Here is a 40,598-nt window from a genome sequence, read left to right on the forward strand (position 1 = left end):
CTCAGCAATCTCAAATGACTATGTGATTTCTCGCATGGTCACTTGTGATGCTGATAATCTTTTTGACTATCAGTCCGTACTCACAAGCACCCACACGAATTGCTTGATTCAATTTGTTAAAGAGCGTGTGGTTAAGAGCTTTTCGTCTCAACCGAGGCGCGCATTCTACGCTTTCCTCATTTGCTGTCAAGCGTTAATTTTGAAGTTTTTTGAATCAGCTTTCTTTCAAAAGCCTTTAACCTCAACAACTTACCGCTTGCCCCGCTGCGTTCATCGCTGCGAGGAGGCGAATAATACGCGGTTTGAAATCAGAGTCAACACCTTGATCTGAAAAAACTTTCAAACTGCATTTCACAGCCACCTGGCAACTAAATGCATGAACCGCCGCTCTGTAGAGAAACACTCCGAGGAGGCAGCGGCCATGAGCGACGCACAGAGCGACAAGACCCCCGGCCTGTCGGCGGATGAGGAAAAGGAAGTCAGCCATAACCAGCCTCCGCGGGCGGCGGTACTGCACGAGATCATTCGCTTCCAGGGTGACCAGGAACTCGAGCGCACCCTGGCGGCACTGTGGTGGTCCGCGCTGGCAGCAGGCTTGACCATGGGCCTTTCATTAATGGCCATGGGGCTCTTCTATGCCCGCCTGCCGGACGGCGACAGTGCCCAGGTGATCGCCAGCATCGGCTACAGCGCCGGTTTTCTTGCGGTGATTCTGGCGCGTCAGCAACTGTTTACCGAGAACACACTGACCGCGGTGCTTCCCATAATGACCACGCCGACACTGACCAACCTCGGGCGCCTGCTGCGCCTGTGGAGCGTGGTGCTAGTCGGCAACCTCGCGGGCACCTTGCTGGTGGCCTGGGTCATGCTCGAGCTGCCGATCTTCGACAGCAAGACGGATGTGGCCTTCCTGGAGATCGGCCGCAAGGTAATGAAGAACGACATCAGCCAGATGTTTGCCAAAGGCATCGTCTCGGGCTGGATGATCGCCACCATGGTATGGATGATCCCGTCCATGGAGCATGCCAAGATCTGGATCATCCTGATGATCACCTACCTGATGGCGCTCGGTGATTTCACCCATATCGTCGTCGGTTCGGTGGAGGTGTCCTACCTGGTCTGGGCGGGCGACGAAACCTGGCGCAGCTTCTGGCTGGAGTTCGCACTGCCGACGCTGGCCGGCAACATCATTGGGGGCAGCTTCATCTTCGCCTTGATCAGCCATGCCCAGGTGCGCAGCGACAGCGGCAAACCGCCCTCGCAACTATTGAAGGGGGACAAGCAGCCCTCCCCCCGCGAGCGGGACCATAAAGACTGACGCTCAGCGCGCAGCGACTGAACGTTCGGCCCCCCTGCTCCGCCCGCGTACTGGCCGTGGCTGCCACCAGTTCTGCCCTTCATGAGGGGAGTCGAGGCTGACCCGTTCGCCCATCTGCGGCGTGCTCAAACGCACATGTGCCGCCGCAGCCAGCGCAACGATGCGCTCGAACGGTTCCTGCCAGCCATGCATGGAGAGGTCGAAGGTGCCGTTATGAATCGGCAGCATCCACCGCCCCTGCAGGTCGAGGTGTGCCTGCAGGCTCTGCTCCGGCTGCATGTGCACGTTGGGCCAGGCCAGGTTGTAGGCGCCGGTCTCGATCAAGGTCAGATCAAACGGCCCATAGCGCTCGCCGATCTGAGCAAAGCCATCGAAGTAGCCTGTGTCACCGCTGAAGAAAATACGCAGCTGCTCATCTATTACCACCCAGGAGGCCCACAAGGTGCGGTTGCTGTCGAACAACCCACGCCCGGAAAAGTGCTGGGCCGGGGTAGCGACGAAACGCACACCCCCAACCTCGCTCTCCTGCCACCAGTCCAGCTGAGTGACCTTGGCTGCCGGTACCCCCCACTCGATCAGCAGGTCGCCCACCCCAAGCGGTGCCAGGAAGCGCTCGGCCCGCGAGGCCAGAACGCGGATGGCCTGTTCATCGAGATGATCGAAGTGATCGTGGGAGAGAATGACCGCTGCCAGCGGCGGCAAGTCATCCAGCGCCAGCGGCGGAGCATGGAACCGCAACGGCCCGGCCCATTGCACCGGCGAGGCGCGCTCGGCGAAGACTGGGTCGGTAATGAAGAAGCGCCCCCGCAGTTTGAGCAACACCGTGGAATGGCCGAGGCGCCAGAGGCTGTGATCGGGTGCATCGAGCACCTGCTGGCGGGTCATCGGCTGCATGCTGATGGCCGCGACGGGCCGGGTTTCTGGTGGCTTGCGCAAGAACAGGTACTTCAAGCCGATGCGCAGTTTTTTCAGCACGCCATCCTGGGGCAGGCTGGCCTGGTTGTGAAAGCGTCCGTCCCGCTGTGGGGCCGGCTCGCCGGCAGGGTTAGCCATGGGCATCATGAGCAGCAGCACTCCAAGCATGAGGAAGGACTTCATGTTACCCCACAGTGGTCGCACCAACCGTGAATTGGCTTGTAAGGTCATTTTTCGTCGATGACCGTCTTTTGAACAATGTTCACGCGGGTTATGCGATAAACGGCGCGGTCCCGAGGTCAATTTCGCCCACAGCGAGGCCGCAACGCTCAGGCTGGCCTATCCTGACTGAATCTCCTCGCTGATTGACCAGCGGGGGGCAGCAGCTCATGAAGGAGTCGCTCGTGTATGGCCAGGAACGCCAAACTGACGCCCGCCAGCCCTACCCCCCGATTGCCCGTTCGCACTTTGATCGGTGGCTTTTGCGTCGTATTCGGACTGGCCTGCCTGGTCACCCTCGGCGCACTGTTCAATATCGCCGCGTCGCTGGATGAGCAGGAACAGCAACGCAGCGCGTTCCAGGCCAATCAAGCATTGCAACAGCGCCTGCTGGCCTCGCGGCAGTTTCTTTCCAGCTACGCCGTGTGGGACGCCGCCTATGAGCACCTGGTTGGCAAGGTGGACTGGCAATGGGCTTACCAGCAAAAAAATGTTGGCGAGTCGCTGTACAGCGCCAGCGGCTATGAAGGTGTGTTCGTCGTCGACGACCAGCGCACCACTTATGCCTTGTTCAAGGGCAACCCTACCGAAGCCGCCGCCAGCAGCTTCATCGATGCCCCCTTGCCAGCGATCATCGCCGAGGCGCGCCAAGCCGCCAGCGCACGCGAGCAGGTCACGCACTTTGTGCTGTTCAACGGCTGGCCAGCCGTCCTCAGCGCCGCCGCCGTGCGCCCCGACAGGGATGTGACGGCCGAAGAGGTCAGCAACGCCCCCATCATGCTCTTTATAGATCAACTGACCGAAGCGAAGCTTGCTAACCTCGGCGCGAGTGTGGGCCTTGCGCAAATGCGTATCGAAAAAAACCAGGGCGGGGCGCACGGCCATCAGCAGATCGCGCTGGGGGGCACCGGTTACTACCTTGCCTGGACCAGCCCGTTGCCGGGGCGCCAACTGCTCTGGGCGGTGCTGCCGCCATTGCTCTGTGCGTTGCTGGTGCTGGGCCTGGTGATGCTGTACCTGTTACGTCATGCCCTGCGCAGCTCACGCGCCATTGACCTGAGCCTTCTGCACCTGCAGCAGAGCAACCAAGCCCTGGAGGCCAGTGAACAACGGTTTCGCGCAGTCGCCGAGGCCGCGTCCGACTGGATCTGGGAAACCGATCGGCAACAGCGGCTGACCTACTTGTCGCAACGCTTCGTCAGGGTCACCGGTGATCGGGTCGAAGAGTGGCTGGGGCAACCAATCAACCAACTGCTCAGTTGTGACACCACCCCGTTGTCGCCCTGGCTGGATGCCCAGGCCGAAGCCGACACGGAACAACCGGCCAACTTGCGCTGCGCCTATCGCGACCACAATGGCCAGAACCGCTTTTGTCGTATTTCGGCCCGGGCGATTCTGTACGATGGCAAGCTCACCGGTTTTCGCGGCACCGCCAGCGACATTACCGACGAAGTCGCAGCCCATGCGCGCATCCAGCACCTGTCCTTGCATGACCCGCTCACCGGCCTCGCCAACCGCAACAAGCTCGCCCGCCATCTTGAGCATGCCCTGCTGCGTGGCAGCGATTCGCCGCCGTTGACCTTGCTGCTGCTTGACCTGGACAACTTCAAGCCGATCAACGACTCCCTTGGCCACGCGGCCGGTGACGCGGTGCTGCAGGAAGTGGCCGCGCGCCTGCGCGACACCACCCGTGAAGGCGACCTGGTCGCACGGCTGGGCGGCGATGAGTTCGTGCTGGTGCTCGAAGGCATGGATAACCGCACCGAGATCGACCGGCTGAGCAAACGGCTGATCGAACTGCTGCAGCAGCCCATCTCTTACGAAGACCAAGTGCTGCACATTGGCGCCAGCCTAGGCATCGCCCAAACCCGCACCCAGGGCTTCGACGCCGGCGAGCTGATGCGCTGCGCCGATATCGCCCTGTACCAGGCGAAAGCCGACGGCAAGAACACCTGGCGCTACTTCGCCGCCGAGATGAACCAACAGATCCAGTACCGGCGCCAGCTGGAAAATGACCTGCGCCGGGCATTGAGAAATGAAGAGTTCGTGCTGTACTACCAGCCGCGCTACCGCCTTGGTGACCTGCGCATCGTATCGGTGGAAGCCTTGCTGCGCTGGCAACACCCGCAGGAGGGCCTGCTTGGCCCGGACACGTTCATTCCGCTGGCCGAGCAGAGCGACTTGATCGTCACGTTGGGGCGCTGGGTGTTGCGCGAAGTGTGCCGCAGCGCTCTGGGCTGGCCCGAGCAGTTGCTGGTCTCGGTGAACCTCTCGCCAGCCCAGTTTCTGCGCAGTGATGTGGTTGCCGATGTGCGCGATATCCTGCTGGAAACTACCTTTCCCGCACAGCGCCTGGAGCTGGAGATCACCGAAAACGTCATGCTCAACGACATCGAGGGTGCCTTGGCCACCATGCAAGCGCTGAAAGAACTGGGTGTACGCCTGAACATGGATGATTTCGGCACCGGCTATTCGTCACTGGGCTATCTGCGCACCTACCCGTTCGACAGCATCAAGATCGACAAGCGTTTCATCGCCGGGCTAGGCAACTCCAACAGCAGCGACCGTGCCGTGGTGCAGGCGATCATCAACCTGGGTGAGGCCATGGGGCTGACGGTGACGGCTGAAGGGGTGGAGACCGAGCAGCAATTGAAGGCGCTGGAAGTGGACAACTGCCACGAAGTACAAGGCTATTACCTGAGCCGGCCGTTGGACAAGCTGGCCTTTGAGCAACTGTTGCAGCAAAGGCCCGGGCGATCAGCCGGGGTTTCCTGAGCCTGCACCGGCGCTGTCGCGGGTACAGGCAGCACGCCATTCAGCGCAACGTACGCTGCGCCACAATCTCCGGCAGATCACGGCGCCGCAGGTAAATGCGCAACGCCTCGGCAATATTCAATCGATCATCCACATGCTGCTCCATCAACAGTGTCAACCGCTCACGGCACAACGCCATGCGTGCACCGGGCTCGGGCCGCCAGACGAATTCGTTGCAAGGGGTGATGCTCTCGTCCGCCACGTCCATGCCGAACGCGTCCTCGGAAAACCGCACGATATGGACCCCGCGCTTGCCATGAAAACCGACGAAGCCTTTGAGCTGGTCGGCGGCGCTGCAGATGTCCTGGGATGTAATGGCCATGACGTAACCTCGCAAATGAACGAAAGTGACGCACGCCAGGCGGGCAACGGTCGCCTCTGCTGGGCAACGCGTGGGGCCCAGCCTAGCGCAAGTGCCCGCCGTTTCAATAGATCGAGAGCAACCAAACAGCGCCAGCTTTCACTCGGGAGCGTCTTCGTGCACCTGCACGCTGGCCGTCATGCCCGCACTGAGGTTCATGCCCTGCGGAACCTGGTCCAGCCTGATCCGCACGGGTATGCGCTGGGCCAGCCGCACCCAGTTGAAGGTCGGCTCGACCACAGGCAGCAGTTGGCTGTCCGGGTTGCTGTTGCTGTCGGTGATGCCCCGGCTGATGCTTTCCACATGCCCTTGCATCGCCTCCCCTGCCCCCATCAGCCAAACCTTCACCGAGTCGCCCACACGTATGCGGGGCAGTTTGGTTTCTTCGAAGTAGGCCTGGATATAGAAGGTCGAATCATCCACCAGCGCCATCACCGACTGCCCGACATTCACATAGTTGCCTTGGGCCAGGCGCAAGTTGGTGATATGCCCGCTGCGCGGTGCGCGCACTTCGCTGCGTGCCAGGTTGATCTTCGCCACCTGCAGCTGAGCCTGCGCCTCATGCAGCTCGCCGCGGGCAATGGCGGCATTGATCTGCGCATTCTCGCGCAGCTCGGCACTGATCGCCTCAGGCCCCAATGCCGTGCGCCGCGCCGCCTCACGCTCGCGCAGGTGCAACTGCTGGGCGCGCGTTTCAGCCACCGCGCTGGCTTGATCGAAAGCCGCCTGGAAGCGCTCACGATCGATGCTCATCAGCAAATCGCCCGCTTTGACCTGCTGGTTATCCTGGACCTTCAACTCACGTACCCAGCCGGACACGTCAGGGGCAATCACCACCACATCGGCACGCACCCGAGCATCACGCGTCCAGGGGGTGAGCATGTAGTACTGCCAGAGTTTGTAACCTGCCAGCACGGCAATGGCGACCACGCACAGGGTCACCAGGATACGGACGACAGCACGCATTCAATCACTCCTTACAAAGGCCCCAGCAGGCGGACTACCAGGTACAGCACACAAACGAACAGCGCTGTGTCGAACAGCGCTTCATGCCAGATCCAGCGCCCCAGCGGCGTAGCCTGCACCACCAGGCGCAGCACGCCGGTAAGCACCAGCGCCATCAGCACGTAGATCAGAAAAGGGCTGAGCAGCACGCCGCCCAATGCCCACTCACGCAAGCCCATGGGCTTCCTCCTGCCAGCGGCACCATTTGCGCCAGCTCTTCTGCAACTGCAGCACGGCCCCTTCGGCCAGGCGCAACGGGTCACTCACTGGCTGGCGCTGCAGGGCCGCAATGAATTGTTCGCTGGCGGCATCCAGCCGTTGTCCGCGCCCGGCTGCCGGCCCCTTGGCCAATACCGCTTCCAGTTGCTGTAGATACTCACGTTCGGCAGCGCCCAACGGCGCCTGGGCAACTGCCAGGCACATGCGCAAGTGCACCAGTTCGTCGCCAATATCCAGACCGTGCAGGCCGTCGTCCCAGCGCTTGCGCTGGGCCTCGGGCAGTTCGCTGGCATGCCGCGCCAGCTGCATCAGGCGGTCGGCCATGCGCCCGCCAAACCAGCTGTCGGCGCCGCGCAGGTCGCGCCGGGTCAGGCGCACCAGGTCGCTTTGGGTCGCCGCCCGCAGGCGCCGGCCCAGCCAGGCCGGGTGACGGAACACCAACAGGCGAAACGCCAACACCGCGGCACCGACCCCCATCAGCATGGCCAACGCACTGTTGAGCATGGTCGCCACACCAAACTGCATGGCGTTGAGCGGCGACACCAGGACGATGAAATGCAGGCAATAGGAAGTGGCCGTGGCCCCCGTGCGCGGGTGGGCCATGCCCAGAGCGCCGAAGAACAACGGCACGCCCATGCCCAGGCAAAGCATGGCGAAGCTGCTCCACTGCGGCAGGATGATCTGCCCGACCAGCAACGCTGCCGGGATCGCCAAGAGGATGCCGCGCAAGAAGCTGAGGCCGATCTGCGCACCGTTTTCACGGCTGGCGAACAGGCTGCAGACCACGCAGGTCAGCACCAGGCCACCGGGCGCGGATGGCCAGGCAGTGGCCAGCCAGAAGCCACTCATGGCCAGAAAGGCCAATGCGCTACGTGAACCGAACAGCAACGCCAGCGACCAGTCGCGGTGTGCCGCCAGGCCCTGCGCCACATCCTTGGGTGCCTTGCCCGCTTCGACATCATCCAGTGCCTGGGTGGCCGCCATGGCGTAGTCCAGCAGCAAGGCCATGCGAGCCAGGCAGAAATGCTCGGCAGAGCTGATGTGCTCGTCATGCGCAGCGTCCCAGATACGCTGGCGCAGCAACAGCAGGCTCGGCTGGTCGGGCTTGGCCAACAGCCCCCTTACCTCTTCCAGCCAAGGAGCCAGGCGCGAGGCCTGGCGCTCATCGAGCTGGCGCCACTGGCGACGCACCGAACGCGCGATGCGCAACAGCACCATCAGTTTCTGGCTTAACCCGCGGATGGCCCTGGCCCGCTGACGCCCGCGCGGGCCTTCGAACCAGGCGTGTTCGCGCTGGGTATCGATGGCGACGATGCGCCCTAGAATCTCCAACAAGCCTTTGCGTGCTTCGTCCTCGCCACCCAGCATCGCACTGGCGGCCTGCAAGCCATTCTGCCAGGCCTGACGCGCCTGCCCGGCCAGTTGCTGTTCGACCCGCATCGGCCATAGCAAGGCGCTGGTCGCGGTGGCGCAAAAGATGCCCAGGCAAATCTCGGTGCAACGCGCCACCGCCTGGTCGAACACCTGCAACGGGTTCGCGATGGCCGGCAAGGCGATGATCGCTGCGGTGTAGCCCGCGAGCACGAAGGCATAAGCCCAGGCGCTGCGCAGTTGCGTCGAGGCCGCGGTGCACAGGGCCAGCCACAAGGCCAAGGTGATCAGGAACAGCCAAGGCGTCTGGGCGAACAGCCCAATGAACACCACGGACATGCAGGTACCGACCAAGGTCCCGGCCAACCGCGCAAGCCCCTTCTGCACCACCATGCCCGATAAGGGCTGGGCGACGATGAACGCAGTCATCAGTGCCCAGGACGGCTGCTCCAACCCCCAGCGCATCGCCAGCCACAACGCCAGGCCGCCGCCAAGCACGGTCTTGATGGCGAATTTGAGGGCGAGGCTGCTGGGTGCAAACAGGGCCTGGAGAGTGATAGGCACGAATCGGACCTTGCGGGGGATGGTCAGGTAAACGATAGACAATGAAGCGAAGGATAATGCTGAAACGAATAATTAGCTAGCTAATCATCTTTATGGGTCGACGGTTGGATTTTTGCCAGGCAAAAAAAATGGGCGACCGAAGTCGCCCTAAATGCCTTGCGTGCTCGTGAACCTGAAAGGTCAGCGCGGCTTGCGCTTGTTCGAGTCCTTCCAGATGAAAATGCCCAGACCGGCAAAGAATGCGAACATCAATCCGACCGTTACCACGCCAGCGATAACCACGTTGTCGAAGAACATGTCGGCCTCCCGTTTCGTTTGCCGTTGTCCGATGGGTGCAAGGTAACGAAGATGGAGGAGAAGGAAATTGATCGAGGTCAATGGTGCCCGGGGCCGGGCACGCGAGGGGGGCGCAGGTTTGACCTGCGTCAAGTTTCAGCGCTTCTTGGGCTTGCCCTTGGGTTTCTTTTTCTTTGCCTTGCCCAACGGCATGGCTTGCTCGAACGCCTGACGCACTTCGTTCAGGCGTTTTTCCTTGATGTCATGGACGCGCTTGGTGCGTTCGGCATCGAAGTCGATGAGGTTGTCCTGGCTCATGGGTGGGCTCGACGATCAACAGAGACTTGCATGATGAAGCCAGGCGCTGATGGTTACCAGCCCCCGCGACTACGCAGTGGTTGGCAACCCTAGACCTCTATGTCGACCAGCAGGCCCTGGCGCTGGTGCTCACCCATCAACGGCGCTACCGGCACCGTGTTGTCGGCATTCACTTCATCACCCGGCAAAGCGCTATAGCGCTCCTCGTCGCCCTTGCTGTTGCGCCGCTGCTGCTGGCGGCGCTGTTCATCGCGCAGCAGCAAGGCCTGCTCCTGCGGGTCGCGCTGGTGCTTGAGGTCGATCGCGCTTTCACCCGAGGCAGGCTGCGCAGGCACCACCGGTTTGATGTCCGGTGTCGGTTTGACCGGGTCCTGTTGCGAGGTAACGGGGGCAGCACTGAGCGGGATGATCGGCGGCAGCATGTGGATTCTCCTGTGCCCACTGTATCGGCCGGCTGTCAGCCACCTTGAGCGTCGGCGAACGAGGTTGTGCAGCCGGTGCCGGCTGCGTCATGCCAGTATAGACAGCGGCTATTCGGGTTCGTCGTCAGGGTCATCGTTACTGGGTGTGCTGGCCTCGCTCCAGGGCCGCTTGTAGACCTGTTGCCAAACCGCGTCCATATGCTCGCGCAGTACCGGCGAGGCATTCTTGAGCGAGGCGCTGTCTTCGCGCTCACCGCCGATGGGCTCTTCGCCCGCCGGGGTAATCAGCGACTGGCCGGTGATGGTGTAGCTGGCCTGGCCTTCGCGCATTTCAATGGCAATATCATGCGGTTCGATGCCACCCCCACAGAAGGCATGGCTGGCTACCGTCACTTCGGCAATACCGTCTTTGTTCAGGTCGCCGACATCACTGACATCGGTGTAGAAATCGACATCCAGGTCCAGCCCCGGGCAGGTGGTTTCCTGTTCGATCTGCCAGCGTGGCTTGAAGCCATCGCGCTCGTTCGCACGCCCATATAAGGTGGCTTTGAGCACTACCTTGTCGACTTCCTGCTCGGACTCGGCATCCACGGCCTGGCCGTCGCTGCGGCTGAGCACCAGCAGGCCTTCGCCGTCGCGGTCACGAAAGTGCACGCTCTTGATCGGCGTCTGCACCCCCAACACCTCGAGTTGCTCGACCGGGATCGCCGGCAAGCTTTCGAAATTTTTCTGTTCGCAAGCGGCCAGCAGCATGAGGCTGCTCACAACCAGGGAAGCATTCAACCAGCGGTGCTTGAGCGGCATATCGTCCGTAGCCCTCGTCGGCAAGACGGTAAACTGCGATGAAACAGCTAGACTCTTGGACTTCTACTCTATGGTCTGACCGGCCTATCCGTTAACATAGCCGGCTTTTTCATCGCGGGAGTTCAGGCAGTATGGCGCAGCAGTATCAACCGGGGCAACGCTGGATCAGTGACAGCGAAGCGGAGCTCGGCCTGGGGACCATCCTGGCCCAGGATGGCCGCTTGCTGACCGTGCTCTACCCGGCCACTGGCGACACCCGCCAGTATTCACTGCGCAATGCGCCGCTGACCCGCGTGCGCTTCTCGCCAGGTGACCAGATCACCCACTTCGAGGGCTGGAAGCTGACGGTCCGCGAAGTCGATGATATCGACGGGCTGATGGTCTACCACGGCCTCGACGGCCAGAACCAGCCGCGCACCCTGCCGGAAACCCAGCTGTCGAACTTCATCCAGTTCCGCCTGGCAAGCGACCGCTTGTTCGCCGGCCAGATCGACCCGCTGTCCTGGTTCAGCCTGCGCTACAACACCCTGCAGCACACCAGCAAGCAGGTCCAGTCGTCGCTGTGGGGCCTGGGTGGCTGCCGCGCGCAACCGATCGCCCACCAGTTGCACATCGCCCGCGAAGTGGCAGACCGCAGCGCGCCACGCGTCCTGCTGGCCGACGAAGTGGGCCTGGGCAAGACCATCGAGGCGGGCCTGGTGATCCATCGCCAGCTGCTGACCGGCCGCGCCAGCCGTGTGCTGATCCTGGTGCCGGAAAACCTCCAGCACCAGTGGCTGGTGGAAATGCGCCGGCGCTTCAACCTGCAGGTGGCGCTGTTCGACGCCGAGCGCTTCATCGAAAGCGATGCCAGCAACCCGTTCGAAGATGCGCAGCTGGCGTTGGTCGCCCTGGAGTGGCTGGTCGATGACGAAAAGGCCCAGGACGCGCTGTTCGCCGCCGGCTGGGACCTGATGGTGGTCGACGAAGCTCACCACCTGGTCTGGCACGAAGACCAGGTAAGCGCCGAATACGGCCTGGTCGAGCAGTTGGCCCAGGTCATCCCGGGCGTGCTGCTGCTCACCGCCACCCCCGAGCAGCTTGGCCAGGACAGCCACTTCGCCCGTCTTCGCCTGCTCGACCCCAACCGCTTCCATGACCTGGCCGCCTTCCGTGCCGAGAGCGAAAATTATCGCCCGGTGGCCGAAGCGGTACAGGAACTGCTCGATGAAGGCCGTCTTTCGCCCAAGGCCCATGCCACCATCCAAGGCTTCCTGGGTGCCGAAGGCGAAGCCCTGCTGGCTGCGGTCAGCGACGGCGACACCCAGGCCAGCGCACGCCTGGTCCGTGAACTGCTGGACCGCCATGGCACTGGTCGCGTGCTGTTCCGTAACACCCGTGCGGCTATCCAAGGCTTCCCCGAGCGCCAATTGCACCCTTACCCGCTGGCCCTGCCGGACCAGTACCGTGACCTGCCGGCCGGCGAGCACGCCGAGCTGTACCCGGAAGTCGCGTTCCAGGCACAAGGCGACGTCAGCGAGGAAGAGCGTTGGTGGCGTTTCGACCCACGGGTCGACTGGCTGATCGACACCCTGAAGATGCTCAAGCGCACCAAAGTCCTGGTGATTTGCGCCCATGCGGAAACCGCCATGGACCTGGAAGACGCCCTGCGCGTGCGGTCGGGCATTCCGGCCTCTGTCTTCCACGAGGGCATGAGCATCCTTGAGCGTGACCGCGCCGCCGCCTACTTCGCCGACGAAGAGTTCGGCGCCCAGGTGCTGATCTGCTCCGAAATCGGCAGCGAAGGCCGCAACTTCCAGTTCGCCCATCACCTGGTGATGTTCGACCTGCCGGCCCACCCCGACCTGCTCGAACAGCGCATCGGCCGCCTCGACCGGATCGGCCAGAAGCACATCATCCAGTTGCACATCCCTTACCTGCAGAGCAGCCCGCAAGAGCGCCTGTTCCAGTGGTACCACGAAGGCCTCAACGCCTTCCTCAATACCTGCCCGACCGGCAACGCCCTGCAGCACCAGTTCGGCCCGCGCCTGCTGGGGATGCTCGAAGGCGGCGACAGCAAGGCCTGGGATGCGCTGGTCGTCGAGGCCAAAGGCGAGCGCGAGCGTCTCGAAGCCGAGCTGCACAGTGGCCGGGATCGTTTGCTGGAGCTCAACTCCGGCGGTGCCGGCGAAGGTCAGACGCTGGTCGAGGCCATCCTTGAGCAGGATGACCAGTTCGCCTTGCCGATCTACATGGAAACCCTGTTCGACGCCTTTGGCATCGACAGCGAAGACCATTCGGAAAACGCACTGATCCTCAAGCCGAGCGAGAAGATGCTCGACGCCAGCTTCCCGCTGGGCGACGACGAAGGCGTCACCATCACCTACGACCGTGCCCAGGCGCTGTCGCGTGAAGACATGCAGTTCCTCACCTGGGAGCACCCGATGGTGCAGGGCGGCATGGACCTGGTGCTGTCCGGTTCGATGGGCAACACAGCCGTTGCGCTGATCAAGAACAAGGCACTCAAGCCTGGCACCGTGCTGCTCGAACTGCTGTTCGTCAGCGAGGTGGTGGCACCGCGCAGCCTGCAGCTGGGCCGCTACCTGCCACCTGCGGCGCTGCGCTGCCTGCTCGACACCAACGGCAACGACCTCGCTTCGCGGGTCGCCTTCGAAACGCTCAACGACCAGCTCGAAAGCGTGCCACGCGCCAGCGCCAACAAGTTCGTGCAGGCTCAGCGTGATGTTCTGGCCCAACGCATCAGCGGCGGTGAGGCCAAGATCATGCCGACCCACGTCGAACGCGTGGCCGAGGCGCAGCGCCGCCTGGCAGCCGAGTCCGATGAAGAGCTCGCGCGCCTGACCGCCCTCAAGGCGGTCAACCCGAGTGTGCGCGACAGCGAAATCGACGCCCTGCGCAAGCAGCGCGTAGATGGCCTGGCAATGCTGGACAAGGCAGCCCTGCGCCTTGAGGCCATCCGCGTGCTGGTTGCCGGCTGACGCCAGCGCAACCGATTGGGAGGCGCGCCGCGCCTCCCTCCCCTCTTATTCCCCCACGCTATCAGTCCGATAACCAAATCATTGCAATCAAAGCGCCATTAGTCAGGAAGGTTTAAACACCCGTTTCTATACTGCTTTCTGAACAGTCTCCTCGGGGCTTGATTGGAGACCAGGGCGAACTCGACCATGGGGCAAGCAATGGAATGGCTGGGACTGCAACTGTTCTCCGAACTGCCGGCAAGCGGACGGACCGTCATCGATTGCCGGCATGAACCCCTGCTGATTCTCATCGCCTTTGCCGTGGCCAGCGCAGCCTGCTTCGCCACCCTCGACATGACCGAGCGTCAATCCCACAGCGAACACCCGGCCGCACAGCGGCAATGGCGCATGCTCGGCGCCTGCTGCCTGGCCGGTGGGATCTGGGCCATGCACTTCATCAGCATGCTGGCGTTCCAGGCCCCGGTCGAAATGCACTATGACGCCTCTCTAACCGGCCTTTCGCTATTGATTGCGCTGCTGGTGGCCTGGCTGGCCATGACCAGCCTCGACCGCGAGCACATGCGGCCGCAACATTACCTGCAAAGCGCCCTGCTGATCGGCATGGGCATCGTGATCATGCATTTTGTCGGCATGGCCGCCTTGCAGACTGGCGCCCAGCAGTACTACCAGACCGGCCTGGTACTGGTCAGCGTGGCCATCGCCCTGCTTACCAGCCTCGCCGCCCTGTTGTTGGCGCGCTACTTCCGCAATGGCAGCGGCACCTTGCACCAGGCCATGAAGTACGGGGCAAGCCTGCTGATGGCCGCTGGCATCGTCGCCACGCACTTCACGGCAATGGCCGCCATGACCCTGGTGATCCCGGCCGATACGGCCCTGAACCTGCCATCCGGCGACAACAGCCTGCAACTGGGCCTGACGGTCGCCTTCATCACCTTGCTGATAAGCGGCAGCAGCATCAGCGCGGCCCTGGCCGACAAGAAACTGCAAAGCAAGGAAGACGACCTGCGCCGTTATGGCGTACTGCTGAGCCAACTGGACCAGGCCCGCGCGTCGCTGCAGCAAGCGGCGCACTACGACGCCTTGACCAACCTGGTCAACCGCCGCGGTTTCAACCAGGTGTTCGCCGAACGCCTGGCGGAGCTCGATGCCAGCGAACACCGGCTGGCGGTGATGTTCCTCGATATCGACCACTTCAAGCGGATCAACGACAGCCTGGGTCATCACGCGGGTGACGAATTGCTCAAGGTGATTGCCAGTCATATCAAGGCGGCCACCCGCAGCCAGGACCTGGTGGCGCGCTTTGGCGGTGACGAATTCTGCGTGGTGACCACCCTGCATGGCCCCGACGAGGCGCGCCACCTGGCCCAGCGCATCATGCAGCGCATGAAAGACCCGATCGACCTGGGCGGCCGGCGCATGGTCATGACCACCAGCATCGGCATCAGCATCTACCCCGACGACGGGCTTACCGCTGAAGAATTGCTCAAGCACGCTGACCTCGCGCTTTACCAATCCAAGGGCAGTGGCCGCAACAGCCTGCATTTTTTCAACAGCGGGCTTAAAAGCCGCGCCACCCTCGAACTGCAGCTGGAAGAGGAACTGCGCATTGCCCTGCTCGAAGAGCGGGGTTTGCGGGTGCATTACCAGCCCATCTACGACCTGCACAGCGGCCAGGTGGCCAAGCTAGAAGCGCTGGTACGCTGGCAGCACCCGCAACATGGCCTGCTGAGCCCCGACCGGTTCATCGGCATCGCCGAAGCCAATGGCCTGATCGTCGACCTCGACTTGTGGGTGCTGCGCCACGCCTGCGAAGACCTGGCGCAGTTGCATCGCCATGGTTTTGCCAGCCTCAAGCTCACGGTCAATTGCTCCGCAGTGACCCTGGGCCATGAAGAGCTACCCAACGAAGTGGAAATGGCCTTGTTCCACGCAGGCCTGGCGCCGCGCTACCTGGAGCTGGAGGTTACCGAAAACGCACTGATGGGCGACATCCAGCGCACGGTCAGCCTGCTCAAGCGCATTCGTGGCCAAGGGGTGAGCCTGTCGATCGATGATTTCGGCACCGGTTATTCGTCGCTGGCCTACCTCAAGCGCCTGCCACTGGACGTCTTGAAAATCGACCGTAGCTTCCTGCAGGACGTGCCGGGCAGCCTGAAGGACCGGGAAATCGTCCAGGCCATTATCGCGATGGCCCATACCCTGCACCTGCAGGTTGTCAGCGAAGGCGTCGAAACCGTCGAGCAACATGAGTTCCTGGCCGCCAACGGCTGCGACTACCTGCAGGGCTACCTGCTCAGCCGCCCGGTGCCACTGGCGGAGCTGCGGCCGATCCTCGACCGGCTCGACCGCCAGGAAGCTGCGCTCATTGCTTGTTGCGATACAGCTCTACCAGGGTCGCCGGATCTTTTTGCAGATTGCCCTGGCTACCGTGCAGGCGCATCAGTTGCGCGGCGAGACCACTGAGCGGCGTCGCCGAGCCCTGTTCACGCGAAAACTTGACCGCACCATCGAGATCCTTCAGCAGCGTGCGCACATGCCACTTGATCGGTTCGAAGCGGCTTTCGGCCATTTGCGGGGCCAGAATCTGCAGCGGCCTGGAATCGGCGAAGCCTCCCGCCAGCGCTTCGGCAAGCAAGGTTGCATCGACCCCAGACTGCTCGGCCAGTGCCACCACTTCGGCAATTACCAGCGCATTACAGGCCACGATCATCTGATTGCATGCCTTGGTCACCTGCCCCGCCCCAACGCCGCCCATGTGCGTCACCCGCTGGCCGAGGGTGAGCAGTACCGGGCGCGCCCGCTGCAGGTCGGCAGCTTCGCCGCCAACCATGATTGCCAGGGTGCCGGCTTCGGCGCCCGGCGTACCACCGGATACCGGCGCATCCAGCCAGGCCATGCTGCACAGGGCAGCCAGCTCGGCGGCCATCTCGCGGGTGGCGGTCGGCTCGAGGCTGGAGAAGTCGACCAGCAACTGCCCGCTGCGCCCGCCCTGGGCAATGCCCTGCTCGCCGAACACCACTTCGCGCACCACCGCCGTGTCGGCCAGGCACAACAACACCATGTCGCTGCTTCGGCACAATTCGGCAGGGCTCGCGGCCAGCCGTGCGCCCGCGGCGACCAGCTCGGCGCACTTGTCCGGGCTGCGGTTCCACACGGTCAGCGGGTAGCCCGCCGCCAGCAGGCGCCGGCACATCGGCAAGCCCATCAAGCCGATGCCGGCGAATCCAAGCGAAGGTAGTGCAGTGCTCATGAACGACTCCTGGCTAATTCGATATCTATCCGGGCCTTTGCTCAGGCCCCATTACGCATCCCGTAAACTGTTACCGCCACGCCGAATTGTTACCTACCTCTACCCACCCTGAACGCCATCGAGCACCAAAATGGGGCGGCTGCGCATTTTCGCGCACTAAAAGCAATCAGTCCTGTTTCAAGCCCTTCAGCTGAATCACGATGAACGGTGAAACCACCACTGCCCAGATCTCTGGATCGCGGGTTTGCAGGTCGAGTGCCTGCTCGGCCGTGACCGGCCCGACGGTGCCATCACTACGCCATTTGGCGAAGATCTCGCCGCGATTCTCGGCCATTGCTTCGGCAACGGCGATCAGGTCCAGGCTGGGGTCGACCCAAATCAGGTCACCCTTGGCCCAGAAACGCTCCAAAGCCTTCCACTCGATAATTGCCGTCTCGCCGAGCAATTTGGCATAGAGGGTGCTTGTTTGATCAGTCATGGGTGCTTACCCGTAAAAATCGGCCAATAAAAAGGCCGGCATTTTTGCAGAAAAACCCGGTTTCAAATACGTAATTTGGTCGATTGGCCCATAACTTGTGGGGTGGGGCCGAAGATGCAGGCAAATTGATGGCGCTATTCTGTATCTTTGTGTCGATCATGCGACAACCCTGGAGATAGGCACTTTTCGCCCGCTTTTCAAGCGCTCGAACAGCGCTCTACACTGTACCGGTACAGTTCCGGGACATGTTCCGGGGGAAGGTGGGCATGCAGTGTGGCGTGGCCATACCGCAAATCCCGCCCGGTCTGTAGCCCTGGCCGCCAGGACTATAAGAATTACAACAGAATGAGTGGAGCACTATGATCAAGATTTCCAAGCTGTTCGCCGCAATGGTTCTGGCAGGGGTAGCCAGCCATTCGTTTGCCGCCGATACCATCAAGATCGGCATCGCCGGTCCGAAGACGGGCCCTGTGACCCAGTACGGCGACATGCAGTTCATCGGCGCCAAACAGGCCATCAAGGACATCAACGCCAAGGGCGGCGTCGATGGCAAAATGCTTGAAGCCAAGGAATACGACGACGCGTGCGACCCTAAACAGGCCGTGGCAGTCGCCAACAAAGTGGTCAACGACGGTGTCAAGTTCGTCATTGGCCACCTGTGCTCCAGCTCTACCCAGCCTGCGTCCGACATCTACGAAGACGAAGGCGTGATCATGATCACCCCCGCCGCCACCAGCCCGGAAATCACCGCGCGTGGCTACAAAATGATCTTCCGTACCATCGGCCTGGACAGCGCCCAGGGCCCAGCGGCCGGCAACTACATCGCCGACCACGTCAAGCCGAAGGTTGTTGCCGTCCTGCACGACAAGCAGCAGTACGGTGAAGGCATCGCCACCGCGGTCAAGCAGACCCTCGAAAGCAAAGGCACCAAGGTTGCCGTGTTCGAAGGCCTGAACGCCGGTGACAAAGACTTCTCCTCGATCATCCAGAAGCTCAAGCAGAACAACGTCGACTTCGTCTACTACGGCGGCTACCACCCAGAGCTGGGCCTGATCCTGCGCCAGGCTCAGGAAAAAGGCCTGAAAGCCAAGTTCATGGGCCCAGAGGGCGTAGGCAACGACTCGATCTCGCAGATCGCCCAGAACGCCTCCGAAGGCCTGCTGGTCACCCTGCCGAAGTCGTTCGACGCCGATCCTGAAAACAAGGCCATCGTCGACGCCATCAAGGCTGACGGCAAAGACCCGAGCGGCCCGTTCGTGTTCCCGGCCTACTCGGCTGTCCAACTGATCGCCGAAGGCATCAAAGCGGCCAAGTCCGAAGACGCCGAGAAGGTGGCAGAAGCCATCCACGCCGGTACCTTCAAGACCCCGACCGGCGAGCTGTCGTACGACGCCAAAGGCGACCTGAAAGACTTCAAGTTCGTGGTCTACGAATGGCACTTCGGCAAGCCGAAGACCGAAGTCTCCCCTCAGTAACTGCGTGACTAAATAGCTGACCTACGAGCCCACTGTGCGAGCAGTGGGCTTTGTTTTATGAGGTTCATGGACCTGATTCCCGCGATCCGGGGGCCAGTCCACCTGAAAATCTTAAAACCGTCACCCGCGGTTTCCTGGCCTACCCCCGCCAGCGAAATGCAAATCAGGTTTTTAGGAGCGCTGTAATGCCTGAGATCTACCATTTCTTCCAACAACTGGTTAATGGATTGACCATCGGCAGCACCTATGCCTTGATCGCCATCGGCTACACGATGGTGTACGGCATCATTGGCATGATCAACTTCGCCCACGGCGAGGTGTACATGATCGGTTCCTACGTGGCCTTCATCGCCCTGGCGGGCCTGGCCATGATGGGTATCCATTCGCTGCCGATCCTGATGACCGTTGCCTTCGTCGCGACGATCTTCGTCACCAGTGCCTATGGCTACAGCATCGAACGGGTTGCCTACCGCCCCCTGCGTAACAGCAACCGCCTGATCCCGCTGATCTCCGCCATCGGCATGTCGATTTTCCTGCAGAACACCGTGTTGCTTTCGCAAGACTCCAAGGACAAATCCATCCCCAACCTGATCCCCGGGAGCTTCTCCTTCGGGCCGGGCGGGGCTGAAGAAGTCCTGATTTCCTACATGCAGGTTCTGGTGTTCGTGGTCACCCTGGTAGCCATGACCCTGCTCACCCTGTTCATCTCCCGATCCCGCCTCGGGCGCGCCTGCCGTGCCTGCGCCGAAGACATCAAGATGGCCAACCTGCTGGGCATCAACACCAACAACATCATCGCCCTGACCTTCGTCATCGGTGCCGCGCTGGCGGCCGTGGCGGCCGTGCTGCTGAGCATGCAGTACGGCGTGATCAACCCCAACGCCGGTTTCCTGGTGGGCCTGAAGGCCTTTACCGCGGCGGTACTGGGTGGCATCGGCAGCATTCCGGGCGCCATGCTCGGCGGGCTGGTGCTGGGCGTGGCCGAAGCCTTTGGCGCCGACATCTTCGGCGACCAGTACAAGGACGTGGTGGCATTCGGTCTGTTGGTTCTTGTCCTGCTGTTCCGGCCGACCGGCATTCTGGGCCGCCCGGAGGTTGAAAAAGTATGAACAGAAATCTCAAACAGGCGTTCTTCAGCGCCTTGCTGGTCTGGGCCGTGGCCTTCCCGGTACTGGGCCTGAAACTGAGCATCGACGGCATCAGCCTGGCGGTGCACAGCCAGGGCTCGTTCACCATCAGCATCATCGCCGTGTGCTCGGTGCTGATGTTCCTGCGCGTGCTGTTCGACAAGCAGTGGAGCTCGGTGATGAGCCGCCGCTCGGACCGCAAGCTGATCCCGCCGGCGGTAAGCAACTACCTGACCCTGCCCAGAACCCAGCGCTACGTGATCATCGGCTTGATCGTCGCAGCCCTGGTGTGGCCGTTCTTCGGCTCGCGCGGTGCGGTCGACATCGCCACGCTGATCCTGATCTACGTGCTGCTGGGCCTGGGCCTGAACATCGTGGTAGGCCTTGCCGGCTTGCTCGACCTGGGTTACGTAGGCTTCTATGCCGTGGGCGCGTACAGCTATGCGATGCTCTCGCACTACCTGGGCTGGAGCTTCTGGGTCTGCCTGCCAATCGCCGGGCTGATGGCCGCCACCTTCGGCTTCCTGCTTGGCTTCCCGGTGCTTCGCCTGCGCGGTGACTACCTGGCGATCGTGACCCTCGGTTTCGGTGAGATCATCCGCCTGTTCCTGCGCAACCTCACCGACTGGACCGGCGGCCCCAACGGCATCAGCAACATCCCCAAGCCGGAGTTCTTCGGCCTGACCTTCGAGCGCCGTGCAGCCGAGGGGATGCAGACCTTCCACGAGTTCTTCGGGCTGCAATACAACTCGATCAACAAGGTCATCTTCCTTTACCTGGTGGCCCTGCTGCTGGCCCTGCTGGCGCTGTTCGTCATCAACCGCCTGCTGCGCATGCCCATCGGCCGTGCCTGGGAAGCGCTGCGTGAAGACGAGATCGCCTGCCGTGCGCTGGGCCTGAACCCAACCATCATCAAGCTCTCGGCCTTCACCCTCGGTGCCTGCTTCGCCGGTTTCGCCGGCAGCTTCTTCGCCGCGCGCCAGGGCCTGGTCACTCCGGAGTCGTTTACCTTCATCGAGTCGGCGATCATCCTCGCCATCGTCGTGCTGGGCGGCATGGGCTCACAACTGGGCGTGATTCTCGCGGCCATCGTGATGATCCTGCTGCCCGAGCTGATGCGTGAGTTCAGCGAATACCGGATGCTGATGTTCGGTGCGCTGATGGTGTTGATGATGATCTGGCGTCCGCAAGGCTTGCTGCCTATGCAACGTCCACACATGGAGCTGCATCGATGAGCCGTGAAATTCTGCAAGTCAGCGGCCTGAGCATGCGCTTCGGCGGCTTGTTGGCGGTCAACGGCGTGGCCCTGACCGTCAAGGAAAAGCAAGTGGTGGCACTGATCGGCCCGAACGGCGCCGGCAAGACCACCGTATTCAACTGCCTGACCGGCTTCTACAAGCCCAGCGGTGGCACCATCCTGCTCGACGGCCAGCCCATCCAGGGCCTGGCCGGCCACCAGATCGCCCGCAAGGGCGTGGTGCGGACCTTCCAGAACGTGCGCCTGTTCAAAGAGATGACCGCGCTGGAGAACCTGCTGATCGCCCAGCACCGCCACCTCAACACCAACTTCTTCGCCGGCCTGTTCAAGACCCCGAGCTTCCGCCGCAGCGAGAAGGAGGCCATGGAGCGCGCCCAGTACTGGCTGGAAAAGGTCAACCTGACCGAATTCGCCAACCGCACCGCCGGCACCCTCGCCTACGGCCAGCAACGCCGCCTGGAAATCGCCCGCTGCATGATGACCCAGCCACGGATCATCATGCTCGACGAACCGGCAGCCGGCCTGAACCCGAAGGAAACCGAGGACCTCAAGGCACTGATCGCCTACCTGCGCGAGTCGCACAACGTCACCGTGCTGCTGATCGAGCATGACATGAAGCTGGTGATGAGCATTTCCGACCACATCGTCGTCATCAACCAGGGCACGCCCCTGGCCAACGGCACGCCGGAGGAAATTCGCGACAACCCTGACGTGATCAAAGCCTACCTGGGGGAAGCGTAAATGCTGAAGTTCGAAAACGTTTCCACGTTCTACGGCAAGATCCAGGCGCTGCACAGCGTCAACGTCGAGATCAACCAGGGCGAGATCGTCACCCTGATCGGCGCCAACGGGGCCGGCAAGTCGACCTTGCTGATGACCCTGTGCGGCTCGCCGCAGGCGCACAGCGGCAGCATCAAGTACCTGGGTGAAGAGCTGGTCGGCCAGCCGTCCTCGCACATCATGCGCAAGAGCATCGCCGTGGTCCCCGAAGGCCGCCGCGTGTTTGCCCGCCTGACCGTCGAGGAAAACCTCGCCATGGGCGGCTTCTTCACCAACAAGGGTGACTATCAGGAGCAACTGGACAAGGTCCTGCAGCTGTTCCCGCGGCTGAAGGAGCGTTACATCCAGCGCGGTGGCACCATGTCTGGCGGCGAACAGCAGATGCTCGCCATCGGCCGGGCGCTGATGAGCAAGCCCAAGCTGCTATTGCTCGACGAGCCGTCGCTGGGCCTGGCACCGATCATCATCCAGCAGATCTTCGACATCATCGAACAGCTGCGCCGCGATGGCGTGACGGTGTTCCTGGTGGAGCAGAACGCCAACCAGGCGCTGAAAGTCGCTGACCGGGCCTATGTGCTGGAGAACGGTCGGGTGGTGATGCAAGGTACTGGTGAGGCACTGCTGACTGATCCGAAAGTACGTGACGCCTACCTGGGTGGTTGATCATCGCCACTCGTGAAAGGGCCTTCGGGCCCTTTTTTCTGCCTGTGACACGGCACCGTTTTCAGCACTTGCGCGATCTCTGCAGGAGCGGGCTTGCCCGCGAAGAGGCCCATAAGGCAATCGAAGACTTGTGATCCCCACCCAGCCTGAGTACCGTGGCCAGCTCTTTTGCAAGATTCCCGGAGCCCGCCCCATGCGCCTCAGCCCTTCACTGCTGCTCACTGCCCTGCTGCCCCTGTTCGCCGGCTGCCAGCTCATGGCAGACAAGCCAAGCGACCCGAACATCGGCACCACGCGCATGCAGGGCGAACTGAGTGCAGGTGGCGGCCAGTTGCTGTTCAAACCCTGCAACGAACCCCGGCGCTTCGTGATCAGGGACGTTGCCGGCACCGGGATTCTGCAGGAAGCCGCCAACCTGGCCGACGACGCCGGCGACAAACTGTTCGCCGACGTGCGCGGGCGTCTCACCGGCAGCAAGCAGGCCAACAACGACGGCCAACTGGACGTAAGCCGCCTGTACCGCCTGGAAGCCTCTACCCGCGCCTGCGAAGACCCTAACTTCAAACAGTTGACCCTGCGCGCCGGTGGCCATGAGCCGGAGTGGGACATCAAGGCCAGTGGCAAGGGCATGGTGCTCAACCGCGTGGGCAAAGAGCCGTTGCCACTGCCTTTCCTTGAAGAGGAAGTGCCTGGCGGTGGCCTGACCCTGAGCAGCGAGGCCAACGGCCAGCATGTGGAGCTGTGGGTCGCTCCGCAGCGCTGCGTCGATGGTGCCAACGGTGCCGTGCGCCACCTGCGCGCCGAACTGCGCATCGATGGCCAGACCTTGAAGGGCTGCGGTTATTACGGCGGCGCACGCGACAACTGATCGCCGGGCATTTTTATCCTGCCAGTCAGGGCGGCGAACAGCTTATACTTGGCGGTTTGTGTAAAGCCGCCGGCCGCCCATGGCCGGGATACTGGACCCTGCCATGCTACGAATCACCGAACTGAAGCTGCCCCTGGACCATCCCGACGAAGCACTGCGCGAAGCGATCGTTCAGCGCCTGGGCATCAGCGACGAGCAACTGCTCAGCTTCAATCTGTTCAAGCGCAGCTACGATGCGCGCAAGAAGAACAGCGAACTGCTGTTCATCTACACCATCGACCTCGAAGCCAGCAACGAAGCCGAGCTGCTGAGCAAGTTCGCTGACGATCACAACATCAGTGTCGCCCCGGATGTCACCTACAAGTACGTCGGGCAAGCGCCGGCCGACCTGCAGGCGCGCCCGATCGTGGTCGGCTTCGGCCCATGCGGCATCTTCGCAGGCCTGCTGCTGGCACAGATGGGCTTCAAGCCGATCATCCTCGAGCGTGGCAAGGAAGTGCGCCAGCGGACCAAGGACACCTGGGGCCTGTGGCGCAAGAGTGTGCTCAACCCCGAGTCCAACGTGCAGTTCGGCGAAGGCGGCGCCGGGACGTTCTCCGATGGCAAGCTGTACAGCCAGATCAAGGACCCGCTGCACCACGGCCGCAAGGTGCTGGAAGAGTTCGTCAAAGCCGGCGCGCCGGACGAGATCCTGTACATCAACAAGCCGCACATCGGCACCTTCCGCCTGACCGGCATGGTCGAGCAGATGCGCCAGGACATCATCGCCCTGGGCGGTGAAGTGCGCTTCGAGCAGAAGGTCACCGACCTGCTGCTGGCCGATGGCCAACTGAGCGGTGTGGTGCTGGAAAGCGGCGAGCAACTGCAGTCGCGCCATGTGGTGCTGGCCCTGGGCCACAGCGCCCGCGATACCTTCCGCATGCTCCACGCCAAGGGCGTGTACATGGAAGCCAAGCCGTTCTCCGTGGGCTTCCGTATCGAGCACCCGCAAACGCTGATCGACAAGGCGCGGCTAGGCAAGTATGCAGGCCACCCGAAGCTCGGCGCCGCCGACTACAAGCTGGTGTACCACGCCAAGAACGGCCGCTCGGTGTACAGCTTCTGCATGTGCCCCGGCGGTACTGTGGTGGCCGCCACCAGTGAACCCGGCCGCGTCGTCACCAATGGCATGAGCCAGTATTCGCGTAACGAGCGCAATGCCAACTCCGGCATCGTGGTCGGCATCGACCCTGAGCGTGACTACCCGGGCGGCCCGCTGGCGGGCATCGAGCTGCAGGAACGCCTGGAGGCACATGCCTATGTGATGGGGGGCAGCAACTACCAGGCACCGGCGCAGCTGGTCGGCGATTTCGTTGCCGGCAAGCCTTCCACCGCCCTCGGTAGCGTCGAGCCTTCGTACAAGCCCGGGGTTACGCTGGGCGACCTGGCGCCGAGCCTGCCGGACTTCGCCATCGAAGCCATCCGCGAGGCACTGCCAGCGTTCGATCGGCAGATCAAAGGTTACAACCTGCATGATGCAGTGCTGACCGGGATCGAGACGCGCACCTCTTCGCCGCTGCGCATTACCCGCGGTGCCGATTACCAGAGCCTGAATGTCAAAGGGCTGTTCCCGGCCGGCGAAGGCGCCGGGTATGCCGGTGGGATTCTCTCGGCCGGCGTCGATGGCATTCGCATTGCCGAGGCGGTCGCGCGGGATATGCTCGGGCTTTAAGCCTGTAGCGCCGGTACAGACACACGAAACCCCGAACTGGCGAAACCGGTTCGGGGTTTTGTTTATTCAGCTATCAGTGAGAAACGCGGCTGGTACCGTCAACGGTCATGATGCGCACGCGCTCACCCACGCGGAAGATTTCGTTCTCCTGCACCGCCTGCACATAAGCGCGCATGCTGCCATCGTCCTCACGCACGGTGATCTCCACACCTTGGGTGCGGGTAATGCCTTCCTCAGCAGCGGAACCTGCCAGGCCACCGGCCACGGCGCCGATCACGGCCGCAACGATACTGCCGCGGCCGCCACCGACGGCGCTGCCGGCCACACCACCGACGATTGCGCCTGCACCACCGCCAATCGGCGTCTTGGTGCCTTCGATCTTGACTGGGCGCAGCGATTCGATAGTCCCCATGCGTACGGTCTGCACGCGACGGGCTTCATCACGGGAGTAGCTGTCGCCGGTGAGGCTGGAGGCACAGCCGCCCAGCAACAACGACATGGTGGTGAAGGTCGCCACCAGCAAAGCGGATTTACGCATGGGTAAAGTCTCCATAAGTCAGGTGTCCATTAGACGCTGCACCTCGACGGCTGTCACGGCATCGGAGCAATAAAATTATTTCCGTTCAGCTACGGTACAGTCTTCGAGCCAGGCTTGAAGACTTTGACAGAGGATAGTCGGGGATTACTGCATCGGTGTTGAGGCGGGGATGGGGCCGCAGCGCAGCCCCTTGCATTTCAGGGGGCCAGGCGCTCGCGCAGCCACTGCCCCTCGACCAACCGATAATTCAGGCGGTCGTGCAGGCGGCTTGCCCGCCCTTGCCAGAACTCGATGCGCTCGGGCAGCAGACGATAGCCGCCCCAATGCTCCGGACAATGTGGCTGGGTGTCGGAGAACCGAGCCTCGGTGGCTTTCACCAGACCTTCCAGTTCTTCGCGCCCGGCAATCACCCGGCTCTGCGGGGAGGCCCAGGCGCCCAGGCGGCTACCCAGCGGCCGCACCTGGTAATAGTCATCCGACTCCTTGGCCGTGACCTTCTCCACCCGCCCCTCGATCCGCACCTGGCGCTCCAGCGCCGGCCAGAAGAAGGTCATGGCAGCGAAAGGGTTGGCTTGCAATTGCTGCCCTTTGGCGCTGTCGTAGTTGGTGAAAAAGGTGAAGCCTCGCTCATCGAGCCCTTTGAGCAGCAACACGCGGCAATGCGGACGCCCTTCACCATCAACCGTGGCGATGGTCATGGCATTGGCTTCCACTGGGGGCTGCTCGGTCTTTACCGCATCGGCGAACCACTGGTGAAACAGCGCGAACGGCTCGCCCGGGGCCTGGGCTTCCGCCAGGCCATCACGGGTGTAGTCGCGGCGCATATCGGCCAGGGATTGGGTCATGGCTGCGTTTCCTTGACGATCAGTTGGTCTTCGCAGGGGTGTTGGCAGCTACTTTCTTGTCAGCCGTAGCTTTCTTGGCAGCGGGCTTGGCCGGCGCGGCCTTTTTCTTCGCAGCAGTCTTGGCCGGCGCCTTGGCTTTGGCGGCTGGTTTTTTCGCAGCGGGTTTGGCGGCGGCCTTGGCGGCTGGCTTGCTCTCGGCAGCCTTGGCAGCAGGCGCCTTGGCATCCTGGACGGCGACCATCGAAGCCGGGGTTGGTGCCGGAGCGGCCTTCTGGTATTTGGCCATCAATGCCAGCATGGTGTTCTGCGGCGTCAGCAGCATTTCCACCCGGCGGTTCAGGGAACGGCCTTCGGCGCTGTCGTTGGCGGCGCGTGGCATTTCCGAGCCCATGCCCTTGAGCGACAGGCGGTCACGCTGCAGGCCGCTCAAGCGGAAGATCGCCGACACCGAGGCGGCGCGCTCCAGGCTGAGCTTCTGGTTGACAGCGGCTGCACCGCTGGTGTCGGCGTGGCCCAGTACCAGCACGGCGGTCTTGGTATCGCCCTCGACGGCCTTGGCCACGCGGGTGATCGGGCCGAGGGTCATCGGCAGCAGCATGTTCGGACGGTCCGGGTTGTAGGAACTGTCGGCTGGAATGGTGACCACCAGGACGTTCTCACGGCGCTCGAGCTCAAGTTTGCTGTCCTTGATCGCCTCGCGCAGTTTGGGCTCGTACTGGTCCAGCCAGGCCTGGGTGGCCTTTTCGTCGATTTTCGGCACGACCGGGCCCTTGGCCTGCTTGTCGTCACCACCGAATGGCCACCACCAGCGGCTGGCGCTCTCGGATTTGGCGTCGGCCTTGGCGACTTTCTCGGTGACGGCCTGCTTCACTTCCTGCTCGGCAACCTTGTCCGAACCGAACGGCCACCAGCTGCTGCTGGCACCCTTCGAAGCGTCCTGAGAATGGCTGGCGCAGCCGGTCACGGCGGTCAGGCACAGGGCCAGAGCTAAGGTTTTATGTGAAGACATCAGCGATACACCATGAAATAGAAAGGAATTTTGCCAACACATGTGAGGCGTTGGCATTGAGGATAGTCAAAGGGGTCGCGCAATACCCGCATTACCCGATCAAAGGCAAGTGCCAAGCACGCGCACCAGTTGCTGGGCTCTTGGGTCCATGAGCACGTAAGGGCCGAGGGTATTGACCACGAAACCGAAGGCGACGTCGTGCTCGGGGTCGGCAAAACCGACCGAGCCACCCGCCCCGGGATGCCCGAAGGCACGTGCGCCAAGGCCAAAGGTGGCGTTGGCCACGGTGGGCTGGTCAAGCATGCAACCCAGGCCGAAGCGGGTCTGGGTCAGCAGGGTACGGTCCTGGCCAAGGCTATGCTCACGCGTCAGCTCGTCGAGCAGTTCGGATTCGAGCAGGCTGCCGTCGAGCAAGCCGGCGTAGAAACCCGCCAGGCTGCGGGCGTTGCCATGGCCGTTGGCCGCCGGCTGCTGCATGCGCCGCCATTCGGGCTTGTTGGTGCTGGTGAGAATCGCCGGTGGGTTGGTGAACGCACGGGTCGACAGCGCCTCTGGCTCACGCATGGTCACCTGCAGCAGGCGCTGGGCGGCGGCATCGCCAGCATTGCCCTTGCCGCGTGCGATATGCGCCACGCGATCGAATTCTTGGTCAGCCAGGCCGACATGGAAGTCCAGCCCCAGTGGCCGTGCCGTGCGCGCAACGATCGACTCGCCCGGGCCCCGGCCATCTACGCGGCGGATCAGCTCACCGATTAGCCAGCCATAGGTGATGGCGGCGTAGCCGTGCTCGGTGCCCGGCGCCCACCACGGTGTCTCGGCCGCCAGGGCATCGACCATGGTTTGCCAGTCATACAGGGCCTCTGCAGGCAACAGCTCGCGGATGGCCGGCAAACCGGCGCGGTGGCTAAGCAGCTGGCGCAGGGTGACGGCCTCTTTGCCTGCCTGGGCAAACTCGGGCCAGTAGCGCGCCACCGGCGCGTCCAGGGCCAGCTTGCCCTCGCCCACCAGCTGCAGCGCGGTGACTGCGGTGAACGTCTTGGTGCAGGAGAACAGGTTGGCGATGGTATCGCTGTGCCAGGCCTGCTGGCCGTCCTTGTCGGCACTGCCCGCCCACAGGTCGATCACGGTCTCGCCACCCACCTGGATGCACAGCGCTGCGCCACGCTCCTGGGGATCATCGAACAATGCCGCGAACGCTTCGCGCACCGCCTCGAACTTCAGCTCATAGTGACCCTGGATCTGCACCCGCTGTTCTCCGTACGACCTTGCCGAAAATGGCGTGCATTGTTTCAGTAGTTGGCGGTTTTGCCTACTGGGCGAGGCCGTCTGGAGAAGAAGAAAGGCACCTTTTTCAGGGCGCCTCACTGGTCGCAGAGCCCGTGGTAGACGACCCTTCGTGCAACAAACCACTCAACTGACCAACGGCCTGCTGGTTGCTCTTGCGTACCGCTTCGACAAACCCCGGGTACGCCACATCGGTGATCGCCACCAAGCCCAGATGCCCGTTTTCGCCGTCGAGCAAGCGCCCGCTGGCCGGTTGATCGAGGTACTGGAACCAGTGCGCCCCAACGATCATGGGCTGCGCCAATGCAGCCTTGAGGAAGTTACCGTAGGCCGGCCCACGATCTTCTTCCCGTGCCACCTCCACCGGGCCTGGCCAGAACGGCCCGCGGTCACGGGAGCCGAACTGGAACTCGGACACCAGCACCGGCTTGTCCAGCTCGGCCAGGCGGGTGAAGTCGTAGCCGTCTTCAGGTTTGAGGGTATAGAAGTTGAAACTCAGCACATCGCAGAACTCAGCGCAGGCCTTGACCGCTTCTGGCGTGCTCACGGCAAAGCGGCCGCCCAGCAGCAGGTGGTTGGGCGCATGCCATTTCAGCGAGTCGGCAATGGTCTTGAAGTAGGTCTCGGCGAACACCTGCTGGAAATACTGGTAATCACGCTCGATTTCCGGGTGCTCGGGGTTGGGCAACGGCGCCTCGAAGCCTGGGTCTTCCATCAGCTCCCACGCCTGCAAGTCGATGCCCCAGGCCTTGGACAGCCCCTCATGGTTACGGTACTTGTCACGCAACTGCTTGAGGAAGGCGCGCTTGGCCGGCACATCGGTGGTCAGGCGAAGGGTGCCATAGGCCAGGCCGTAACGGGCCTTGGGGTCGCTGCCCGGTGCGCTCCAGGCCAGTTCGTTGTCGGCGAAATAACCCATCAGCCAAGGGTCATCACGGTGATCGCGGGCAGCGATGGCTACGGCGCGCTCGGTGGCCATGGCGAAACGCGGGTCGAACGGGTCGGGCATGCGGCCCCACCAATCCATGCCCGTGCTGATGCTGGCGTAGTCACCCACGATCGACAGTGGCAGCGTGTACGGCATGCGCTTGGCCTCGGCCAGGCCGGGATCGCTCCAGTTACCCAAGGTGTTGAAACCCCACGCCTGCAGACGGTCCAGCGTGTGCGCCTGCCAGCGGGCGGCATCCAGCACCAGCGGCGGGCACTGAGGTGCAGGCTGGCCTTCGACGGCAGCAGGGCACGGCTTGCCATAGGTGCGCTGAATGTTCGCAGCGTAGAAGTCGAACCAACGGCCTTTCTTGAAGCTGCGCCCTTGCGACGAAGCATTGCCGTCGTCGTTATTGCCTTCGCCGTAGAATGCCGTCAGCGCGTCACCTTCACCCGGCAGCTTGCTGAACATGCCCTCGCGGCCGGCGACATAGGTGCGCCCACCATCGGCGGCCACGGCATTCACGCCCAGCGAGTAGAACGGATGGCCGTCCGGGGTTACCAGGTACCAGCGGCCGTCGCGTTTCTCGGTGCGGAAAAAGCCTTTGGCCTCGAACGCCGGGCCTGCCAGCAGGCCACCGTAGCTGTCCAGCGGCTGCTTGCCGCGTTCGGCCAGCCAGGCCTTGAGCTGTTGCTGCTCGCGGCTATCGGCGGCCTTGAGCTGCTCGTCGTTGACGATCTTCTCGGGCCAGCGGCCACGGCTGAACTGGCCGTAGCCGTCGATCAATTGCTGATAGGCCGCCTGGTAGGCGAGGTTGTCATCCTGAATGCCTACTTTTTCGATGAGCAGGTTCTGCGCCACCTTGGGGCTGGGAATGCTCAGGCTGATCGAAGCCACCTGCTTGAGGTCAACCTCCCCGGCGCTGTTGCTCAAGAGCACGCGCTGGCCTTCATGAACCCAAGGCATCGGTGGGCCGGCGCGCATCCCCTGGCTCAGCGGCGAGCTGGCCTTGAGCGGCACCATCACCGTCTGTGCAGGCCCCGCCGGCAGGTCGATGCGGCTGGTCAGGGTGCGGCCGTCACTGCTCTGCACCGTGACATCCACGGTCAGCGCCCAGTCCATGGCACTTTGCAGGCGCAAGGTCAGGAACTGCCCGGCGGACCAGTCCCAGCCACCGCTCTGTGGGCTCAGGCGCAAGGTCGGTCGCTCGACCGGGTTGAACACCACCCGCCGCAACACCTCACCTTCGGTGGTCTGTTCTGCGTTGTACTGCGGCATGCCGGTGCCCTCGGTGGCCACATTGACGACCGAGGCAGGGCGCACGAAGCTGAACAGCGTCTGCTGCCCAGCCAGCAAGGGTGTGCTCAACAACAGAGTGAGAACAGCGGGCAAGGTGCGGCGGATCATAGGGTTCAGGCTCTCCTTCCAGGCCCTCATGAGCCCGCGACAGAGTGATGGACAACGGGCCGGCGCTTCGTGCTCCGGCCGTCAGGAAATCTCCCGCCGGAAGGGCGGCAGCGCATTGAGAATAGCCTTGCCGTAGCGCTGGGTGACCAGACGCCGATCAAGCAAGGTGATGACACCACGGTCCTGCTCGGTACGCAGCAGGCGACCGCAGGCCTGAATCAGTTTCAACGAGGCATCGGGCACGGCAATTTCCATGAAGGGGTTACCGCCACGGGCTTCGATCCACTCGGCCAGGGCCGCCTCGACCGGGTCGTCCGGCACGGAGAAGGGGATCTTGGCGATCACCACGTGTTCGCAGTAGGCGCCCGGCAGGTCGACACCCTCGGCGAAACTGGCCAGGCCGAACAGCACGCTGTGCTGGCCATCGTCGACCCGCGCCTTGTGCTTGTTCAGGGTTTCCTGCTTGGACAGGTTGCCCTGGATCAGTACCAGCTTGCGCCAGTCACGGTCCAGGCCGTCGAACACTTCCTGCATCTGCTTGCGCGAGGAAAACAGCACCAGCGCACCGCGGGCATCTTCGACGATGTTCGGCAGCTCGCGGATGATCGCCGCAGTATGCGCCGCCGCATCACGCGGGTCGGCCTTGAGGTCGGGGACGCGCAGCAGGCCGGCATCACCATGCACGAACGGGCTGGGAACCACACAGGTTACCGCGTCGCGGGGCAGGCCCGAACGCATGCGGAAACGGTCGAACTTGCCCAGCGCGGTGAGCGTTGCCGACGTCACCAGCGCGCCATGGGCAACGCTCCACAGGCTACGGCGCAGCATCTCGGCTGCCAGAATCGGGCTGGCGTTGACCTCGATATCGAACAGCGCACCGCTTTCAGCCAGGGTCAGCCAGCGGGCCATGGGCGGGCTGTCTTCCGGGTCTTCGGCAGTAAAGGCGGTCCACAGCTCCCAGTTACCCTGAGCACGGGTCACCAGGCTGCCGAACAAGGGGTACCACTCTTCGGCCTGATGGCTGGCGATACCGATGTTGACCTCACCGTCCATACCTTCCTTGAGCAGGTCGGCCAGGCGGGTAAACAGGTCGTTGAGGCGAGAAAACCCCTTTTTCAGCTCGATTCCGACTTCGCGGATCTGCTCGGGCACCACGCCGCCCTCGAAGCGGTAGCGCGGGCGCTCCCGGCCTTCGACGTCTTCGCTGGGGCGGAAGTCGGCGACTTGTTCGCACAAGGTGAACATGAACTGTTGCTGGGTGCGGATTTCCCGCGCCAGCTCCGGCACCTGCTCGATCAGCTTGCCAAGGTCACCCGGCAACGGATGCTGGGCCAGCAGCTTGGTCAGGTTCTTGGCAGTCTGCTCCAGCCAGTCGGCAGTAGAGCGCAGGCGTGAATAGTGGGCGAAGTGGCCGATGGCCTTGTCTGGCAGGTGGTGGCCTTCGTCGAACACGTACATGGTGTCGCGCGGGTCGGGCAGCACTGCACCGCCGCCCAGTGCAAGGTCAGCCAGGACCATGTCGTGGTTGGTGACGATGACATCGACCTTGCCCATGCCTTCACGGGCCTTGTAGAACACGCACTGCTGGAAGTTCGGGCAGTGCCGGCCGGTGCATTGGCTGTGGTCGGTGGTCAGGCGCGCCCAGTCCTGGTCTTCAAGGGTTTCTGACCAGCTGTCACGGTCGCCGTCCCAACGGTTGCCGGCGAGCTTCTCGATCATGCTGTTGAACAGCTTCTGGCTGCGTTCGTCGACCTCGATGTGGAAGCCCTCTTCCTCGAACAGCTGGGCAGTGGCCGATTGTGCGTGGCCCTCCTGCAGCAGGACGTCGAGCTTGGACAGACACAGGTAGCGGCCGCGCCCCTTGGCCAGGGCGAAGCTGAAGTTCAGGCCGCTGTTGCGCATGAGGTCGGGCAGGTCCTTGAAGACGATCTGCTCCTGCAGCGCCACGGTGGCGGTGGCGATCACCAGGCGCTTGCCGGCAGCCTTGGCAGCCGGGATCGCGGCCAGGCTGTAGGCGACCGTCTTGCCGGTACCGGTACCCGCCTCTACGGCCACCACGGCAGGCTCGCCGGCGCGGCGGCCTTCATCGTCGCAGGCGATGTCGCCGAGCACTTTGGCCACTTCGGCGATCATCAGGCGCTGGCCATAGCGCGGCTTGAGGCTCTTGGCTTCGAGAAAACGCGAGTAGGCGCCCTGGATGGTGGCTTTGAGTTCGTTGCTGATCATGGTCTGCAGGCGCCCGAAGGGCTGGATATATTTTCAGTGTTTCGCATGGGGCGGCTATCATACCCCGCTATTGCCCTTTGTGCCGCATGGAGATCCGGATGCTTGCCTTTGCCCTGCCCTACACACTGCATGTTCTTGCCGCCCTAGTCTGGGTGGGTGGCATGTTCTTCGCCTGGCTGGTGCTGCGCCCGGCAACGGTTGCGGCCCTTGAAGGGCCTGCCCGGCTGCGGCTGTGGGTGGAAGTTTTCCGACGCTTCTTCGTCTGGGTCTGGCTGGCGGTGGCGATCTTGGCGATAAGTGGTATCGGCATGTTGCACATGCGATTCAGTGGCTTCGAGACCGCCCCCCGCTATGTGCAGGTGATGATGGGAGGCGGCATCGCGATGTTCGCGCTGTTCATGCGCATCCAGGCGCTGTTGCTGCCAGAACTCAAGGCAGCGGTGCAGGCCGAGGACTGGCCGGCAGGCGCTGCCGCGCTGGGGCGGATCCGGCGCATGGTCGGCGTCAACCTCCTGCTGGGCTTGGCGGTGGTGGCAGTGGCCAGCTTGCGCTTACCGCTCTAGGCTGGCCACACCGGTGTCAGCGCCGCGACAGCTCAGGCTGCCGCGGTATGGACATGACATGGAATATCCCCGTCAGCAGGATCTGCAGGCGGTCAAACCAACGGTGGCTGCGCCCACGCAAACTGCCGTTGAAAAACAGCACTTCAAGCACGTGCAGCCCCAGCAGCGCAATGCCCGCCGCATTGATCAGCAGGTTGAAGGGCAGCGGCTGCGGCATCAGCTGGTTGAACAGCACCACGCCCCAGAAAGCGATGGTCAAGCACTTGCCCAGGCCCAGAATGAACTTCATCAGCCACTCCTGTTGCGTCGTCAATTGAGGTGCAGGTCTACCCGCCGGTTATGCGCGCGGCCCTCTTCGGTGTCGTTTTCCGCTACCGGCTCGCTTGCACCCCGGCCTTCGCTGGTGACCTTCTGCGGTGCCAGGCCCTGGCTGATCAGGTATTCGGCGACACTGGCGGCACGCCGCTCGGAGAGTGCCTGGTTGTAACTGGCCGAGCCGACGTTGTCGGTGTGGCCTACCACCTTGATGCGCGACACCCCTAACTCGTTCAGCCTCGGCAGCAGGCTTTGCAGCCGTTGCTGGCTGCCCGTCGTCAGGTCGGCAGAATTGAAGGCGAACATCACCTGGCCCTGATCGTCGAGGGAGATCACTTCGGGCTGAGGCTCGGGTGCAGGCTGGCTGGGCGGGTACTGTGGCAGCGGGCAACCCATGTGGTTGACGGCTGTGCCGGCTGGCGTATCGGGGCAGCGGTCTCGGCGGTCGAAGACGCCATCATCATCTTCGTCACCGTCCTGGGCGTAGCAGATCAAACCCCCGGCGATCGCACCCAGGGCGCCGCCTCCAGCAGCCCAGCTCGAGCTTTCGATGGCGCCCAGGCCACCGCCCGCCAGGCCGCCCAGCAGGCTGCAGATGGGCCAAGTCCTTTGATTGAGGGGCGCACTGCCGTCACTGTGGGTGGCGCAGCCTGCAAGCAGGCTGGAAACCACCAGCAACGGCAGCGCCGCCTTTGACATGACACTCATGATGAATGCTCCTGTGTCGTTGGCCGCAACCGGCCTACAGGAGTAAAGACGCGCCCGCGCCACTTCTCAAGGTGCGGGCGCAAGCCGTCAGCGCTGGATCTTGATCTCGGTGCGACGGTTCATCGAACGCCCATCGGCTGTGGCGTTGTCTGCCACCGGCTGGGTTTCACCGGCGCCGACCACCGATACGAAGCTGGCGCGCGGCACACCGCTCTGGACCAGGTAATCGGTTACCGAGTGGGCACGGCGCTCGGACAGTTTCTGGTTATAGCTGTCGGAGCCAACGCTGTCGGTGTGGCCCGTAACGCTCAGGCGGGCGCTCGGTGCTTCCTGTTTGAGGCGCGTGGCGATGGTGTTCAGGCGTTCCTTGTCGGCTGCCGTCAGCCGTGCCGAGTCGAATTCGAAGTGCACGTCACGGATGACGATGACTTCTTCCTTCTGTACCACCACTTCCTCGACCACTGGCGCCGGCGCCGGCTCAGGCGGGCAACCATTGGCATCGACCTGCACGCCACGTGGCGTACCCGGGCACTTGTCACGGCTGTCCGGCACGCCATCGCCATCTTCGTCACCGTCGCCATGCGCCCAGCAATAGCCCGCAGCCAGGCCACCGCCAAGCAACGCGCCCCAACCGGCCCAACTGGAACTTTCGATGGCGCCCAACGCGGCACCGCCCACACCCCCGACGGCAGCACACTTCGGCCAGTCGGTTTTTTGCAAACCTGCACAACCAGTCAACACACTGGTGAGCAGTACCAGGGGTAACGCTGTGCGTACTATGCTCATTTTGTAGCTTCTCCTAGGGGGAATCGGCATAAGGCCGATCTCTGGGAGTAAAGACCGTGCCTTTCATCCCTGCCAGCAATAAGCCACATGCCGCTTTGCCCGCGACCAACAGCCCGTTAGTCTTGAGATACCTGAACGAGGAATGGCAATGACCGACGGTTTTTCCCAACGCACACCGCAGCAGGCCCTGGCGGCCCTGCTCGAGCGCTTCATCCCGCAACGCCTGCTGCTGGTAGGCACCCGCTTCCCGGCCTTGGACGCATTTGCCCAGGCTCACCCGCAGGTGACCATCGAGGTCTGCTCGCCTGGTGCTCTGCCGGCGCACATTGCCGCACAGCGCTTCGACCTGGCCGTGCTGGTGGACTGCCTGGAACACCTGCCCAAACGGGCTGGCCTGGAACTGCTGGGCGGCATCCGCAACCTCAACGCCAGCCGCGTCGCGGTGCTTGCCGACCTGCGTGCCAGTGGCTGGCAGGACACCGATTTTTTTGCCCTGGCCCTGTCGGCCAGCGAGAAATTCCGCCGCGACGAGCAGGTGCTCAGCTTGTTCACCTATGATCTACATGATTACAAGCAGGTCCCGGACTGGTTGAACGCCAGGTTCTGGGCCAACCCTGAAAACTTCGGCAAGTACTGGTGGTGATGATGAGTGTCTCGGTTTGCCCTTGTGGCAGCGGTAACCTGCTGGACGCCTGTTGCGGGCACTACCACGCCGGAACCCCGGCACCGGATGCGCAGACATTGATGCGTTCGCGCTACAGCGCTTACGTGCTGGGCCTTATCGATTATCTGGTCGCCACCACCCTGCCGGCTCAACAGGCCGGGCTGGACCGCGCCGCCATGGCCGCCTGGAGCGCGCAAAGCACCTGGTTGGGGTTGGAAGTGGAGAACGCCGAGGTACTGGGAGGCCAACCCGAGCATGCCTTCGTCACCTTCATTGCGCGCTGGCATGACCAGGAGGGCGACCACCAGCACCGCGAGCGGTCCGCCTTCGTGCAGCACGACAGGCGCTGGTTCTTCATCGACCCGACGGTCGAGCTCAAGGCGGGCCGCAACGACCCCTGCCCCTGCAGCAGCGGGCAGAAGTTCAAGAAATGCTGCGCCAGCTACGTCGGTAACTGACCATGATCGCCCTGGCCCGCACGCTCATGCTTGGCACCCTGCTGGCACTGCAGACGGGCTGTGCACTATGGGGTGGCGACGACTGGCGTGCGCCCCAGGTGCATCTGGTCGAGGTCGAGACGGTCAAGGCGCGCTTGCTTGAGCAGGAATTCGTGTTGCACGTGCGTATCGAAAACCCTGACGACAGCCGTCTGTTCATTCGCAACTTGAGCTATTCGATCTGGCTCAACGACCTGCTCCTGGCAGAAGACCAGGCCAGCATCTGGCGCAGCGTCGGTGGCCACGCCCGGCGCACCTTCAAGATCACCGCGCGGACCAACCTGTGGAAACAGCTCAAGCCGTTGGCCAAGTTGCTCAAAAGTGAGCAAACGCTGCACTACCGCTTGCAGGGTGAACTGGCGACCGGCCTGCTCATCCACCGGGACCTGCACATATCGCGCAGTGGTGAGATAATGCCCGGCGATTTCATACCGGAGTAACCCTGCAATGACCCAACAACCCCACGTTCATGGCCCTGACTGCAACCACGGTCACGATCATCACCACGATCACGACCACGGCCATGTGCACGGCCCGCATTGCAACCACGGCCACCAGGAGCCGGTTCGCAACGCCCTGAAGGACGTCGGCCGCAACGACCCATGCCCGTGTGGCAGCGAGAAGAAATTCAAGAAGTGCCACGGGGCTTGATACGGCTTGAATGCTGCGGTGCGGCGTAAATCGAGCGCCGCCCGCGCGGCGCTCGATCTCATGTACAAAAAACAACCCAGGACTAGCACCAAAGCCCCAATCCCCAGGCGCCGAAAACCCATCGGCATGCTAACTTAGCGCCAATCAAAACCCCCGCCTCGCCTTGCAGGAGCCCTTGTCATGGCCGCCCCCGTCCTTCCTCCCTTCCGCCCGCGGTTCGCCACCGCTGCCACGCTGCTTGGCATGCTCGGGCTTGCCGGTTGCCAGATGGGCGGCTACCAGGACAGTGTGCCACCGACAACCGGCGTGCAACCGCTCAAAGGGCTGGCGCAAAACGTTTCGGTTCGCCGCAACGCCATGGGCGCGCCGCTGATCGAAACCAGCAACTTCCACGACGCCCTGTTCAGCCTGGGTTACGTGCATGCCGGTGACCGCATCGAGCAGATGCTCGCCATGCGCCTGCTCGCCCAAGGCCGCCTGGCAGAAATGGCGGGCAGCGACGCACTGGACATCGACCGCCTGATGCGCGCCGCCAATCTCAAACAGAATGCTACCCAGCTGTATGCGGACGCCTCGCCACGGCTCAAGCGCTTCTTCGAAGTCTATGCCCGGGGCGTCAACGCCTACCTGTTCCGCTATCGCGACAAGTTGCCGGCCAACCTCGCCAGCAGCGGCTACCGCCCGGAATACTGGAAGCCCGAAGACTCGGCATTGATCTTCAGCCTGTATGCCTTCAGCCAGTCGGTGAACCTGCAGGAAGAGCTCAGCGCCCTGACCTTGGCGCAAAAGGTGGGCAGCGACAAATTACCCTGGTTGCTGCCCGGCGCACCGGATGAACCGCTTGCCGACGCCGAGATGGAAAAACTCAAAGGCCTGAACCTGGCTAGCCAGCTGCCGGGCTTGGCTACGCTCGCTGCGGCTAGCCAGAAGCTCGCCGACCTTGACCTGCTCGGCAGCCCCGGCTCGGCGAACCTGGCACTGGGCCCGCAACGCAGCCGCAGCGGCAAGAGCCTGCTGGCCAGCGACAGCCGGGCAGCCTGGGCCTTGAGCCCGGTACAGATCCACACCAGCAAGTACCAGGTGGCTGGGCTGTCACTGCCGGGGCTGCCCATCGTCCTGGCAGGTTACAACGGCAAACTGGCCTGGAGCAGCAGTGCAGTGATGGCCGACAACCAGGACCTGTACCTGGAACAACTGCGCCATCAGGGCAGCCAGCTCAGCTACCTGGCCGATGGCAAATGGCTGCCCGCCCGCGCGCGCACCGAAACCTTTTTCGTCCGCGGCCAACGCCCGCAGCGCGAAGTGATGTACGACACCCGCCACGGCACCCTGCTCTCGCAGCCGGGCAATGCCAGCCTGGGCCTGGCGCTGAACCTACCGCAGCTCAAGGGCGACCGAAGCCTTGATGCGCTGTTCGACCTGACCCGGGCAAAAAACGTCGAGCGCGCGTTCGACAGCACGCGCGAGATCGGTGCTGCCGCGCTCAACTTCGTGTTCGCCGAACCTGAACACATTGGCTGGCAGGTCAGCGGCCGCTACCCGAACCGCCGCGAAGGCCAGGGCCTGCTGCCATCGCCTGGCTGGGACGGGCGTTTTGACTGGGACGGCTATGCCGACCCGATGCTGCACCCCTATGACCAGGACCCGCCAGCCGGCTGGATCGGCCACGCCAATCAGCGCAGCCTGCCGCGTGGCTACGGCATGCAACTGTCCAACACCTGGTACTACCCGGAGCGCGCCGAACGTCTGGGCCAACTGGCCGGCAATGGCCGCCACGACAGCCGCAGCCTGATGGCCCTGCAGAACGACCAGGTGACGCTGCTGGCCGACAAGCTCAAGCAGATGTTCGATGCGCCCGGCATGGCCCAGCCGCTCAAACAGGCCATCGACGCCCTGCCTGGTGCCCAGCGCGACAAGGCCCGCGATGCGCTGGCCCGATTGAAAGCGTTCGACGGCCGCCTGAGCCCGGTCTCGGCAGATGCGGCGCTGTATGAACTGTTCCTGCAGGAGGTCGCGCGCCAGACTTTCCTCGATGACCTCGGCCCGGAATCCAGCCCAGCCTGGCAGGCGTTCGTCAGCAACGCCCGGCTGTCCTATTCGGCCCAGGCCGACCACTTGCTTGGCCGCGAAGACAGCCCGTTCTGGGATGACCGCAACACGCCGCAGAAGGAAGACAAACCGGCCATTCTCGCCCGTAGCCTGGCGGCGGCGGTGGATGCAGGTACCGCCCAACTGGGCAGCGACCGCCGCGCCTGGCAATGGGGCAAGCTGCACCAGTACCGCTGGCCAGCCCCGGCCTACCACGGCCTGGGCGATGCCCTCAGCCGCTCGCCGCTGGCGGCCGGCGGTGATTTCAGCACCCTGGCCCTGACGCCTTATGCCTGGGGCAGCGATTTCGACACCCGCCTGCCGGCCTCGGCACGCATGATCGTCGACTTTGGCCAGGCCGAACCGCTGCAGGTGCTGACCAGCAATGGCCAGTCAGGCAACCCGGCCAGCGGGCATTACAGTGATGGGCTGGATGCCTGGTTCAAAGGGCGGTTCATGAGCCTGCCGTTGCAGCCGCAGAATTTTGCGCGGGCTTATGGGAGCCAGCGGTTGACGTTGGTGCCTGGTAGGTAACTGGGAATAATGGCGGCAGGGCTGTGATGTGCTCGCCTTTGGCCTTCCAGGGGGTTTGAGATCGAGCGCCGCCCGCGCGGCGCATCGCGGGCAAGCCCGCTCCTACATTTGTTGCAACGCGCCGTTCCAGCCAGGCCATGGTTGTTCGCCTTGGCGAATGGCTGAAGACAGGTGGGGCGGCGGCAGCGCCAGCCGAAAAATCGCGCCGTACCAACAAGGCTGACAACTATGGCCTATCAGGCCATGGCACGTTGCAACAAATGTAGATACCGTCTTGACCCTCACCCTGCAAGAGCGATTTTGGGATCAAACGGTATCCCCGACTTCACCACCCCGTAAACCAGGTGCAGCAGCTTGCGCA

37 protein-coding genes and 1 pseudogene are annotated in these 40,598 nt (G+C 63.1%); 18 read left to right on the forward strand and 20 right to left on the reverse strand.

The genetic code is table 11. From position 1 onward, the window contains the following. Both ABEH27_RS24385 and ABEH27_RS24390 read left to right on the forward strand, forming a co-directional pair. Positions 1 to 331: pseudogene (locus tag ABEH27_RS24385) on the forward strand (hypothetical protein); the annotation flags it as partial. 90 nt (positions 332 to 421) lie between these two features. Then, positions 422 to 1,318: a formate/nitrite transporter family protein gene (locus ABEH27_RS24390; RefSeq protein ID WP_346616025.1), complete on the forward strand. Its 897-nt coding sequence runs from the start codon at positions 422 to 424 to the stop codon at positions 1,316 to 1,318. A gap of 3 nt (positions 1,319 to 1,321) precedes the next feature. Here ABEH27_RS24390 and ABEH27_RS24395 read toward each other — a convergent pair whose 3' ends face one another. Continuing rightward, positions 1,322 to 2,416 (reverse strand): MBL fold metallo-hydrolase, encoded by a 1,095-nt coding sequence (locus ABEH27_RS24395; RefSeq protein ID WP_346616026.1) that lies wholly within the window; start codon positions 2,414 to 2,416, stop codon positions 1,322 to 1,324. 225 nt (positions 2,417 to 2,641) lie between these two features. Between ABEH27_RS24395 and ABEH27_RS24400 the strand changes: the two genes are divergently transcribed. Beyond that, positions 2,642 to 5,227 carry an EAL domain-containing protein gene (locus ABEH27_RS24400; RefSeq protein ID WP_346616027.1) on the forward strand — a complete coding sequence of 862 codons (2,586 nt, stop codon included), beginning with the start codon at positions 2,642 to 2,644 and terminating at the stop codon, positions 5,225 to 5,227. A gap of 40 nt (positions 5,228 to 5,267) precedes the next feature. Here ABEH27_RS24400 and ABEH27_RS24405 read toward each other — a convergent pair whose 3' ends face one another. The 8 genes from ABEH27_RS24405 to ABEH27_RS24440 form a co-directional block, all read right to left on the reverse strand. Next, the gene (locus ABEH27_RS24405; protein WP_346616028.1) at positions 5,268 to 5,588 is read right to left on the reverse strand and encodes a DUF2025 family protein; all 321 of its coding nucleotides are present in this window, start codon (positions 5,586 to 5,588) and stop codon (positions 5,268 to 5,270) included. Between the two features lie 138 nt (positions 5,589 to 5,726). Beyond that, complete coding sequence (locus ABEH27_RS24410; protein WP_346616029.1) at positions 5,727 to 6,593, reverse strand: HlyD family secretion protein; 867 nt, start codon at positions 6,591 to 6,593, stop codon at positions 5,727 to 5,729. A gap of 11 nt (positions 6,594 to 6,604) precedes the next feature. Next, positions 6,605 to 6,811, reverse strand: coding sequence for a DUF1656 domain-containing protein (locus tag ABEH27_RS24415; protein WP_346616030.1), 207 nt, complete (start codon positions 6,809 to 6,811; stop codon positions 6,605 to 6,607). Beyond that, positions 6,798 to 8,786, reverse strand: coding sequence for an FUSC family protein (locus tag ABEH27_RS24420; protein ID WP_346616031.1), 1,989 nt, complete (start codon positions 8,784 to 8,786; stop codon positions 6,798 to 6,800). Before ABEH27_RS24420 ends, ABEH27_RS24415 begins: the two co-directional genes overlap by 14 nt. Before the next feature lie 180 nt (positions 8,787 to 8,966). Then, positions 8,967 to 9,083 (reverse strand): cytochrome c oxidase subunit CcoM, encoded by a 117-nt coding sequence (gene ccoM / locus ABEH27_RS24425; RefSeq protein ID WP_008097462.1) that lies wholly within the window; start codon positions 9,081 to 9,083, stop codon positions 8,967 to 8,969. A gap of 135 nt (positions 9,084 to 9,218) precedes the next feature. After that, positions 9,219 to 9,380, reverse strand: coding sequence for a hypothetical protein (locus ABEH27_RS24430; protein WP_346616032.1), 162 nt, complete (start codon positions 9,378 to 9,380; stop codon positions 9,219 to 9,221). 89 nt (positions 9,381 to 9,469) lie between these two features. After that, entirely contained in the window at positions 9,470 to 9,802 is a 333-nt protein-coding gene (locus ABEH27_RS24435; protein ID WP_346616033.1) for an aspartate-semialdehyde dehydrogenase, read from the reverse strand. 108 nt (positions 9,803 to 9,910) lie between these two features. Beyond that, positions 9,911 to 10,606 carry a hypothetical protein gene (locus tag ABEH27_RS24440; RefSeq protein WP_346616034.1) on the reverse strand — a complete coding sequence of 232 codons (696 nt, stop codon included), beginning with the start codon at positions 10,604 to 10,606 and terminating at the stop codon, positions 9,911 to 9,913. A 131-nt stretch (positions 10,607 to 10,737) separates the two neighbouring features. On the opposite strand from ABEH27_RS24440, the gene rapA reads away from it, so the two are divergent. After that, complete coding sequence (gene rapA / locus ABEH27_RS24445; protein WP_346616035.1) at positions 10,738 to 13,584, forward strand: RNA polymerase-associated protein RapA; 2,847 nt, start codon at positions 10,738 to 10,740, stop codon at positions 13,582 to 13,584. A gap of 198 nt (positions 13,585 to 13,782) precedes the next feature. Next, complete coding sequence (locus ABEH27_RS24450) at positions 13,783 to 16,047, forward strand: EAL domain-containing protein (protein ID WP_346616036.1); 2,265 nt, start codon at positions 13,783 to 13,785, stop codon at positions 16,045 to 16,047. On the opposite strand, the gene ABEH27_RS24455 is transcribed toward ABEH27_RS24450, so the two are convergent. Both ABEH27_RS24455 and ABEH27_RS24460 read right to left on the reverse strand, forming a co-directional pair. Continuing rightward, positions 15,947 to 16,834, reverse strand: a complete 888-nt coding sequence (locus ABEH27_RS24455) for an NAD(P)-dependent oxidoreductase (protein ID WP_346616037.1) — start codon at positions 16,832 to 16,834, stop codon at positions 15,947 to 15,949. The two genes, ABEH27_RS24450 and ABEH27_RS24455, sit on opposite strands and share 101 nt — an antisense overlap. 166 nt (positions 16,835 to 17,000) lie before the next feature. Next, positions 17,001 to 17,312, reverse strand: coding sequence for a DUF2288 domain-containing protein (locus ABEH27_RS24460; protein ID WP_346616038.1), 312 nt, complete (start codon positions 17,310 to 17,312; stop codon positions 17,001 to 17,003). 359 nt (positions 17,313 to 17,671) lie between these two features. Here ABEH27_RS24460 and ABEH27_RS24465 point away from each other — a divergent pair, with 359 nt between their 5' ends. The 7 genes from ABEH27_RS24465 (at position 17,672) to ABEH27_RS24495 (ending at position 25,194) form a co-directional block, all read left to right on the forward strand. Beyond that, on the forward strand, positions 17,672 to 18,787 hold the full coding sequence (locus tag ABEH27_RS24465; protein ID WP_346616039.1) for a branched-chain amino acid ABC transporter substrate-binding protein: 1,116 nt from the start codon (positions 17,672 to 17,674) through the stop codon (positions 18,785 to 18,787). A 185-nt stretch (positions 18,788 to 18,972) separates the two neighbouring features. Continuing rightward, positions 18,973 to 19,896: a high-affinity branched-chain amino acid ABC transporter permease LivH gene (gene livH / locus ABEH27_RS24470; RefSeq protein WP_003254876.1), complete on the forward strand. Its 924-nt coding sequence runs from the start codon at positions 18,973 to 18,975 to the stop codon at positions 19,894 to 19,896. Next, positions 19,893 to 21,149: a high-affinity branched-chain amino acid ABC transporter permease LivM gene (locus ABEH27_RS24475; protein ID WP_346616040.1), complete on the forward strand. Its 1,257-nt coding sequence runs from the start codon at positions 19,893 to 19,895 to the stop codon at positions 21,147 to 21,149. Before livH ends, ABEH27_RS24475 begins: the two co-directional genes overlap by 4 nt. Further along, a complete protein-coding gene (gene livG / locus ABEH27_RS24480) occupies positions 21,146 to 21,913 on the forward strand; it encodes a high-affinity branched-chain amino acid ABC transporter ATP-binding protein LivG (protein WP_019473322.1) in 768 nt (255 codons plus the stop codon). The genes ABEH27_RS24475 and livG overlap by 4 nt, the downstream gene beginning before the upstream one ends. Further along, positions 21,914 to 22,615 carry an ABC transporter ATP-binding protein gene (locus ABEH27_RS24485; RefSeq protein ID WP_016498257.1) on the forward strand — a complete coding sequence of 234 codons (702 nt, stop codon included), beginning with the start codon at positions 21,914 to 21,916 and terminating at the stop codon, positions 22,613 to 22,615. Positions 22,616 to 22,808: 193 nt separating this feature from the next. Then, positions 22,809 to 23,483: a hypothetical protein gene (locus tag ABEH27_RS24490; RefSeq protein WP_346616041.1), complete on the forward strand. Its 675-nt coding sequence runs from the start codon at positions 22,809 to 22,811 to the stop codon at positions 23,481 to 23,483. Positions 23,484 to 23,586: 103 nt separating this feature from the next. Then, positions 23,587 to 25,194, forward strand: a complete 1,608-nt coding sequence (locus ABEH27_RS24495) for an NAD(P)/FAD-dependent oxidoreductase (protein WP_346616042.1) — start codon at positions 23,587 to 23,589, stop codon at positions 25,192 to 25,194. 73 nt (positions 25,195 to 25,267) lie between these two features. On the opposite strand, the gene ABEH27_RS24500 is transcribed toward ABEH27_RS24495, so the two are convergent. The 6 genes from ABEH27_RS24500 to dinG all read right to left on the reverse strand — a co-directional run bounded on the left by ABEH27_RS24500 (position 25,268) and on the right by dinG (position 33,431). Further along, complete coding sequence (locus tag ABEH27_RS24500) at positions 25,268 to 25,732, reverse strand: glycine zipper 2TM domain-containing protein (protein ID WP_033702633.1); 465 nt, start codon at positions 25,730 to 25,732, stop codon at positions 25,268 to 25,270. A 197-nt stretch (positions 25,733 to 25,929) separates the two neighbouring features. After that, positions 25,930 to 26,577 carry a pyridoxamine 5'-phosphate oxidase gene (gene pdxH / locus ABEH27_RS24505; protein ID WP_346616043.1) on the reverse strand — a complete coding sequence of 216 codons (648 nt, stop codon included), beginning with the start codon at positions 26,575 to 26,577 and terminating at the stop codon, positions 25,930 to 25,932. A 19-nt stretch (positions 26,578 to 26,596) separates the two neighbouring features. Then, entirely contained in the window at positions 26,597 to 27,586 is a 990-nt protein-coding gene (locus tag ABEH27_RS24510) for an OmpA family protein (RefSeq protein ID WP_346616044.1), read from the reverse strand. Positions 27,587 to 27,685: 99 nt separating this feature from the next. After that, on the reverse strand, positions 27,686 to 28,831 hold the full coding sequence (locus ABEH27_RS24515; protein WP_346616045.1) for a serine hydrolase domain-containing protein: 1,146 nt from the start codon (positions 28,829 to 28,831) through the stop codon (positions 27,686 to 27,688). Between the two features lie 106 nt (positions 28,832 to 28,937). After that, on the reverse strand, positions 28,938 to 31,205 hold the full coding sequence (locus tag ABEH27_RS24520) for a beta-galactosidase (protein WP_346616046.1): 2,268 nt from the start codon (positions 31,203 to 31,205) through the stop codon (positions 28,938 to 28,940). Between the two features lie 81 nt (positions 31,206 to 31,286). After that, on the reverse strand, positions 31,287 to 33,431 hold the full coding sequence (dinG, locus tag ABEH27_RS24525) for an ATP-dependent DNA helicase DinG (RefSeq protein ID WP_346616047.1): 2,145 nt from the start codon (positions 33,429 to 33,431) through the stop codon (positions 31,287 to 31,289). Positions 33,432 to 33,529: 98 nt separating this feature from the next. Here dinG and ABEH27_RS24530 point away from each other — a divergent pair, with 98 nt between their 5' ends. Continuing rightward, positions 33,530 to 33,994: a CopD family protein gene (locus ABEH27_RS24530; protein ID WP_346616048.1), complete on the forward strand. Its 465-nt coding sequence runs from the start codon at positions 33,530 to 33,532 to the stop codon at positions 33,992 to 33,994. 16 nt (positions 33,995 to 34,010) lie between these two features. Here ABEH27_RS24530 and ABEH27_RS24535 read toward each other — a convergent pair whose 3' ends face one another. The 3 genes from ABEH27_RS24535 to ABEH27_RS24545 form a co-directional block, all read right to left on the reverse strand. Continuing rightward, entirely contained in the window at positions 34,011 to 34,283 is a 273-nt protein-coding gene (locus ABEH27_RS24535; protein ID WP_346616049.1) for a DUF1145 domain-containing protein, read from the reverse strand. 20 nt (positions 34,284 to 34,303) lie between these two features. Next, a complete protein-coding gene (locus ABEH27_RS24540) occupies positions 34,304 to 35,017 on the reverse strand; it encodes an OmpA family protein (RefSeq protein WP_346616050.1) in 714 nt (237 codons plus the stop codon). An 87-nt stretch (positions 35,018 to 35,104) separates the two neighbouring features. Continuing rightward, positions 35,105 to 35,803 (reverse strand): OmpA family protein, encoded by a 699-nt coding sequence (locus ABEH27_RS24545; RefSeq protein WP_346616051.1) that lies wholly within the window; start codon positions 35,801 to 35,803, stop codon positions 35,105 to 35,107. Between the two features lie 148 nt (positions 35,804 to 35,951). Between ABEH27_RS24545 and ABEH27_RS24550 the strand changes: the two genes are divergently transcribed. From ABEH27_RS24550 to ABEH27_RS24570, 5 genes are all read left to right on the forward strand, one after another. After that, a complete protein-coding gene (locus ABEH27_RS24550; RefSeq protein ID WP_346616052.1) occupies positions 35,952 to 36,446 on the forward strand; it encodes a DUF6231 family protein in 495 nt (164 codons plus the stop codon). A 2-nt stretch (positions 36,447 to 36,448) separates the two neighbouring features. Then, complete coding sequence (locus ABEH27_RS24555; protein WP_346616053.1) at positions 36,449 to 36,925, forward strand: YchJ family protein; 477 nt, start codon at positions 36,449 to 36,451, stop codon at positions 36,923 to 36,925. A 2-nt stretch (positions 36,926 to 36,927) separates the two neighbouring features. Then, positions 36,928 to 37,404, forward strand: coding sequence for an LEA type 2 family protein (locus ABEH27_RS24560; protein WP_346616054.1), 477 nt, complete (start codon positions 36,928 to 36,930; stop codon positions 37,402 to 37,404). Between the two features lie 7 nt (positions 37,405 to 37,411). Next, positions 37,412 to 37,615, forward strand: a complete 204-nt coding sequence (locus ABEH27_RS24565; protein ID WP_012313055.1) for an SEC-C metal-binding domain-containing protein — start codon at positions 37,412 to 37,414, stop codon at positions 37,613 to 37,615. A 180-nt stretch (positions 37,616 to 37,795) separates the two neighbouring features. Beyond that, positions 37,796 to 40,237, forward strand: a complete 2,442-nt coding sequence (locus tag ABEH27_RS24570; protein ID WP_346616055.1) for a penicillin acylase family protein — start codon at positions 37,796 to 37,798, stop codon at positions 40,235 to 40,237. Positions 40,238 to 40,598: the final 361 nt, after the last annotated feature.

Origin of the sequence: Pseudomonas sp. P39-UII1 (assembly GCF_039672635.1) — a bacterium.
Classification (GTDB): domain Bacteria; phylum Pseudomonadota; class Gammaproteobacteria; order Pseudomonadales; family Pseudomonadaceae; genus Aquipseudomonas.

What these genes read in the sequence shown, in the direction of transcription:
- ABEH27_RS24390 (WP_346616025.1), top strand. Translation starts at nt 422, where the DNA reads ATGAGCGACGCACAGAGCGACAAGACCCCCGGCCTGTCGGCGGATGAG.
- ABEH27_RS24395 (WP_346616026.1), bottom strand. Translation starts at nt 2,416, where the DNA reads ATGAAGTCCTTCCTCATGCTTGGAGTGCTGCTGCTCATGATGCCCATG.
- ABEH27_RS24400 (WP_346616027.1), top strand. Translation starts at nt 2,642, where the DNA reads ATGGCCAGGAACGCCAAACTGACGCCCGCCAGCCCTACCCCCCGATTG.
- ABEH27_RS24405 (WP_346616028.1), bottom strand. Translation starts at nt 5,588, where the DNA reads ATGGCCATTACATCCCAGGACATCTGCAGCGCCGCCGACCAGCTCAAA.
- ABEH27_RS24410 (WP_346616029.1), bottom strand. Translation starts at nt 6,593, where the DNA reads ATGCGTGCTGTCGTCCGTATCCTGGTGACCCTGTGCGTGGTCGCCATT.
- ABEH27_RS24415 (WP_346616030.1), bottom strand. Translation starts at nt 6,811, where the DNA reads ATGGGCTTGCGTGAGTGGGCATTGGGCGGCGTGCTGCTCAGCCCTTTT.
- ccoM (WP_008097462.1), bottom strand. Translation starts at nt 9,083, where the DNA reads ATGTTCTTCGACAACGTGGTTATCGCTGGCGTGGTAACGGTCGGATTG.
- ABEH27_RS24430 (WP_346616032.1), bottom strand. Translation starts at nt 9,380, where the DNA reads ATGAGCCAGGACAACCTCATCGACTTCGATGCCGAACGCACCAAGCGC.
- ABEH27_RS24435 (WP_346616033.1), bottom strand. Translation starts at nt 9,802, where the DNA reads ATGCTGCCGCCGATCATCCCGCTCAGTGCTGCCCCCGTTACCTCGCAA.
- ABEH27_RS24440 (WP_346616034.1), bottom strand. Translation starts at nt 10,606, where the DNA reads ATGCCGCTCAAGCACCGCTGGTTGAATGCTTCCCTGGTTGTGAGCAGC.
- rapA (WP_346616035.1), top strand. Translation starts at nt 10,738, where the DNA reads ATGGCGCAGCAGTATCAACCGGGGCAACGCTGGATCAGTGACAGCGAA.
- ABEH27_RS24450 (WP_346616036.1), top strand. Translation starts at nt 13,783, where the DNA reads ATGGAATGGCTGGGACTGCAACTGTTCTCCGAACTGCCGGCAAGCGGA.
- ABEH27_RS24455 (WP_346616037.1), bottom strand. Translation starts at nt 16,834, where the DNA reads ATGAGCACTGCACTACCTTCGCTTGGATTCGCCGGCATCGGCTTGATG.
- ABEH27_RS24460 (WP_346616038.1), bottom strand. Translation starts at nt 17,312, where the DNA reads ATGACTGATCAAACAAGCACCCTCTATGCCAAATTGCTCGGCGAGACG.
- ABEH27_RS24465 (WP_346616039.1), top strand. Translation starts at nt 17,672, where the DNA reads ATGATCAAGATTTCCAAGCTGTTCGCCGCAATGGTTCTGGCAGGGGTA.
- livH (WP_003254876.1), top strand. Translation starts at nt 18,973, where the DNA reads ATGCCTGAGATCTACCATTTCTTCCAACAACTGGTTAATGGATTGACC.
- ABEH27_RS24475 (WP_346616040.1), top strand. Translation starts at nt 19,893, where the DNA reads ATGAACAGAAATCTCAAACAGGCGTTCTTCAGCGCCTTGCTGGTCTGG.
- livG (WP_019473322.1), top strand. Translation starts at nt 21,146, where the DNA reads ATGAGCCGTGAAATTCTGCAAGTCAGCGGCCTGAGCATGCGCTTCGGC.
- ABEH27_RS24485 (WP_016498257.1), top strand. Translation starts at nt 21,914, where the DNA reads ATGCTGAAGTTCGAAAACGTTTCCACGTTCTACGGCAAGATCCAGGCG.
- ABEH27_RS24490 (WP_346616041.1), top strand. Translation starts at nt 22,809, where the DNA reads ATGCGCCTCAGCCCTTCACTGCTGCTCACTGCCCTGCTGCCCCTGTTC.
- ABEH27_RS24495 (WP_346616042.1), top strand. Translation starts at nt 23,587, where the DNA reads ATGCTACGAATCACCGAACTGAAGCTGCCCCTGGACCATCCCGACGAA.
- ABEH27_RS24500 (WP_033702633.1), bottom strand. Translation starts at nt 25,732, where the DNA reads ATGCGTAAATCCGCTTTGCTGGTGGCGACCTTCACCACCATGTCGTTG.
- pdxH (WP_346616043.1), bottom strand. Translation starts at nt 26,577, where the DNA reads ATGACCCAATCCCTGGCCGATATGCGCCGCGACTACACCCGTGATGGC.
- ABEH27_RS24510 (WP_346616044.1), bottom strand. Translation starts at nt 27,586, where the DNA reads ATGTCTTCACATAAAACCTTAGCTCTGGCCCTGTGCCTGACCGCCGTG.
- ABEH27_RS24520 (WP_346616046.1), bottom strand. Translation starts at nt 31,205, where the DNA reads ATGATCCGCCGCACCTTGCCCGCTGTTCTCACTCTGTTGTTGAGCACA.
- dinG (WP_346616047.1), bottom strand. Translation starts at nt 33,431, where the DNA reads ATGATCAGCAACGAACTCAAAGCCACCATCCAGGGCGCCTACTCGCGT.
- ABEH27_RS24530 (WP_346616048.1), top strand. Translation starts at nt 33,530, where the DNA reads ATGCTTGCCTTTGCCCTGCCCTACACACTGCATGTTCTTGCCGCCCTA.
- ABEH27_RS24535 (WP_346616049.1), bottom strand. Translation starts at nt 34,283, where the DNA reads ATGAAGTTCATTCTGGGCCTGGGCAAGTGCTTGACCATCGCTTTCTGG.
- ABEH27_RS24540 (WP_346616050.1), bottom strand. Translation starts at nt 35,017, where the DNA reads ATGAGTGTCATGTCAAAGGCGGCGCTGCCGTTGCTGGTGGTTTCCAGC.
- ABEH27_RS24545 (WP_346616051.1), bottom strand. Translation starts at nt 35,803, where the DNA reads ATGAGCATAGTACGCACAGCGTTACCCCTGGTACTGCTCACCAGTGTG.
- ABEH27_RS24550 (WP_346616052.1), top strand. Translation starts at nt 35,952, where the DNA reads ATGACCGACGGTTTTTCCCAACGCACACCGCAGCAGGCCCTGGCGGCC.
- ABEH27_RS24555 (WP_346616053.1), top strand. Translation starts at nt 36,449, where the DNA reads ATGAGTGTCTCGGTTTGCCCTTGTGGCAGCGGTAACCTGCTGGACGCC.
- ABEH27_RS24560 (WP_346616054.1), top strand. Translation starts at nt 36,928, where the DNA reads ATGATCGCCCTGGCCCGCACGCTCATGCTTGGCACCCTGCTGGCACTG.
- ABEH27_RS24565 (WP_012313055.1), top strand. Translation starts at nt 37,412, where the DNA reads ATGACCCAACAACCCCACGTTCATGGCCCTGACTGCAACCACGGTCAC.
- ABEH27_RS24570 (WP_346616055.1), top strand. Translation starts at nt 37,796, where the DNA reads ATGGCCGCCCCCGTCCTTCCTCCCTTCCGCCCGCGGTTCGCCACCGCT.